This window comes from Rhodoferax sp. P1_F3, assembly GCF_056405715.1.
Genome location: NZ_JBFUBO010000009.1, coordinates 166,620 through 209,979, shown reverse-complemented (window position 1 = coordinate 209,979; position 43,360 = coordinate 166,620). Strand labels below are relative to the sequence as shown.

At 62.3% G+C, this 43,360-nt stretch carries 51 protein-coding genes and 2 pseudogenes (1 of these 53 running past the window's edge); 23 read left to right on the top strand and 30 right to left on the bottom strand.

Features of this window, described 5'->3' with window-relative positions:
- Together AC1DZ5_RS16220 and AC1DZ5_RS16215 are read right to left on the bottom strand one after the other, a co-directional pair.
- Positions 1 to 245: pseudogene (locus tag AC1DZ5_RS16220) on the bottom strand (two-component system response regulator); the annotation flags it as partial.
- Positions 246 to 670: 425 nt separating this feature from the next.
- A complete protein-coding gene (locus AC1DZ5_RS16215; protein WP_477890861.1) occupies positions 671 to 1,321 on the bottom strand; it encodes an OmpA family protein in 651 nt (216 codons plus the stop codon).
- A gap of 257 nt (positions 1,322 to 1,578) precedes the next feature.
- Here AC1DZ5_RS16215 and AC1DZ5_RS16210 point away from each other — a divergent pair, with 257 nt between their 5' ends.
- Positions 1,579 to 2,016, top strand: coding sequence for a hypothetical protein (locus AC1DZ5_RS16210; RefSeq protein ID WP_477890859.1), 438 nt, complete (start codon positions 1,579 to 1,581; stop codon positions 2,014 to 2,016).
- A 44-nt stretch (positions 2,017 to 2,060) separates the two neighbouring features.
- Here the strand turns inward: AC1DZ5_RS16210 and AC1DZ5_RS16205 are convergent, their stop codons facing one another.
- The 5 genes from AC1DZ5_RS16205 to AC1DZ5_RS16185 all read right to left on the bottom strand — a co-directional run bounded on the left by AC1DZ5_RS16205 (position 2,061) and on the right by AC1DZ5_RS16185 (position 5,457).
- Complete coding sequence (locus tag AC1DZ5_RS16205; protein ID WP_477890857.1) at positions 2,061 to 2,825, bottom strand: diguanylate cyclase domain-containing protein; 765 nt, start codon at positions 2,823 to 2,825, stop codon at positions 2,061 to 2,063.
- Complete coding sequence (locus tag AC1DZ5_RS16200; protein ID WP_477890855.1) at positions 2,822 to 3,616, bottom strand: Crp/Fnr family transcriptional regulator; 795 nt, start codon at positions 3,614 to 3,616, stop codon at positions 2,822 to 2,824. Before AC1DZ5_RS16200 ends, AC1DZ5_RS16205 begins: the two co-directional genes overlap by 4 nt.
- Before the next feature lie 123 nt (positions 3,617 to 3,739).
- Positions 3,740 to 4,438 (bottom strand): Crp/Fnr family transcriptional regulator, encoded by a 699-nt coding sequence (locus AC1DZ5_RS16195; protein WP_477890853.1) that lies wholly within the window; start codon positions 4,436 to 4,438, stop codon positions 3,740 to 3,742.
- A 151-nt stretch (positions 4,439 to 4,589) separates the two neighbouring features.
- Positions 4,590 to 5,288 carry a Crp/Fnr family transcriptional regulator gene (locus tag AC1DZ5_RS16190; RefSeq protein WP_477890851.1) on the bottom strand — a complete coding sequence of 233 codons (699 nt, stop codon included), beginning with the start codon at positions 5,286 to 5,288 and terminating at the stop codon, positions 4,590 to 4,592.
- A gap of 10 nt (positions 5,289 to 5,298) precedes the next feature.
- Positions 5,299 to 5,457, bottom strand: a complete 159-nt coding sequence (locus AC1DZ5_RS16185; RefSeq protein ID WP_477890849.1) for a DUF3309 family protein — start codon at positions 5,455 to 5,457, stop codon at positions 5,299 to 5,301.
- 264 nt (positions 5,458 to 5,721) lie between these two features.
- Between AC1DZ5_RS16185 and AC1DZ5_RS16180 the strand changes: the two genes are divergently transcribed.
- Positions 5,722 to 6,402 carry a PEP-CTERM sorting domain-containing protein gene (locus AC1DZ5_RS16180; protein WP_477890847.1) on the top strand — a complete coding sequence of 227 codons (681 nt, stop codon included), beginning with the start codon at positions 5,722 to 5,724 and terminating at the stop codon, positions 6,400 to 6,402.
- Positions 6,403 to 6,565: 163 nt separating this feature from the next.
- Entirely contained in the window at positions 6,566 to 6,859 is a 294-nt protein-coding gene (locus AC1DZ5_RS16175; RefSeq protein WP_477890845.1) for a sll1863 family stress response protein, read from the top strand.
- Between the two features lie 38 nt (positions 6,860 to 6,897).
- On the opposite strand, the gene AC1DZ5_RS16170 is transcribed toward AC1DZ5_RS16175, so the two are convergent.
- On the bottom strand, positions 6,898 to 7,161 hold the full coding sequence (locus AC1DZ5_RS16170; protein ID WP_477890843.1) for a hypothetical protein: 264 nt from the start codon (positions 7,159 to 7,161) through the stop codon (positions 6,898 to 6,900).
- A 32-nt stretch (positions 7,162 to 7,193) separates the two neighbouring features.
- The gene (locus AC1DZ5_RS16165) at positions 7,194 to 7,808 is read right to left on the bottom strand and encodes a hypothetical protein (RefSeq protein ID WP_477890841.1); all 615 of its coding nucleotides are present in this window, start codon (positions 7,806 to 7,808) and stop codon (positions 7,194 to 7,196) included.
- Positions 7,809 to 8,035: 227 nt separating this feature from the next.
- Here AC1DZ5_RS16165 and AC1DZ5_RS16160 point away from each other — a divergent pair, with 227 nt between their 5' ends.
- The gene (locus AC1DZ5_RS16160; protein ID WP_477890839.1) at positions 8,036 to 8,662 is read left to right on the top strand and encodes a helix-turn-helix transcriptional regulator; all 627 of its coding nucleotides are present in this window, start codon (positions 8,036 to 8,038) and stop codon (positions 8,660 to 8,662) included.
- A gap of 10 nt (positions 8,663 to 8,672) precedes the next feature.
- Here the strand turns inward: AC1DZ5_RS16160 and AC1DZ5_RS16155 are convergent, their stop codons facing one another.
- Positions 8,673 to 9,494, bottom strand: a complete 822-nt coding sequence (locus AC1DZ5_RS16155) for an alpha/beta fold hydrolase (RefSeq protein WP_477890837.1) — start codon at positions 9,492 to 9,494, stop codon at positions 8,673 to 8,675.
- Between the two features lie 135 nt (positions 9,495 to 9,629).
- On the opposite strand from AC1DZ5_RS16155, the gene AC1DZ5_RS16150 reads away from it, so the two are divergent.
- From AC1DZ5_RS16150 to AC1DZ5_RS16130, 5 genes are read left to right on the top strand one after another with little or no spacing between them, the layout of a single operon-like run.
- On the top strand, positions 9,630 to 10,448 hold the full coding sequence (locus AC1DZ5_RS16150; RefSeq protein ID WP_477890835.1) for an MlaE family ABC transporter permease: 819 nt from the start codon (positions 9,630 to 9,632) through the stop codon (positions 10,446 to 10,448).
- A gap of 1 nt (position 10,449) precedes the next feature.
- Positions 10,450 to 11,253 (top strand): ABC transporter ATP-binding protein, encoded by an 804-nt coding sequence (locus AC1DZ5_RS16145; RefSeq protein ID WP_477890833.1) that lies wholly within the window; start codon positions 10,450 to 10,452, stop codon positions 11,251 to 11,253.
- The gene (locus tag AC1DZ5_RS16140; protein ID WP_477890831.1) at positions 11,250 to 12,179 is read left to right on the top strand and encodes an MlaD family protein; all 930 of its coding nucleotides are present in this window, start codon (positions 11,250 to 11,252) and stop codon (positions 12,177 to 12,179) included. Before AC1DZ5_RS16145 ends, AC1DZ5_RS16140 begins: the two co-directional genes overlap by 4 nt.
- Complete coding sequence (locus AC1DZ5_RS16135) at positions 12,176 to 12,832, top strand: ABC-type transport auxiliary lipoprotein family protein (protein ID WP_477890829.1); 657 nt, start codon at positions 12,176 to 12,178, stop codon at positions 12,830 to 12,832. Before AC1DZ5_RS16140 ends, AC1DZ5_RS16135 begins: the two co-directional genes overlap by 4 nt.
- Positions 12,829 to 14,745, top strand: a complete 1,917-nt coding sequence (locus AC1DZ5_RS16130; protein ID WP_477890827.1) for an AsmA family protein — start codon at positions 12,829 to 12,831, stop codon at positions 14,743 to 14,745. The genes AC1DZ5_RS16135 and AC1DZ5_RS16130 overlap by 4 nt, the downstream gene beginning before the upstream one ends.
- Before the next feature lie 32 nt (positions 14,746 to 14,777).
- Here AC1DZ5_RS16130 and AC1DZ5_RS16125 read toward each other — a convergent pair whose 3' ends face one another.
- A complete protein-coding gene (locus AC1DZ5_RS16125; RefSeq protein ID WP_477890825.1) occupies positions 14,778 to 15,179 on the bottom strand; it encodes an OsmC family protein in 402 nt (133 codons plus the stop codon).
- A gap of 11 nt (positions 15,180 to 15,190) precedes the next feature.
- Positions 15,191 to 15,688, bottom strand: a complete 498-nt coding sequence (locus AC1DZ5_RS16120) for a hypothetical protein (protein WP_477890823.1) — start codon at positions 15,686 to 15,688, stop codon at positions 15,191 to 15,193.
- A gap of 73 nt (positions 15,689 to 15,761) precedes the next feature.
- Here AC1DZ5_RS16120 and AC1DZ5_RS16115 point away from each other — a divergent pair, with 73 nt between their 5' ends.
- Entirely contained in the window at positions 15,762 to 16,331 is a 570-nt protein-coding gene (locus AC1DZ5_RS16115; protein ID WP_477890821.1) for a hypothetical protein, read from the top strand.
- 4 nt (positions 16,332 to 16,335) lie between these two features.
- On the opposite strand, the gene AC1DZ5_RS16110 is transcribed toward AC1DZ5_RS16115, so the two are convergent.
- Both AC1DZ5_RS16110 and AC1DZ5_RS16105 read right to left on the bottom strand, forming a co-directional pair.
- A complete protein-coding gene (locus tag AC1DZ5_RS16110) occupies positions 16,336 to 19,509 on the bottom strand; it encodes an error-prone DNA polymerase (protein ID WP_477890819.1) in 3,174 nt (1,057 codons plus the stop codon).
- Between the two features lie 64 nt (positions 19,510 to 19,573).
- Positions 19,574 to 20,464, bottom strand: coding sequence for a hypothetical protein (locus tag AC1DZ5_RS16105; protein ID WP_477890817.1), 891 nt, complete (start codon positions 20,462 to 20,464; stop codon positions 19,574 to 19,576).
- Positions 20,465 to 20,564: 100 nt separating this feature from the next.
- Between AC1DZ5_RS16105 and AC1DZ5_RS16100 the strand changes: the two genes are divergently transcribed.
- The gene (locus tag AC1DZ5_RS16100) at positions 20,565 to 21,134 is read left to right on the top strand and encodes a YlcI/YnfO family protein (RefSeq protein WP_477890815.1); all 570 of its coding nucleotides are present in this window, start codon (positions 20,565 to 20,567) and stop codon (positions 21,132 to 21,134) included.
- Positions 21,135 to 21,148: 14 nt separating this feature from the next.
- On the opposite strand, the gene AC1DZ5_RS16095 is transcribed toward AC1DZ5_RS16100, so the two are convergent.
- Positions 21,149 to 22,087 carry an EamA family transporter gene (locus tag AC1DZ5_RS16095; protein WP_477890813.1) on the bottom strand — a complete coding sequence of 313 codons (939 nt, stop codon included), beginning with the start codon at positions 22,085 to 22,087 and terminating at the stop codon, positions 21,149 to 21,151.
- A gap of 65 nt (positions 22,088 to 22,152) precedes the next feature.
- On the opposite strand from AC1DZ5_RS16095, the gene AC1DZ5_RS16090 reads away from it, so the two are divergent.
- The gene (locus AC1DZ5_RS16090) at positions 22,153 to 22,623 is read left to right on the top strand and encodes an Lrp/AsnC family transcriptional regulator (RefSeq protein WP_477890812.1); all 471 of its coding nucleotides are present in this window, start codon (positions 22,153 to 22,155) and stop codon (positions 22,621 to 22,623) included.
- A 4-nt stretch (positions 22,624 to 22,627) separates the two neighbouring features.
- Here the strand turns inward: AC1DZ5_RS16090 and AC1DZ5_RS16085 are convergent, their stop codons facing one another.
- Both AC1DZ5_RS16085 and AC1DZ5_RS16080 read right to left on the bottom strand, forming a co-directional pair.
- Positions 22,628 to 23,662 carry a patatin-like phospholipase family protein gene (locus AC1DZ5_RS16085; RefSeq protein ID WP_477890871.1) on the bottom strand — a complete coding sequence of 345 codons (1,035 nt, stop codon included), beginning with the start codon at positions 23,660 to 23,662 and terminating at the stop codon, positions 22,628 to 22,630.
- A 124-nt stretch (positions 23,663 to 23,786) separates the two neighbouring features.
- The gene (locus AC1DZ5_RS16080; RefSeq protein WP_477890811.1) at positions 23,787 to 24,275 is read right to left on the bottom strand and encodes an acyl-CoA thioesterase; all 489 of its coding nucleotides are present in this window, start codon (positions 24,273 to 24,275) and stop codon (positions 23,787 to 23,789) included.
- Positions 24,276 to 24,924: 649 nt separating this feature from the next.
- Between AC1DZ5_RS16080 and AC1DZ5_RS16075 the strand changes: the two are divergent.
- A pseudogene (locus AC1DZ5_RS16075) lies at positions 24,925 to 25,014 on the top strand (FxDxF family PEP-CTERM protein); the annotation flags it as partial.
- Between the two features lie 93 nt (positions 25,015 to 25,107).
- Positions 25,108 to 25,578: a hypothetical protein gene (locus AC1DZ5_RS16070; RefSeq protein WP_477890810.1), complete on the top strand. Its 471-nt coding sequence runs from the start codon at positions 25,108 to 25,110 to the stop codon at positions 25,576 to 25,578.
- Between the two features lie 5 nt (positions 25,579 to 25,583).
- On the opposite strand, the gene AC1DZ5_RS16065 is transcribed toward AC1DZ5_RS16070, so the two are convergent.
- Complete coding sequence (locus AC1DZ5_RS16065; protein ID WP_477890808.1) at positions 25,584 to 26,951, bottom strand: Y-family DNA polymerase; 1,368 nt, start codon at positions 26,949 to 26,951, stop codon at positions 25,584 to 25,586.
- Positions 26,920 to 27,669, bottom strand: coding sequence for a translesion DNA synthesis-associated protein ImuA (gene imuA, locus AC1DZ5_RS16060; protein ID WP_477890806.1), 750 nt, complete (start codon positions 27,667 to 27,669; stop codon positions 26,920 to 26,922). The genes AC1DZ5_RS16065 and imuA overlap by 32 nt, the downstream gene beginning before the upstream one ends.
- A gap of 115 nt (positions 27,670 to 27,784) precedes the next feature.
- On the opposite strand from imuA, the gene AC1DZ5_RS16055 reads away from it, so the two are divergent.
- The 3 genes from AC1DZ5_RS16055 to AC1DZ5_RS16045 all read left to right on the top strand — a co-directional run bounded on the left by AC1DZ5_RS16055 (position 27,785) and on the right by AC1DZ5_RS16045 (position 30,134).
- On the top strand, positions 27,785 to 28,684 hold the full coding sequence (locus AC1DZ5_RS16055; RefSeq protein ID WP_477890805.1) for an RNA polymerase sigma-70 factor: 900 nt from the start codon (positions 27,785 to 27,787) through the stop codon (positions 28,682 to 28,684).
- A gap of 90 nt (positions 28,685 to 28,774) precedes the next feature.
- Positions 28,775 to 29,233 carry a carboxymuconolactone decarboxylase family protein gene (locus AC1DZ5_RS16050; protein WP_477890804.1) on the top strand — a complete coding sequence of 153 codons (459 nt, stop codon included), beginning with the start codon at positions 28,775 to 28,777 and terminating at the stop codon, positions 29,231 to 29,233.
- Between the two features lie 142 nt (positions 29,234 to 29,375).
- Positions 29,376 to 30,134, top strand: coding sequence for a substrate-binding periplasmic protein (locus AC1DZ5_RS16045; RefSeq protein ID WP_477890802.1), 759 nt, complete (start codon positions 29,376 to 29,378; stop codon positions 30,132 to 30,134).
- 34 nt (positions 30,135 to 30,168) lie between these two features.
- Here the strand turns inward: AC1DZ5_RS16045 and AC1DZ5_RS16040 are convergent, their stop codons facing one another.
- The 3 genes from AC1DZ5_RS16040 to AC1DZ5_RS16030 form a co-directional block, all read right to left on the bottom strand.
- On the bottom strand, positions 30,169 to 31,380 hold the full coding sequence (locus AC1DZ5_RS16040; RefSeq protein ID WP_477890800.1) for a hypothetical protein: 1,212 nt from the start codon (positions 31,378 to 31,380) through the stop codon (positions 30,169 to 30,171).
- A gap of 134 nt (positions 31,381 to 31,514) precedes the next feature.
- Complete coding sequence (locus tag AC1DZ5_RS16035; protein ID WP_477890798.1) at positions 31,515 to 31,910, bottom strand: hypothetical protein; 396 nt, start codon at positions 31,908 to 31,910, stop codon at positions 31,515 to 31,517.
- Positions 31,883 to 32,725: a nuclear transport factor 2 family protein gene (locus AC1DZ5_RS16030; RefSeq protein WP_477890796.1), complete on the bottom strand. Its 843-nt coding sequence runs from the start codon at positions 32,723 to 32,725 to the stop codon at positions 31,883 to 31,885. Before AC1DZ5_RS16030 ends, AC1DZ5_RS16035 begins: the two co-directional genes overlap by 28 nt.
- On the opposite strand from AC1DZ5_RS16030, the gene AC1DZ5_RS16025 reads away from it, so the two are divergent.
- The gene (locus tag AC1DZ5_RS16025) at positions 32,724 to 33,806 is read left to right on the top strand and encodes a helix-turn-helix domain-containing protein (RefSeq protein WP_477890794.1); all 1,083 of its coding nucleotides are present in this window, start codon (positions 32,724 to 32,726) and stop codon (positions 33,804 to 33,806) included. The genes AC1DZ5_RS16030 and AC1DZ5_RS16025 overlap by 2 nt on opposite strands.
- A gap of 80 nt (positions 33,807 to 33,886) precedes the next feature.
- On the opposite strand, the gene AC1DZ5_RS16020 is transcribed toward AC1DZ5_RS16025, so the two are convergent.
- Entirely contained in the window at positions 33,887 to 35,119 is a 1,233-nt protein-coding gene (locus AC1DZ5_RS16020; protein ID WP_477890792.1) for a multidrug effflux MFS transporter, read from the bottom strand.
- Between the two features lie 83 nt (positions 35,120 to 35,202).
- On the opposite strand from AC1DZ5_RS16020, the gene AC1DZ5_RS16015 reads away from it, so the two are divergent.
- A complete protein-coding gene (locus AC1DZ5_RS16015) occupies positions 35,203 to 35,958 on the top strand; it encodes a substrate-binding periplasmic protein (protein WP_477890790.1) in 756 nt (251 codons plus the stop codon).
- On the opposite strand, the gene AC1DZ5_RS16010 is transcribed toward AC1DZ5_RS16015, so the two are convergent.
- The 6 genes from AC1DZ5_RS16010 to AC1DZ5_RS15985 all read right to left on the bottom strand — a co-directional run bounded on the left by AC1DZ5_RS16010 (position 35,933) and on the right by AC1DZ5_RS15985 (position 40,713).
- Positions 35,933 to 36,898, bottom strand: coding sequence for a GlxA family transcriptional regulator (locus AC1DZ5_RS16010; RefSeq protein WP_477890788.1), 966 nt, complete (start codon positions 36,896 to 36,898; stop codon positions 35,933 to 35,935). The two genes, AC1DZ5_RS16015 and AC1DZ5_RS16010, sit on opposite strands and share 26 nt — an antisense overlap.
- Positions 36,886 to 37,797 (bottom strand): EamA family transporter, encoded by a 912-nt coding sequence (locus AC1DZ5_RS16005; protein ID WP_477890869.1) that lies wholly within the window; start codon positions 37,795 to 37,797, stop codon positions 36,886 to 36,888. The genes AC1DZ5_RS16010 and AC1DZ5_RS16005 overlap by 13 nt, the downstream gene beginning before the upstream one ends.
- Positions 37,798 to 37,811: 14 nt before the next feature.
- Positions 37,812 to 38,081, bottom strand: a complete 270-nt coding sequence (locus tag AC1DZ5_RS16000) for a DUF1272 domain-containing protein (protein WP_477890786.1) — start codon at positions 38,079 to 38,081, stop codon at positions 37,812 to 37,814.
- An 11-nt stretch (positions 38,082 to 38,092) separates the two neighbouring features.
- Positions 38,093 to 38,659, bottom strand: coding sequence for an isochorismatase family protein (locus AC1DZ5_RS15995; protein ID WP_477890784.1), 567 nt, complete (start codon positions 38,657 to 38,659; stop codon positions 38,093 to 38,095).
- A 112-nt stretch (positions 38,660 to 38,771) separates the two neighbouring features.
- The gene (locus AC1DZ5_RS15990; protein WP_477890782.1) at positions 38,772 to 39,800 is read right to left on the bottom strand and encodes an AI-2E family transporter; all 1,029 of its coding nucleotides are present in this window, start codon (positions 39,798 to 39,800) and stop codon (positions 38,772 to 38,774) included.
- A 49-nt stretch (positions 39,801 to 39,849) separates the two neighbouring features.
- Entirely contained in the window at positions 39,850 to 40,713 is an 864-nt protein-coding gene (locus AC1DZ5_RS15985) for a tetratricopeptide repeat protein (protein WP_477890780.1), read from the bottom strand.
- 125 nt (positions 40,714 to 40,838) lie between these two features.
- On the opposite strand from AC1DZ5_RS15985, the gene AC1DZ5_RS15980 reads away from it, so the two are divergent.
- The 4 genes from AC1DZ5_RS15980 (at position 40,839) to AC1DZ5_RS15965 (ending at position 43,257) form a co-directional block, all read left to right on the top strand.
- Positions 40,839 to 41,807, top strand: a complete 969-nt coding sequence (locus tag AC1DZ5_RS15980; protein WP_477890777.1) for a bile acid:sodium symporter family protein — start codon at positions 40,839 to 40,841, stop codon at positions 41,805 to 41,807.
- A 70-nt stretch (positions 41,808 to 41,877) separates the two neighbouring features.
- Entirely contained in the window at positions 41,878 to 42,159 is a 282-nt protein-coding gene (locus tag AC1DZ5_RS15975; protein WP_477890775.1) for an HU family DNA-binding protein, read from the top strand.
- Positions 42,160 to 42,258: 99 nt separating this feature from the next.
- Entirely contained in the window at positions 42,259 to 42,696 is a 438-nt protein-coding gene (locus AC1DZ5_RS15970) for a helix-turn-helix domain-containing protein (RefSeq protein WP_477890773.1), read from the top strand.
- A gap of 165 nt (positions 42,697 to 42,861) precedes the next feature.
- On the top strand, positions 42,862 to 43,257 hold the full coding sequence (locus AC1DZ5_RS15965; RefSeq protein ID WP_477890771.1) for a C40 family peptidase: 396 nt from the start codon (positions 42,862 to 42,864) through the stop codon (positions 43,255 to 43,257).
- A 6-nt stretch (positions 43,258 to 43,263) separates the two neighbouring features.
- On the opposite strand, the gene AC1DZ5_RS15960 is transcribed toward AC1DZ5_RS15965, so the two are convergent.
- On the bottom strand, positions 43,264 to 43,360 hold the final stretch of the coding sequence (locus AC1DZ5_RS15960; protein ID WP_477890769.1) for a hypothetical protein. It continues 233 nt past the right edge of the window; the window shows 97 of its 330 coding nt (coding positions 234-330); the start codon falls outside the window, past its right edge; the stop codon is at positions 43,264 to 43,266.

The following is a 43,360-nucleotide window of genomic DNA, read 5'->3' as shown; positions in this document are numbered from 1 at the left end:
GCATAGGGCTGGTTGTTCTGCAATGCCTCTTGCACCATCACCAACGCCTCTTGGCCCTGGTAGGCGCTATCCAACGTAAATCCGGCTGCGGATGCCTTGGCCGAGGTGCCGAACAGTGCGGATTCGAAGTCGTCCAGTTCAGCCGTTGCCGTCGCGGTGGCTGGCAGCAGAATCCTGCGGTAGTCCTCGTGGATGGCAGGCATATCGTCTGCCAAGAGAATGCGTCGATTGTGTTGCTCGCTCAAGGCGCCTCCTCTGTCATTTCGAACGGAAGTTCGAGCGTACCCGCCACATCCCGTTGCTCTTCATAGATACCCAATGTCGATTAGAGGTTAAGGAGTGAGCCCTCTAATCGACAAAAAATGCCGTAGTTTTTTATGCCCCCCATGATAGGAGACATCTCGTGAAGTTTGATTGAAGCGATTACAAGTTTCAGCGGAGGGAAAGATCTGATCAACTACCTCGCACCATTTCGATGCAACGAGGGAACAACAAAGGCCCCAAAGGGCCTTTGCTTAACTTAGCGGCATTGCCCAATCGGGGCCGTTTGCGTATCTGCTATTTATCCCGTCAACAGATTAACTGAACGGCTCGACCCTCTGGTGCTTTTCTATGCGAAATCAATCTCTAGCCCCCATGAAATATGCGCTAGAAGCTATGAATTTGATAGCTATTGCGCGGGCGTCACCGTCTTGGTGCCCGACATTTCCACCTCCACACGGCGGTCTGGCTGCAGGCAGGCAATCAGCTTGGCGCTCTTGCGGCCCTTGCAGGCTGCGGTCTCGGTGGTTGGCTGGGTTTCGCCCAGGCCCTGGGCTTCAATCACGTTGGCGCCCACGTTCTGACCAATCAGGTAGTCACGCACGGTCTGCGCGCGTTGCTCCGACAGCTTCTGGTTGTAGGCATTGCTGCCCAAGCGGTCGGTGTGGCCGGTGACAGTCACCTTTTCGTAGGTGGCGCCCTGCAGCTCGCGGACCAGATCGTTCAGCACGGTCTTGCCTTCGGGTTGCAGCGTGGCCTTGTCAAAGCCAAACAGGGCATCTCCGGAATAGCGCAGTTTTTGCGCGACCGGTGCCATGGGCGCGGGCACTGGCGCGGGCATGGGTGCAGGGGCCATCTCAGGCGCCGGCTGCGGTTCCGCTGCAGCCACAGCCTTGATCACGGGGTCACAGGGCTCCATGGCCAGCGCCGGTGTCCAGGCGCCTAGGCGCCAGCACTCACCCGATGCATTCTTGACAAACTCGCCACCGCCATCGACCAAGTAGCCATTCACAGGTTGTGCAGGCGGTGCCGCGAAGACATAGAGGGGGGAGAGGGCCATGGCAGTCGTTGCGACGGCCAGAAGGGTTGAGAGTTTTTGCATGGAGCATCCTTGGTTAACTTGAAAATGGAAAACAAACCACTCGCAATGCACACACTGTCGGGGGTAGGTGAAGACTATGACGCCGCCCACCGAACGTCTGTGCGATGGCATACCCAATGGACTACGTCTTGTATGCGCTAGCGCACGGACAGCAAAACCCACCCGGCGCAAGCTGTGTTCTCCTCCCCGTGAACGCACGTGAAGAAAAGGACACCATGCAAACCCAAACTGCTGAACGCGCTGCGCCCCCCATTGCCACGCTGGCACGCCCCAAGTCCCTGTTTGAGACCCGGCTGACCGATGCCTACCGCCAGCAATGGGACGCCGATGAGGCGGCCGTGCGGGACGTGGCAGCGCTGGCGGTGGGATTCTTGCGTCATGCCGAAGCGGCGCTGTCGCCCATCATTGGCCGCCAAAGCGTGGGCGCGCTGTACCAACGCAGCCTCTACCTCACGCGCTCCGAGCACCCGTGGTTGGCCGTCGCATATGGGGAATGGATGCCGGCGGACCCGTTTGTGGTGCTGCAGAAGGCGGTGTCACGCCAACCCCTGAGCAATGCCCAGGCTGCCGTGCTTGCCTTGCTGAGCAAGTTCCGCTCGCTTCTGGACAACCTGATTGGACCTTCGCTGACCGCACAATTGTTGCGCGCCTGAAGGCGCGTGGCGTTCGGCCATTTGCGCTTCCACGCGTATGTGAGCTATCGAAGCGCACCTGCGGCATGGAAGGCGCAGCGGCCCCCACCTTCCCGTTTGGCACAGTACATGGCCGCATCGGCCAGGCTGATCAGCGTGGCCGCGTCTTCGCTGTCGCTGGGGTACATCGCAATGCCCAGGCTCACCGACAACTGCAAGGTGTGGCCCTCGATCACTGCGGGAACGGCAATGTCCAGCAAAATTTTCTCGGCAATCACCGTGGTGTCCCCCGGTTTGGACACCTCCGGCAGCAGCACCAAAAATTCGTCTCCCCCGTGGCGACCCACCGCATCCGAATCGCGCACGGACGTCTCCAGGCGGCGTGCAACCAGCTGCAGCACAGCATCCCCCACCGCATGGCCCAGCGTGTCGTTGATGGTTTTGAAGTGGTCCACGTCAAGAAAAAACACCGCGGCCAGCGTGCTGCGGCGCTGCGCCATGCTGATGGCGCTTTGCAGGCGGTCCAGCATCAGGGTTCGGTTGGGGGTGTCGGTCAGCCCATCTCGCTGGCTGAGGCGGGTTAGCCGCTCCAGATCTGCGTTGGCCACATCCATCGCAGCCTGCGCCGCCAACGCGGCCTGCACCAGGTGAGCGTTCGCCTCCACGATCTGGGACACATGGTCGCCCCGCACGTCGTGCCGCACCTCGGTGAGGTTGCGCTGCAGGTCACTCAGTTCCGTCCGCAAAGCCTGTGCCTGCGCAGTGAGTGTATGCAGGGTCATGACCGCTGACGGCACAGACGTATCGGGTGGGTCAGCGGCAGGGTTCATGGGCGAATCGGCGCTGGCGGTCTCAGGGGATCGGCATCGTCGTTTTTCGAGAACCCCAGCACCTGGAAGGGGTCACCGTGGGGAATTTCTGCCAGCAGCCGGTCGAACTCGAGTTTGACGACCGCGTAACACTCGCAGACGCGTCGCTCCAGGCCCGGGCGGTCTAGCACGTCGATATGGCCGCGCGTGTAGCGGATCAGGCCGGCGCGCTGCAGCTTGCCTGCGGCTTCGGTCACGCCCTCGCGGCGCACACCCAGCATGTTGGCAATCAGGTCCTGCGTCATAGTCAGCGATTTGGTGGGCAGGCGGTCCAGGCTCAGCAACAGCCAACGGCACAGCTGCTGCTCGATCGAGTGGTGGCGGTTGCACACCGCGGTCTGCGTCATCTGCGTGATCAGCGCCTGGGTGTAACGCAGCAGCAGGCGCAACACCGGCCCGGCACGGTTGAACTCTGTCTTGATGATGTGTGACTTGAGCCTGTAGCCGAACCCTGCACTTTGCACGACAGCGCGGCTGGGGGTGGTTTCGCCCCCCATAAACAGCGAAATGCCCAAAATACCCTCATTGCCCACCACCGCAATCTCGGCAGACGCACCGTCTTCCAGCACATACAGCAACGACACAATGGCGTTGGTGGGGAAATACACGTGGTTGAGCAGGCACCCCGATTCGTACAGCACGTCACCCAGGGGCAACGACACCAACTCCAGGTGGGGCAACAACCGCTCGAACTCCGCTTTGGGCAGGGCCGCGAGAAGGTGGTTTTGAAAAGGTCTGGGTTGCGTAGGCATGGGCTGCGGTGAGGCCTTTTCTGCCTGCGGGATGCAGTCCAGGGGCAATTACACCTTGCAGCTTACGCGTTTCACACCAAGTCTCTGTACGTTTTCGTACATAACTTACCCCTTTTTTGCCTATCAGGACGAATGGCGGTGGTTACGGTCCATGCCATAGCACAAGCAGGAGGCGGCTTCCAGCCCCGGGCCGTCCACGATTTCGATATGGCCGCGGCTGTAATCAATCAGCCGTCGCTCCTTGAGCGCATGCGCAGCATCGGAGACGCCGGCACGGCGGACTCCCAGCAAGAACCCTAGAAACTCGTGGGTCAGCTGCAGATGGTCCGATGACAGGCGGTCCCGCGTCATCAGCAGCCAACGGGCCAGCCGCTCCTCAATGCGGTGAAAGCGGTTGCAGGCGGCCGTTTGGGCAATTTGCAGGGTGAGCGTGTTCACATAGCCCAGCACTGCCTGGCGCAACAGCGCGTTTTGCTGGAATTCCCAGGCAAACACGGCCGCAGGCATACGCAAGGCGCTGCCTGGAACCTGCACCAGAGCCCGCATGGAGGACGTGCTCACACCCAACGCCACAGCCACCCCCACCAGACCTTCATTACCCACCAGGCCTACTGCCAGCACACTGTGCTTGTCCGCCAGCGTGAGCAGGGACACCAGAGCGTCGCCAGCAAAGTACACGTGAAGGATAGGCTCCCCCGCCTGGTGTAGCACCTGCCCGTCCGCCAGGTCCACGGGTTCCAGCTCCAGCGCCAAGCGCTGGTAGTCCGAACGTGCTATGGCCGCAAGCAGTCGATTGGGGACAGGCAATTGGCTCGGCAGCATCAAACACTCTCTGGTAGTCATCTCGTGCCGCTGAAACAGCGCACGGCATCCGGAGAGGCCGACACAAGGTCGGAGCTACGTCACATCACAAGGCTATCGCAGAACAGCGCCGCGCGCGCCATATGTCCAACAACGTACATAGCTGGTGCCGTCACGCCCGGCCATGGCGCCCCTTGACCATTTCATAGCAGGAGCAGGCCACCGCCTCCAGCCCATGGCCGTTGATGATCTCCATGTGGCCCCGGCTGTAGTCGATCAGGTGCTGCTTGCGGAGTGCGTGGGCCGCATTGGTCACGCCCACACGCCGAACGCCAAGCATGTTGCTCAGAAAGTCCTGCGTGAGGAAAAAGTGGTCCGAACCCAAGCGGTCACGGGTCATCAGCAGCCAGCGCGCCAGGCGTTCCTCGATCACATGGAATCGGTTGCAAGCCGCGGTTTGCGCAATCTGGGACATCAGGAAATGCGTATAGGCAAGCACCTCACGCTGTAGCGACAAGCCTTGGCGGAACCCGCGTAGAAAAGGTGCGGCCTTCATGCGCATGGCCGAACCCTTGCCCTGCACCAGGGCCCGCACAGGCGACATTCCCTCCCCCAACGCCAGCGCGGTGCCCAGCATGCCCTCTGGCCCGACCATGCCGACCTCCAATGCCGAGTGGGCGTCCACCAGGGTCAGCAAAGACACCAGTGAATCGTTGGGGAAGTACACGTAAACAATGGGCGCATTCGCTTCGTATAGCACCTGGCCGAATTCCAGCAACACAGATTCAAGGTGAGTCTCCAGGCGTTGGTACTCTGCCCGGGTCAGCGCCGCCAACAGGCGGTTGGCAATGGGGGTGTGGTGGGTCGACAAAGCATTGGCTTTACAGCCGCCCAGTGAGCAGCAGCACGATGAGCACGATCACGATCAGGCCGAGACCGCCGCTGGGCCCATAGCCCCAACCCTGGCTATGGGGCCACGCCGGGATAGCCCCCACCAGCATCAAAATCAAAATTACCAGCAAGATGGTTCCAAGACCCATGGGGTGCTCCTTTGTGGGGTACCAGACCCTGCAGCAAAGAACTTCGTGCGGGCTGGTGATGGAAAGCTTGCCGCTTGCACGCCGACAGGTCTGTACGGCAGTGCACATAGCTTGAACGAGCCTATTCAGCCTGGTTTTAATCATTCGGATGCAATGTTGCCCATCGTACATATGGCCTTGATGCGCGCCTTTAGCCTGCGCTTGGATCACCGGGCTCCAGAAGCCGGTGGATCACATCCGGTTCAACCCCTCAAGGAGTCTTACATGACATTCACAGTGAAACACAGCGCGATCGTCCTGGCCGTCTTGGCCGCATTCGGCAGTGCACATGCCACCAACCTGGTCGCTAACGTCCCAACTGCTAACGTGGACTACTCGGCCACTTCGTTTGGTGGAACATTGCTAGATCAGGCCACGACCAACATCAGCAATACCAGCTACAACGGGGTTGCCCGTGTCGCGGTGTATGACACAGGCACTGGTCTGGATTTCTACTACCAGTTCACCAACAACGCCAGCTCCCAAAATGGCATTGAACGCTTCTCTGCCTATGACTTCAGCAGCCTGGGCGCTACTGCCGTGAGCGTCTACCAAACCGATGCTGCGTTCGGTACCTTCATTGTCGGAAGCGAAAAGTCCGACTACGCAGACCGCACCAATTCGGGTGTTATCGGGTTCAGCTTTGTTCCGAACGGCTTGTCAAAAATCAATCCGGGAACTACCAGCTTCACACAAATCATCCGCACCAATGCGCGCAACTACCAACCCGGAAACTTTGGTCTGCTGGACGGTATTGGCGACAACGCAGCTGGTTTTGCCCCTGCTGCCGCTGTACCCGAGCCCGAGACCTACGCCATGCTGCTGGCGGGCCTGGGCTTGATGGGCACCATTGCACGCCGCCGCAACAAGGGAAAGGCTGCTGCCGAAGCCTCAACCGCAGCCTGAACTGTCAAGTGGCCCCATGCCCTGGTCTCCTGAGGAGGCCAGGGCGTTTTTTTACCTGCATGCATGCAATCACCCACTATGTTGCCAACCGCACATACGTAGGTACATACAACCCGACACCATCACACAGAGGAATTCAATATCCGCAACCGGGAGTCCATACATGACGATGACCATGACACGTGAGAAGTACACCAAGAGGATGAAAGGGCAGCTCGATGACCTGAACCTCACCATCACCTCGCTGGAGAGGCGGGCCATGGAGGCAGCGGAAGATGTGCGAGAGGCTCATTACAGGGAACTGGCAGAGCTGCGTCGCCAGTCACGCCTTGCAGTCGCCAAGCTGAGTGAGGTCCGGGCCGCCAGTGAAGAGTCATGGGAGAAGATGGGGGCAGAAATGGACAAGGTGCGCGACAGCTTTGTCCAGGCCTTCAATTTCTTCAAGACCCAGCTTTGAGACTTCAGGCGGCAATGCACCCAAGGTGCATTGCGCGTTCAGCGGCGGCGCACCACCCATCCCAGCAGCAAGCCAGACACCAGCGCCACACCTACCGAGGTCAGAGGGTTCTTTTGGACGAGGTTGCGGCATTCCGCGGTGACGCGCGACTGGGCTTCCTGCAGCCGGTGCCCTGCGAGCTCCAGCTTTTCGCCGGTCTGGGCGGCAACGCCCGCCAGGCGGTCAATGGCGCCATGGGCGCTGGCTTGCAATGCTCCGGCATCGTGGGCGATGCCTTCACTCAGATGGTTCAATTCGGTCATGGTGTGGACTTTCATAACAATGGAAATGGGATTCAGTTCTGGCCAAACTTGGCTTTGGCATCCTTGATGCAATTGGCCTTGACGTCGGCAGCGAAGGCATCGCACTTTTCTTTGGCCAGCACATAGGCAGCGTCCTGCTTGTCCGCGACGGCATTTTTCTGCGCAACCGCGTTCTTTTCATCCGCCACGGCCTTTGCGCTGTCCATCTTTTTGTGGGCTTCTACATTGTTTTCCGACTTGGCTTCACTCAGCTTGGCTTCGGCCTTGGCGGCCACATGCTGGCTCTTGGCTTCCTTACGGCATACGTCCTTGGCATTGCCGGTGGCGTCATCGCATTTCTCTTTGGCCACGGCAAACGCAGCATCGGCCTTGGCAATGCGCACGTCGTAGCTGTGCTTTTCCGACGGGCTGTAGCTCACCTCAAGCTCAGCCTTGGCCACTTTTTCGCGGCCTTTGGCTTCTTCAATGCAAATGTCCCTGGCGTTGTCCATGCTGGCACTGCAGGCCGTCTTGTCCGCACTGTACTGGGCAGAGATAGCCTCCTTGGCGGTTTTGTATTCCACCTTGGACATGGGGGCCGCGAATACGCTGCTACTGATGGCCAGCAGCAACACAGAAGGTAGGGCTAGGGTAATGAATTTTTGCATGTGTGTTCTTTCAAAGAGTAGAGGGTTGCTGCGATGGCGCAGTGGATGGGGCTCTGGGCTCCACCTTAAAAGGCTGGGTGCGGGAGGTCTGTGCGTCAACTCACATACACCAGGGCCGACACCAAAAAGGCTCGAACGGCCAGCGTGCGTCAGCGTACAGACCCATGCCAGGACAGTACCTATGCTGGAATGCATCTGGAGACACCAGCAACCTTGCGGAGCACGATATGAAGCACCTGTTGAGTCAGGCCACGGCGCATCCCGCCGCGGATCACACCGTGCTGGACCGCATCCGCAAACCCATCTTCCTCATCGATATGAACCGGGCCATCCGGTCTTGCAACCAGTCGGGCCGAAACATGCTGGCTGGAGCATCGGCCCCACTGCACACCATAGGCGGGCGGCTGCATGGTGGCGGTGACGCGCTGGAGCAGGCCATTACCCTGCAAACCGCTGCACTGGACCGGTGGCTGAGCCTTCCTGTGCCAGACCAGTTCTTCCCGGTGGCACCGGGGATGCGGTCGCACTGGGTGGCTGTGAGCGTGTCCTGCCTGTGCACGCCTGCCGACCCGCATGAGGACCACCAAGAGCGGCACGTGCTGCTGGTGGTCCACCCGGTGGTCAGCATCCGCCCGGTGGAGCCTGCGCTGTTGCAGGCGGCGCTGACACTGACACGCCAGGAGGCACAGGTCGCGGCGCTCATTTACGCCGGACACAGCCTGCGTGAAACGGCGTCGAAGATCGGTATCGGCCAATCGACGGCCAAGACCCATCTGCAAAACGTTTTCAGCAAAAACAGGATCAGCAAGCAGACCGAACTGGTCCACCTGGTCGCCAGCCTGTCTTCGGTCTGACGCGGCGGCATTACTGCCGGATGAAAACCAGCAGGTCTTCGCTGAGTCGATGCTTGTCCGTGGCGAACAGGCCATGGGGCGCACCGTCGTACTCGGTCAACGTGGATTTGGGAATGCCCACATACGCAGCCTTGGCAGAAGCCGCGATGGGAACGGTCTTGTCCGCCGTGCCATGGAGGATGAGCGTGGGCACCTGGAACGCGGCCAGGTCCGTTCGGAAGTCGGTGGTGGAGAACGACTTCACGCATTCCAGCGTGGCGCGCAGGCTGGCCTGCATGGCCTGCGCCCGTGCCCAATCGATCAATTCATTGCTCACCGGATGAGTCAGCATGCCCACCCCAAAGAAGTCCTTGAAGAAGCCGGCAAAGAACTGCGCACGATCCTCGCGTATGCGTGCAGCCATGGCATCGAAAACGGACTGCTCGGTGCCATCGGGGTTATCGGCGGACTTCAACATGCAGGGCACGACAGAGGACACCAGCACGGCCTTGCTCACCGACTTGCCACCATGGCGGGACATGTAGCGAGCGACCTCGCCGCCGCCCATCGAGAAGCCCACCAGCGTGGCGTCTTCTGCGCCAGTTTGCTGGATCACCGTGGCCAGGTCATCCGAAAGCGTGTCGTAGTCATAGCCGCCCCAAGGCTGGGATGAGCGTCCAAAGCCACGCCGGTCGTACGCGATGACGCGATAGCCCGAGCCGGCCAGCACCAGAGCTTGGTCGTCCCAGCTGTCGGCACTCAGGGGCCAGCCCGCGAGCAGGATCACCGGTTTGCCGGTGCCCCAGTCCTTGAGGTAGAGCGTGGTTTTGTCGGGCATGGTGACGTGGTGCATGGTGTACCTCCGTGGGTGTAGTGACACCCCATCATGCGATTGGCCTGCAGGCAGTTCAGTGCGCCATCACACGGACCTCGGCGCACATCGTCTGCACACTGCACCCACATACAGCACACCACCTCAAGGAGAACCATGGGCGACACCGTGCTTTCCCGCGTGCCGCTGCTAGAGCGTGTCGGCCGCAACACCGAAGCCCTCTGGAAACAGGCTTTCGCCATGCTGGGCTTTCTGGGCGAAAGCACTATGGCGCTGGTCGGTTGGCTGCTGCACCCTTCACAGATTCGCTGGCGTCCCATTTTGTTCAACCTGCGCAGCGCGGGGGTTGACGCGCTGCCCATCGTGGGCTTGCTGTCGTTTCTGCTGGGCATCGTGGTGGTCTACCAGGGTGCCGGCCAGTTGCGGCAATACGGCGCAGGAATTTACGTCACGGATTTGGTGGGCTTGTCCATGCTGCGCGAGTTTGCGCCGCTCATGACGGCCATCATCATTGCCGGACGCTCTGGGTCCGCCTACGCCGCACAGATTGGCACCATGGCCGTGACCCAGGAGATCGATGCCATGCGCACCTTGGGCATTGCGCCGCTGGACATGCTGGTCCTCCCCAAAGTCATTGCTTTGGCCATTGCACTGCCCTTGCTCACCGTGTTTGCCGACGTGCTGGGTGTGACCGGCGGCATGCTGATGGCACGCGTGCAGCTGGGCATTCAGTTCAGTGAATTTTTGGACCGTTTTCCCCACGCCGTCAGCACCACCTCGTACCTGGTGGGCCTGGGCAAGGCGCCGGTGTTCGCCGTCATCATTGCCATGGTGGGGTGCTTTCAAGGCTTTCGCACCCGGGGCGGTGCGGACGGTGTGGGGCTGCAAACCACGCGCGCCGTGGTGCAAGCCATCTTCCTGGTCATCCTCGCTGACGCCCTGTTCTCGGTGGCCTTCAGCGTGCGGGGCCTCTGACATGACCTCCCACGCCCCCGCCGCAGACCTGGTGATCGATATGCAAGGCGTAGTAACGCGCTTTGGCAGCCATGTGGTGCATCAGGGTGTTGACCTCGAAGTGCGCAGGGGAGAAATCTTTGCGGTGATTGGTGGCAGCGGAACCGGCAAGTCCACGCTGTTGCGGGAAATGATCCTTTTGCACACTCCCAACGAAGGCAGCGTACGGGTGCTGGGTACCGACCTGACCCACATCACCGCGGCAGCCGCACTGGCACTGCGCCAGCGGTTTGGGGTGCTGTTCCAGCAGGGGGGCTTGTTTGGCTCGCTCACTGTGCTGGAGAACATCGGCCTGCCCTTGCGAGAGCACCGCCAGTTGAGCGACGCAGAGGTCGATGCCATTGCGATGTCCAAGTTATTGGCGGTAGGGCTTCAGGCTGAAGTCGGCCAGCAGCTGCCATCCGAAATCAGCGGCGGCATGCTCAAACGGGCTGCACTGGCCCGGGCGCTGGCACTGGAACCAGAGTTGCTGTTCCTGGATGAGCCCACCGCAGGGCTGGACCCACACAGTGCTGCGGGGCTGGACGCCTTGTTGCTGGACCTGCGCGCAGAGTTTGGCTTGTCCGTCGTGATGATCACGCACGACCTGGACCTGCTCTGGCAGGTGGCTGACCGCGTGGCCGTGCTGGCCGACGGCACCGTGCAGGGCGTGGACTCCATGGAAGCACTGGCGCAAGTCGACAAGCCTGCCGTGCGCGCTTTTTTTGAAGGTCCACGCGCGCATGCGGCGCAAACCCGGGAGAAACCACCATCGAAACCAAAGTGAACTATGCGCTGGTGGGCGCTTTTGTTCTCACCCTGGGCACCGTGCTGGTCGCCGGCCTGCTTTGGCTGGCGTCGGGCGGCGCGTGGCAAACCCAGTACGACGTGTACCTGGCGGTGGAGGACGAGTCCGTGTCCGGGCTGAACCTGGATGCCCCCGTCAAATACAACGGCGTGAATGTGGGCAAGGTGCAGTCCATCCAGCTGGACCCCGCCCACCCCCAACGCGTCAACCTGCTCTTCGCCATCGAACGGGGCACGCCGGTCAAAGAGGACACGCTGGCCGTGTTGAAGACCCAGGGCTTGACCGGCATTGCCTACGTAGAACTCAGCGGCGGCAGCGCCACGTCTCCCGCGTTGCGCGCGCAGACGGGCGCTCCGTATCCGCAAATCAAAACCGCTCCGTCTCTGGCGGCCCGGCTGGAAAACGTGCTCACCAGTGTGCTGGCCAAGCTGGACAGCACGTCCAACAACATCAATGCGATTCTCAGTCCGGACAACCAGGCCGCGCTGCGCAGCACCCTGGCCGATATGGCCGTGGTGGTGCACACCGTGGCCGCCCGCAAAGAAAGCATCGACAGCAGCCTGGCAGATGCGGCCACCACCTTGAAGAACACCGCCCGCGCCAGTACCAAGCTGGATGGGCTGGCACAGCGCATAGGGAACAGTGCGGACGCCGTGCAAAAAATGGGCACCGAGGTGGCCAAAACCAGCGTCAGCGCGGGCCAGACGGTGGACGTGGTTGGTGCTGACGTGAAACGCTTCAGCGCCGAAACACTACCTGAGTTGGAGCGCCTGCTGGGCGAACTGAGTACCTTGAGCAGCTCGCTGCGCCTGTTGTCCGAACAAACCCGTCGCGACCCCAGCGGTCTGATCTTCGGGCGCACCCCGGTGCCCAGCGGCCCAGGGGAATCTGAGGATAAGCCATGAAAACACCAGAACGCACACCCGGCCCACATTGCATCACGGTGACGCTCCTTGTGCTGTGCACCGTGGCCTTGGGGGCATGCAGTTCACTGCGCCCCGAGAGCGCCAAACCGCCCGCGTTTTATTCGCTCGATGCGCCGCCTGCGGCGGCACCGGCACGCCCACCCGCTGCCCCGTTGCGCCCATTGCCCACGCTGGTCGTCACGCCAATCCGTGCGGCCTCTGGTTTTGACAGCCAGCGGATTATTTTTGTTCGCGCGGACCATCAACTGGAGTACTTCGCCCGCAGCGAATGGGTGGACACCCCGGCCCGCATGCTGAGCCCTGTCTTGGCCTCCGCGCTGGAACGCACACAAGCCTTTACGGCCGTGGTGCTCACACCGGCCAGCGCCACGGGTGATCTGCGCCTGGACACAGAGATCGTTCGGCTGCAGCATAGTTTCCGCAGCCATCCCAGCCGTGCGCAATTCACACTGCGCGCCCAATTGGTGGATGAAAAAACCCGCCGGGTTGTGGCCTGGCGAGAGTTCCAGAGTGAGGCCGAAGCCTCAAGCGAAACACCGCAAGGCGGCGTAGCGGCTGCCAATGTGGCGGTGCAGGACGTGTTGGCACAACTGGCCGATTTCTTGGTGCAACAAAAAGCGGTAACGCCATGAACAACCCGGTATGGCTACGCGCTCTCGCCAAGGTTGCGGCCACGCTGTTGGCAGCGGTTTTACTGTGCGCGCTGACCATCGCGTTGCTGGGCTGGAACTGGCTGCGCCAGCCGCTGGAGCGCTTTGTGCAGCACAAGACCGGGCGGGAACTGGTGATGCAGGGAGACCTGACCGTGCAATGGGGCTGGCCGGCTGCTCGCTTGCATGCGTCAGGCGTCACGTTTGCCAACCCCGCGTGGGCCAAAGAACCGCAGATGCTGGCTGCAGAAGGGGTAGGCGTGTCGGTGGATGTGCTGCAACTCCTGCAGGGCCATGTGGTGTTTCCCGAGGTGGCGCTGGAGCAGGCGACGGTCTTCCTGGAACAGGCGGATGACGGACGCAAAAGTTGGCTGCTGGACCTGGACCAACGCGATGAAAGCGCGCACATGGTGGTCGGGCGTGTGGTAGTGGACCAAGGCACGCTGGGCTATGACGACAGCGCCCAGAAAACCCATCTGCGCGCCGGATTGTCGACATCGGAAAGCATCGTGACCCCGCTGAGTTTCAACGTACAAGGCCGGTACAAGGACTTGGCGGTCAAAGCAAAAGGCAGCGCAGGCCCCGTGCTAGCGTTGCGCGACACCAGCAGACCCTACCCTCTGATACTGGATGCCACGGCGGGCCGCACCCGCGTGCGGCTGGATGGCACGGTGACCGGCCTGCTGGCATTGGCCGCTGTGGACATGCACATGAAGTTGCAGGGCGATAGCCTGGAGCAGTTGTACCCGCTGCTGGGCATTGCGTTCCCCACCACGCGTGCCTATGCCACCGAGGGTCACCTGCTGCACAGCGGCTCCACCTGGCGCTACGAGCAGTTCTCCGGGCGCGTGGGCGCCAGCGACATTGCTGGCTTTGCCCAGGTGGTGACGGGTGGCAAGCGCCCGGTGCTGACCGCGGAGTTACGTTCCGAGCTGCTGGCGCTGGATGACCTGGGCCCGGTGATTGGCGCACGGGCTGGATCCGGCACTGCCACGACCGCGCCCCAAGCGACGACGCCAAGCCACGTCTTGCCAGACCTGCCCTTCCATGCCACACGTTGGGATTCGGTGGATGCCGAAGTGCAACTGCGGGCCAAGACCTTGCTACGGGCCAAAGCCCTGCCGCTGGAGAACCTGGACACCCACCTGCAACTGCGCGATGCCGTGCTGACGCTGGACCCGCTGAACTTCGGCCTGGCGGGAGGGCAGTTGCACGGCAAGGTCACGCTGGATGGCCGCAACACCCCCATCAAGGCGCACGCCCAGGTGCGTGCCCGCGGCGTCACTTTGTCCAAACTCTTTCCCACCATTGCGGCCAACCGCAACAGCGTGGGCCTGGTCTACGGCGACCTGGACCTGACAGGCACGGGCAACTCGGTCGGCAGCATGCTGGCCACCTCCAGCGGCACACTGGGCCTGGTAGTGGACGGCGGCCAGATCAGCCAGTTGATGATGGAGAAGATGGGCTTGCATCTGTGGGAAATCATGGCACTGAACCTGACGGGTGACCGGCTGGTGAAGCTGCGATGCGCCGTGGCCGACTTTGCAGTCACGCAGGGCAAGATGCAGACCAAGGCGCTGGTGCTGGACACCCAGGTCACCACTGTGCTGGGAACCGGCAGCATTGACCTGGCCCAGGAGCAACTGGACCTGACCCTGAGTCCCAAGACCAAGACCACCAGCCCCCTGGCCCTGCGCAGCCCGCTGTATGTGCGCGGCAGTTTTTCGCAGCCCAAAGTGACGGTGGACAAAGGCCGCGTAGCCTTGCGCGCAGCGGGCGCTCTGGCCCTGGGAGTGATCAACCCGCTGCTGGCATTGATTCCGCTGGTCGACGCGGGCCCTGGCAAGGACAGCGACTGCGCACAGCTGGTGCGCGAAGCCAACGCACAGCAATAGGCTACCGAACGCGGTGCCCGGTGACGCCGCTTTCAAGCCAGCTCAGACTGAATATGAATCTCGCCGCTCAACAGCTTGTGGATCGGGCAGTTGTTGGCAATCTCCAGCAGGCGCTGGCGGTCCGCTTCGGCAACGTCACCTTCAATGAAGATGCGCCGCTGCATCTGGTAGCGCACCACGCCCTGCGCATTCTTGTCTTCCACATGGTCGACGGTCACGCGCAAGTCGGTGACCGGCATTTGGCGGCGGCGAATGTAGAGCTCCAACGTCAAGGTGGTGCAGGCCGCCAGGGCCGAGTCCAGCAAATCGTGCGGGCCCGGCGCCCTGTCATCCGAACCCAAGGCTTTGTCCACATCGGCATTCCAGACATGGCGCCCGTTGCTCAGGGTGGTGAGTGCGCCGTTGGCACGGTGGAGTTTGGCTTCTATGGTCATAACTACCTGCCTTAGCCGAACGACGCCACCGGGATTGGCAGGGCACCATCCAAGTACAGCTCGTATTCGTCCCACTCGCCGGCGCCAAAGTTCTCATCGCATTGCAGCGCCGTGTCCTCAAAGGAGGTGAACTCGGTGCAAAACATCAAGGTGCTGAACACCCGGCTGAAGGGGCGGCCTGCGTCATCGCGCAAGTCGCCATCGGGTTTCATCACGATCTGACAGCAATGCACCCAGACATACTCGCCCGCCAAGGCAAGCTCCACCTGCCGCGCACTGATCGCGTCTTCGGCCTCTGAGGGATCGGCCGGGGGCCGGGTCAGGCGATAGGTGCGGCCATGGCGGGGATGGTGGGGGTCCAGCTCCAGGTCGATGGTCTGCCAGTCGGGCGAGATCTGGTCAGCCACCTCCATCAGCTCCTGCTGGGTGATGTCCCCCTCCCAGTGCACGTCGGTGATGTGGATGGAAGTGCCAACGTCTCCAAACCAGAGGCTGGCCTTGTGTTTCATGGTGTCAGGGTGCATATGCGTAGGCTCCAAAGTACGTGGGCAGACTGTACCGCCCTTCAAACCCTACGGGTATTTGCACAGCACGCTGGCGCTGCTTCTGGCCCAGCCCCTGAGCGCGCTGGCTACCGAACCGGACTGGAGCCTGGGCTTTTACGGCGGCCAGTACCATGATGCCGAGCCCGCGGGCGCCATTGCCGGCCGCGCCAACTACCTCAACCAGTACCTGCTGGCCGTCACCGGCAGCAAGACGCTGTGGCGCTCCAGCACCTTGCCGCTATCGATTGAGTTGGACGGCATGCTGGGCCAGCAGTGGGGCCAGGCCAGCCTGACCGAGGTGGCGGTGGCCCCGGCTGTGCGCTGGAGCGGCTTTCCGTGGCGCGACACGTTGCGCACCGACCTGCGGCTGGCACCGCTGGGTATTTCGTACACCAGCAGCGTGAGCCCACTAGAACTGGGCGCCAATGGCCAAGGCAGCCGCACGTTGAACTACTTGTTTGTAGAGGTGGCGTTCTCGCGGCCGCAGGCACCGTCCGACGAATTCTTTGTGCGCCTGCACCACCGCTGCGCCATCTACGACTTGCTCAACAGCTATGGCGCCAACGGTGAAGATTTTTTGACTGTCGGCTACCGCGTCCGGTTTTGACCGCTCAGTGAAAATCGCGGCTGGTGGTGATCAGCTCGCCCAGCATGGGCGTCAGGTCCACCAGGCGCTTGGCGACCACGTGGCGCACCTGGCCGCCGCTCTCGTCGTCGCGCTGCCAGATGCCGTACACCGCCATGAGCCGGGCGCGGTACAGCGTGTCGCGGAACTGCTCGCGCACGCTTTTCCACACGATCACATTCACGCTGCCGGTTTCATCCTCCAGCGTCACAAACACCACGCCCTTGGACGTTTGCGGCTGCTGGCGCGCGGTGACGATGCCGCAGGCGCGCACCAGCCGGCCAGTGGGGTAATCGCGCATCTGCGCGGCGGTCAGCAGCTTCATGTTTGATAGCGGCTCGCGCAGCAGTAGCAAGGGGTGAGAGCGCAAAGTAAGCCCCACGGCGGCGTAGTCAAAGGTCACCTCTTCGCCCTCGCCCGCTGCGGGCAGCGCCAAATCGTCTTCGTCTATCGGCACCCCCTGTAGCAGCGCAGGTGCAGGCAGCAGCGCCGACGCATCCCACACCTGCTGGCGGCGGTGGCCGCTGAGCGACTGCAGCGCATCGGCACTGGCCAGGGCCTTGAGGTCGCCTGCGTCGAGCTGGCAGCGCAGCGCCAGGTCTTGGGTGCTGGTGAAAGGCGCCAACTGACGTTGTGCGGTGATGCGCTCTGCCACCGCCTTCGTGAACCCACTGACCAAGCGCAGGCCCAAGCGAACGTCATCACCCTCTAGCGTGCAATCCCAGTCGCTGTGCGCCACATCCACAGCGCGCACCGTCACCCCGTGGCGCTGCGCGTCCTGCACCAGCTGCGCCGGGCCGTAGAAACCCAGCGGCTGGCTGTTGAGCAGGGCCGCCAGAAAACAGGCCGGCTCGTGCCACTTGAGGTAGCTGCTGATGTAGACCAGCAGCGCAAAGCTGGCCGCGTGGCTCTCTGGAAAGCCGTATTCACCAAAGCCCTCCATCTGCTTGAAGATGGCCTCGGCAAAGTCCGGCGGGTAGCCGCGCTCCACCATGCCGCCCACCAGCCGGTCGTGGTACTGGCTCACATTGCCGTTGCGCTTCCATGCGGCCATGGAGCGGCGCAGCGCATCGGCCTCGCCCGGGGTGAAGCCAGCAGCCAGCACGGCGATCTGCATCACCTGCTCCTGGAAGATCGGTATGCCGTGCGTGCGGTGCAAGGCTTTCTCCAAGGCGGGATAGGGTGACTTGGCAGCTTCGGGGTCTTTGCGCGCCTTCAGATACGGATGCACCATGCCGCCCTGGATCGGCCCGGGCCGCACGATGGCCACCTCCACCACCAGGTCGTAGTACTTGCGTGGCCGCAGGCGCGGCAGCATGCTCATTTGCGCGCGGCTCTCGATCTGGAACACGCCCACCGTGTCGGCCGCACAGATCATGTCGTAGGTGGCCACATCGTCGCGCGGAATGTCCTGCATGCGCAGCGGTGTGGCCAGGCCACGCCGCTGCGTCACCATCTCCAGGCAGCGGCGGATGGCGCTGAGCATGCCCAGGGCCAGCACGTCCACTTTCATCAGGCCCACCGCACTCAGGTCGTCCTTGTCCCACTGGATGATGGAGCGGTTTTTCATGGCCGCGTTTTCCACCGGCACCAGGCGCGTGAGCGGGCCTTGCGTCAACACAAAGCCGCCCACGTGCTGGCTCAGGTGGCGCGGAAATCTTTGCAGCTCGGTACTCAACTCCAGCCACAGCTGCAGTCGCCTTTCAGAAGGAAAATTGCCTCCAGCCCCCGTGTATTGTGCGCCACCAGCTACTTTTTTCATAGCATCTTGCAGACGCCCGGCCAGGATCTCGCGGCTGTACATGCCCGGGTGCTCCTTGCCCAGCGCGGTGATCAGGTCCTCGGGGATCTCCAGCGCGTGGCCCACATCGCGCAGTGCGCTGCGCGGGCGGTAGTGGATCACCGTGGCCGCAATGGCGGCGCGCTCGCGGCCGTATTTGGCGTAGATGTACTGGATCACCTCTTCGCGCCGCTGGTGCTCAAAGTCCACGTCAATGTCGGGCGGCTCATTGCGTTCGCGGCTGATAAAGCGCTCGAACAGCAGCGAGGTCTCCAGCGGATTCGCCTCAGTGATGTGCAGGCAGTAGCAGACCACCGAGTTGGCCGCTGAACCACGCCCCTGGCACAGGATGTGGACGCTGCGCGCAAAGCGCACGATGTCGTGCACGGTGAGGAAGTACATCTCAAAGCGCAGCTCGGCAATCAGCGCCAGCTCCTTCTCCACACGCTCTCGGATGTCCTCGGGCACACCCTCGGGATAGCGTTCCTGCGCGCCCTCCTCCACATACTGGCGCAGAGTCTGCGCCGCCGTTTGACCCGGCAGCACGGCCTCCAGCGGGTAGTGGTAGGCCAACTCGTTCAGACTGAAGTGGCAGCGCTGCGCCACGGTCAGCGTGTTGGCCAGCCACTCCGGTGGGAACAGCGCCCCCAGCCGCGCACGCGACCGCAGATGTGCCTCCGCATTGGCCAGCAGCGCAAAGCCGCAGGCCGACACCGGCTGGCCCAGGCGCACAGCGGTCAACACATCGTGCAGCGGCTTGCGCGAACGCACATGCATGCGCACCCCGCCCGTGGCCAGCACCGGCAGGCCGCTGAGCGCCGCAATCTGCTGCACGCGCAGGCGCTGCGTGGCATCGTCCGCCACCAGCCCCACGCTGGCCGCCAGCCAGCAATGCATGCCAAATAGGCACCCAGCCCGCATGGACATTGCGCAAGCAGCTTCTGTTTTGATAGCAGATGGAAAGGCCAGCAGCACCTCGCAGTCCGCCAGCAGGGCCCACGGCGACTCGGCCCAGGTGGTGCGGTACTCGCCCTTGGGTGCGGCCATGCGGGCCTGGGTGATGAACTCACACAGGTTGCCCCAGCCCAACAGCGAGTGCGGCAGGGCCACCAGCGTGAAGTGCCCACCGTCCGCCAGCGCCACCGAAAACTCGGCGCCCGGCAGCAACTGCAGGCCTAGCTCTTTGGCCTTGGTATGTGCACGCACCACGCCGGCCACCGAGCATTCGTCGGTGATGGCCAGCGCGCGGTAGCCCAGCGCGTGGGCGCGCTCCACCAGCTCTTCGGGCTGCGAGGCACCGCGCTGGAAGCTGAAGTTGCTGATGCAGTGCAGCTCGGCATACGCCAGCGCACTGCGGTCAGGAGGTGGGGCGGAGGCCATAAATACTGTTTAAATAAACAGTATACAGAGCCCTCCGCGTTTTCGCTGGCCGTTTTCGTTGGCTTTAGAGCGCCTTGGGGTGGAAGTAGGGGTCGCCCTGCACCGCAGTCAGCGGCAGCACCAGGGTTTTGAGCGGTTCCATGGGCGGCGGGCCATCGTGGGGTTCGTCCTCGTCATCCGGGTCGGCCGAGCGCGGGCGCGGTTTGCCGGGCAGCAACACGGGCGATACGCAGACGTTGCGGATCTCGTCCACCAGTGCTTTGGGCAACGCATCGCGGATGCCAAAACGCTGGCCGTCCACCCGCAGCTGCTCGTCCTGGATCTTGGCCACCAGGTTCAGCGGCGGGCGGGCCTGCTGGGTGTTGAAGCCAATGCGCACCATGCCGTTGTCAGTGGGCAGCTGGTACTGGGTGACGCGCAGCTGCAGCGGCTTGCCGCGTGCGTCCATCTCCACATGGCCGATGTAGAAGTAGCGCGCGGCCGCACGCTCCATGGGCGCAAGCTTGTAGCTCTCGGCCCAGCTGTGGTTGTCATCGCCAAACAGGGGGCGCAGCGTGCGCGGGGGCTCGGCCGTGGTGGACACGCCAAACACGGGTGCGTTGGCCTCGCCCAGCGTGTAGCCGTGGAAGTCAAACACCACGTCTTTGCCCTCGGTAGGTTTGGAGAACGCGGGGAAGTTCGTCTTCTGCGGCAGCCGCACCTCCTGGATCTGCACGCCCGCGTCCTTGCCCGGCAGGGCCTTCCAGCGGCCGGCCACCATCATGTCCAGCGAGCCGCCCATGAAGCGAAAGCAAAAGGTGTTGTCGTCCAGCAGCATGAGCTGGCTTTTTGCATCCACTGAACTCTGGGTGTAGCCGCCGAGGTAGGCGCGCTCGGCCGGGGTGAGCGCGTGGGCGCCCCCGTGCAGCACCAGCAGCAGCCCGAGCAGGCAGGCACTTGCGGGTCGTTTCATCATAGTTTTCTCCCTCTTATTGAGCACGCACTATAGGCCACGCCATACCCCTTTTGCCTACGCAGGAAAGGCTTGCGCGCCCTGCGCCGTGGAATAATGCGTGATGCATTTGTTCAAGCTTCCGGCCATTCCCGTGTCCCCCGCGCTGCACGCCGAAATCGAGGCATTGCTGGGCCCGCACGAGTCTCTGTCCGGGTTTGTGCAAAGCGCCATAGAAGAGAGCCTGGCGCGCCGCCGCCAGCAACAGGTCATCGACCACGCGCAAGCCGCGCTGGCCGTGGCCGCCCTGCCCCTGAGCGTGCTGGTGGTGGACGATGACGACTTCAGCCACACGCTGCTGCGCGAGGTGCTGGCCAGCCTGGGCGTGCACGCCGTGCTCAGCGCCATGGATGGCCGCCGCGGCGCCCAGGTGCTGGACCAGATGCAGCGCGCCCCCGACTTTGTGATTTGCGACATGCTGATGCCCGACACCGATGGCATCGACTTTTTGGGCCAACTGGCCAAGCGCCAGTACCAGGGCGGGGTCATTCTGCTCAGTGGGGAAGACAGCCTGATGCTATCCATCGCCGCCGAGGTGGCCGTGTCCGACGGCCTGAAGGTGCTGGGCTCGTTCTCCAAGCCCCTGCGCCGCCAGGACCTGGCCGACCTCATGGGCCTGGCCCACGAGGCCTGAGCGCCTGACTCAGCCTAGGCTGGCGAACCGCGCCAGCGTTTGACGGCCTGCACAATGGCCGGGCCGTACATGATCATGGCCAGTGCGCCCCCAATCAGCGGCAATGCCAGAAACACCCAACCCGTGAGCAGCTCTTTGCCGATCAGCACGCCCACCAGCAGCGCCACCGCGGGGTTCACAAACGAGTAACTGCCCGCCACCGCGGCCGTGGTGTTTTGCAGCAACCACAGGTAGGCGTTCAGCGCCACCAGCGTGCCAAACACCAGCAGGTACCACCAGGCCAGCCAGCCCTCATGCGTCACGTTGCTGAGCGCCCCCTGCGGTTCGATCAACGACGCAGCCACCACGCCCATGAGCCCGCCAGCCAGCCATTCGGTGGCGGAGGCCATGGCCGGACCCGGCAGGTCCAGCTTGCGGGATGCATACGAGCCCACGCTCCAGCACAGCGGCGCGCCAAAGGCCGCCAGCGCGCCCAGCCAGCTGGCCGAGAAATCGCCCTCCAGCGCGAGCAGCAGCGCACCGGCCACCCCCAACACCAGGCCCACCCAACTCGTCACGGGCACGCGCTCGCCACCCAGGCGGGTCCACAGCGCCAGCCACATAGGCATGGTGGTGATGACGGTGGCCATCAGGCCCGAGCCAATGCCCTGCTTTTGCGCAAACACCACCAGGTTCATGGCCATGAAGGCCATCAGCCCGCCTACCAACGCGGCATTGCGCCACTGGCGCCAGCTGGGCAGCTTCTCGCCGCGCCACAGGGCCCAAGCCAGCATGATCACGCCAGCCAATGTGAAGCGTGTGGCGTTCATCCACAGCGGGGGGAAGCTGTGCACCGCAATACCGATGGCAAAGTAGGTGGTGCCCCAGACGATGTAGACCAGCCACAGCGCCACCATGAGGCGCCAAAAAGGAGACAAACGCCAGCCTTGCTGAATATTGAGTGTCGAAATCATGAATAGTCCGTAAAATTTACGGCAACAAGCGCCGATAGGCGTGATATTACTAAAAAATCCGCCCAATGCAAGCAATTATTCAGACAGATGCCATCGACGCCAAAATTCTTACGGCCCTGGGGGAAGATGGCCGACGTTCTTACGCCGAGGTGGGGGCCGAGGTGGGCCTGTCCACCGCCGCCGTGCATGAACGTGTGAAAAAGATGCTGGAGCGTGGTGTGATCCGCCGCTTCTCCATCAGCGTGGACCCGCTCACCGTGGGGCTGAACTTCACCGCCTTTGTGGCGATTCGCAACGACGGCGGCGCGCACTGTCGTGACATTTCGGCGCGCCTGCGCGCGGTAGATGCCGTGCAGGAGCTGCACAGCGTGGCCGGGGAATACGATTTGCTGGCCAAGGTGCGCACGGCGCATGCGCGCGACCTGGAAGCCGTGCTGCTGCAAATCAAGGCCATTCCTGGCATAACGCGCACCACCAGCACCGTGGTGCTGAACACCGAGTTTGAAGACCAGCCCCTGCGCTTGGGCGAAGGCTAGGCAGTCAGGCCAGCCACTGGCGCATGTCCAGCGTGCCGCGCTGGCCCACGGCGCCAGCATGGTCCGCCAGCCACTGCTGGCCGCGCTGCAGGCCTTGGTCGTGCAGCAGGTTCAAAAAGGGCGCGTGCGCCAGCATCTTGGTCTCACTGCGCTGCAGGCTCTCCAGGTTGCTGGAGTCAATCATGTGAAACCGCACGCTTTGCAGGCGCTGCTCCAGCGGGCCCTGGTGCTGAGTGACGTGGACCGCGTCCTGGGTGCGGGCAAACATCTGCATCTCGCGCATGAAGTGGGCCTTGAAGCCCAGCTCTTCCATGCGCGCCTCGATCTCGTCCTTGGTGTGCGGTGTGCCCTGGTGCTTCAGCGGCGCCAACAGCACTAGCAGCACATCGCCCGCCGCGCAGTCGTAAAACAGCGGAAATACTGCAGGGTTGGCCGCAAAACCGCCGTCCCAGTAGGGCTCGCCGTCGATCTCCACCGTGTGATGGATCTTGGGCAGGCAGGCCGAGGCCAGCAGCATATCCACCGTCAGCTCATGCTCGCGGAACAGGCGCAGCTTGCCGGTGTTGACCTGGGTGGCGCCCACAAACAGCTTGAACGGGCTCTCGGCGCGCAGGCGCTCAAAGTCGACCTGGCGCTTGAGCAGGCTGCGCAACGGGTTGATGGCCAGCGGGTTCAGCTCGGTGGGCGAAAAAAAGCCCGCCCACTGCGCCAGCATCTTGCTAGCAGGTGACAGGCTGATGGCATCGCCCCCGCCCGTCGTCAGCATGCCCCAGGGCAGCTGTTGGCTTACCTCGGTCCAGAACTGAGCCAGAGCTTCGCGCGCACCCTCACGCCCACCGGTCATCCAGCCCTGCGCCATCACCACCGCATTCATGGCGCCGGCACTGCTGCCACTGATGCCCTCAAACTGCATGCGCGGGTCTTGCAGCAGCGCGTCCAGCACGCCCCAGGTGAAGGCGCCATGCGCACCACCGCCTTGCAGGGCCAGGTTCAGCCGGGCAGGGGTAGCGGACCTCGTGTTGAGCCGCGTGCGCCACAGCCGCTTGAAGAGGCCGCCGCCAGCCAAAGGCAAGAGGCGCCGGGCGGAGAGAGGGAGATCGATCACAGAAGGTCCTTTCGGTGCACAAGAGGACATGCAACTGCGATCCAGTATAGGGTTTTCCCTAGTTTGCCGGATTGGGCCGGGTCTGGCGGAATTTCTGCTCCAGCTCGTGGCGCAGCTGCTTGCGCAACTGGGCGGCCTCAAAGCGGCGCACCTCGTCGGGCGTCTCGGGCTGCAGCGCGGGCACAGGCGCGGCCTTGCCGTGGTCGTCCACCGCCACCATGGTGAAGAAGCAGCTGTTCACATGGCGCACTTCCTGAGAGCGGATGTTTTCGGCAATCACCTTGATACCGATCTCCATGGACGACTTGCCGGTGTAGTTGACGCTGGCCAGAAAGGTGACCAGCTCGCCCACATGGATGGCCTGCAGGAACAGCACCCGGTCCACACTGAGCGTGACCACATAGCGCGAGGCGTAGCGGCTGGCGCAGGCGTAGGCCACCTGGTCCAGCAGCTTGAGGATGGCGCCGCCGTGCACATTGCCGGAGAAGTTGGCCATGTCGGGAGACATCAGCACGGTCATGCTGAGTTGGTGGGTGGGGAGGTTCATGGTGCAGTGCGGCAAAAAATGGAAGAAACAGGTAATTGTTCACACAAACCTGGGGAGCCGATCCAATCGGACTAGTGCGAAGCAGCTGGCAACGCCCGACAATACATTTAGTTACAAACCGAATGCCTGCACAGACCCTGCCATGAAAAAAACTTCCGCTATTTTCGCCGCCTTTGCTCTGGGTCTGTTGTCCTTTGGTGTGCAAGCCGCCAATTCATTGACATTCCAGGGGGTCACTTTTGCGTCCCGCGCCATCGATGCCGACACGCTGGAGTTCTCCATCCTCAATGCCACCCACGCCACCGGCAACTGGGCGGGCGCTAGCTTTCTCAAGAGCTTTGAAATCAAGGAACTGGGTTCGAACGAAGTTACCGGTGCCACCATCGTCAGTGGTCCCGCTGGTTTTGTACCGGATGTGACGCATGGTGGCGTGACAGGCAGCAGCCTGGGTTGCAGTAGCAACGGCAATACCAAAGGCGCATGCTTTTCCAGCGGCGCGCCTTTGGCACTAACCGACAGCCTGGTGTGGCGGATTGACTTCACTGCCAATGGCGCGCTGAGCCTGACTGCCCCCCACATCAAAGTCCAGTTCCTGGACAACGTGGGCGACAAGAAAAAAATGGGCGACCTGCTGTCCATGACCCTGCCCGTCACGGCCGTGCCTGAACCAGAAACCTACGCCATGCTGCTGGCTGGCCTGGGTCTGATGGGCTTCATCGCCCGCCGCCGCGCCGCCTGAGCCCTTCCGCGCTCGCATACCCAAGGCCCCGCTGGGGCCTTTTTCATGGCCACGCCACACGGGTGTACCCTTGCGCCAGGGTGAGGGACTTACATGAAGATTCGGTGCTATCTGCTGCTGGTGAGCGCGGCCTGCGTGCCTTGGGCCGTGTGGGCCGATGCGCAGCCGCCAGAGGTGGGCGCACTCTGGGTCAACCTGGGCGGCTTCTCCAGCCACATGGACCGCAACAAGGGCTACAACGAGGACAACGTGGGCCTGGGCGTGGAGTACCGGCTGCAGCCCGACATGGCGCTGATGGCCGGCGCCTTCAACAACAGCATTCGCCAGACCACCAGCTACGCCGCCGTCAGCTGGCTGCCGCTGTCGCTGGGTGGCTGGAAACTGGGCGCTGTGGCCGGTGTGATGAATGGCTACCCGGGCATTTCCCATGGCGGTGCCTTTCTGGCCGCGCTGCCCATGGCCAGCTATGAGGGCAAGCGCTTTGGCGTGAACCTGGGGCTGATCCCCACCATCGACAAGGTGGACGGGGCCGTGGTCATCCAGCTCAAGTTGCGGGTACGTTAGCCCACTCAGGCAAACAGCCCGTGCAGGTACCAGGCCTGCGCCCCCATACGTTCGCGAAACACCCACACCAGCCCGGCCTGCGGGCTGCGCGCCACAAAGTAGTCGCGCAGCGCGGGTTCGCCCTCCAGCCAGCCGGTCTCCAGCCGCTGCGGTCCGGCCAGCAGGGTGAGCGGCCCTTGGTACTGCGGACACTGCTGGCGCACCGCCAGGCGCTGCGGCGTGGGCAGCAGCCAGGTGGGGTACAGCGCGGCGGCCTCGTTCAGCAGCTGAGTGTCATTTAGGCCTCTAGCCCCCGTATTCATTGCGCCAGCAGCTCCTGATTTAGGAGCATCCTTATTCACGTGCGGCGCCTGCCAGGGCACCCAGCGCTGCATATGTTCAGGCCGGTGGTCGGCCAGCGGTTGGGCGCAGAGCACCTGGTCAGCCCCCAGCCGCGCGCCCAGGCGCTCCAGTGTCTGGTGCAGGCTATCGCCCTTGCGCAGGTCGTCGGGCAGCAGGCTGTGGCTTTCACCGGCCAGCGGCTGCGTTTGCAGGCTGCGCAGGCCCAGGTAGAGCACGGGCGCGGGCAGGGTGACGCGGGCCAATTGCTCGCCCAGCAGGCGCTGCAGGTGGGCCATGTCTTGCGTGGCCTTTGCGGTGCGCAGCTCCAGCCGACCCTGCTGGCCACCCGTGTGGTGGGCATCTACATGGCGGGTGTTGGCGCGGCGCGCGTCCAGGTCCCACCGCAGCTCCAGCGCCAGCACGCCGCGCTGGCGCGCGCGCAGCCACACCAGCAGCTGGGCCAGCAGGCGGCGTGCACCAAACAGAAGTGCGGGGGCAGACTCCACGCTGGCAGCCAACTCCAGCGGGGCGTCAAACACCTCGGGCAGCGTGCGCCAGGGGTAGACCTCGGGCCGCTGGCCATAGGCGCGGTCCAGTGAGTCCACCAGCCCGGCGCCAAAGCGGCGCACCAGCCCGCCGCGCGGCAGCGCGCGCAGCTGGCCCCAGGTGCGCACACCCAGGCGCGCCAGCGTGGGCAGGTGTGGCCGCGTGGTGGCCAGGGTGTACACCGGCAGGGCATCTGGGACGGCCTGCGTTTTACTCCACAGCCGCGCCATTGCTACCAAAGATGTAGCGCCTTGCGCAGTTTCTACGGGGGCTAGAGGCTCATTTGGCATTAAAAATTGCTGCAACAGCGCCGGGCGGCCACCAAACAGCCGCTCGCTGCCCGAGACCTCCAGCACCAGCGTGTCTTCCACCTGCGCCACCAGCGGCGTGAAGCGCAGCGCCCACCAGGCCAGCGCGGTCAGCGGATCGACCAGCGCTGCCACATCGGGGTCGGCCGCGACCTCTGACACGGGTTCAGGCTGCAGCCGCAAGGCGATCCAGTGCATGGCCTACCTCCTCCATCACCGCTAGCCCTTGCGCAGGTCGCTGACTGGCCGCCAGCCACACGGCCAGGCGCGCTGGGCGGGCCTGCAAATGCAGGGGCTGCGCCAGCGGCGGGCCACGGCGTTTGAGGATGTGTACGGCCAGCAGGTCACCCTCTTGCGCCTGCGGAGCCAGCTGCAGGCGCAAGAGCGCGGGCGAGGCATCGGCCTGCGCCTGCGGCGCACGCATGACGAACAGCAGCTTGTGGTGCTCGGCCGCGGCCATTTGCAGGCGGCGCAGCTGGTCGCCGCGGGCCTGCGGCAGCCAAGCCAGCACCGCGTCTACCTCGGCACAGCGCAGCGCCTGCTCGGCCGCCCAGAGCCGGGCGGTGGCGGCCTGCGCCGTGACCCACACCAGCCGCGCCACCGCCAGCCCCTGCGCCGCCAGCGCGGGCACAAACGGCGGCTGCGGCGCCCCCACCAGCACCACCGGGCCCTGCCCGCTGCGCGCCAGCGCGGGCAGCAGCAGCCGCCATTCGCTGTGCACCCCGGCGGGCTGCAGCAGCTCGATCAACGCGCCCACGGGCCAGCCGCCGCCGGGCAGCTGCGCGTCCAGCCGCGCATCGCCCGTGGGCTGCACCGCCTGCGGCGCCGAGGCCAGGGCGTGCGCGTGCCAGACATCGGCGTGGATGCCTTGCAGATCCGGCGATTCGGAGGGGGAAATGCGCGCAGCGCTAGCCATGGCAAGGGGTGTAACAGGTAACTGTATTTATAACCAGTATATGGAAAACGCCCCTGCTATCAAAATCGAGAACAGCCCTGTCACAAACCATGCGGCTTCCCCGTCTAATGACTTTATGGAAGACACCCACCACACCTTCAAGCGCCTGCGCCCTCGCCTGAAAGGCATTGCCTACCGCATGCTCGGCTCCACGGCCGAGGCCGACGAGGTGGTGCAGGACGCCTGGCTGCGCTGGCACGAAGCGGCACCCGCCGCCATCGACAACGCCGAGGCCTGGCTGGTCACCGTGACCACGCGCATTGCCATTGACCGCCTGCGCGCCGCCAAGGTGGAGCGTGAGCACTATGTGGGCACCTGGTTGCCCGAACCCCTGCTGTCCGAAGCACCCGCCACGCCTGAACAGATGCTGGAGCGTGCCGACGATGTGTCCATGGCGTTTTTGAGCCTGCTGGAGCGCCTGGCGCCCGAGGCACGTGCGGCCTATCTGATGCGCGAAGTGTTTGACGCCGGCTACGACGAAGTCGCGCAGACCCTGGGCAAGACCGAAGCCGCCTGCCGCCAACTGGTGCACCGCGCCAAGGCCCAGCTGCGCGAAGAGCGGCCGCGCTATGTGGTGCCGCGCGAAACCCATTTGCGCCTGCTGCGCAACTTTGCCGAGGCGTCGTCACGCGGCGACTTTGTGGCGTTGAAATCGCTGCTGGCCGAACAGGCCGAGCTGATTGGCGACGGCGGTGGCAAGGTGCCCAGTTTTGGTCGCACGCTGCTGGGCGGCACGCGCATTGCGCAGCTCTACCTGGCCACCAGCCTGCGCAACGGCAGCGCACTGCGCGTGGAGCTGGCCAGTATCAATGGGACGTGGGGCCTACTGCGTTTCATCGATGGTGTGCTGGAGTCGGCGCAATCGTTCGAGACCGATGGCGAGCGGATTGTGCGCATTCATGTGCAACGCAACCCCGACAAGCTGGCGCAACTGGCGGCCACCTGGCAGCAGAGAACATCGCAACCGGCACACTGATGGCGATGGGTCTGTCACAAACCGCCTGTGGCAGCCGTCTTCAGGGTATGTGCACCTCAATGTCGAGTCACTGAACCCTGAAAGACCACCATGAACCAAGCCCGACTCCCCTGGACCCAACTGGCTCCCAAACCCTACCAGGCCATGGCCGGCGTGAGCGCCGCTACCGCGGCCTCCACGCTGGGCCAGCCCCTGATTGAACTGGTGCAGACCCGTGTGTCCCAAATCAACGGCTGCGCCTTTTGCCTGGACATGCATGTGCGTGATTTGCGCAAGTATGGCGAGACCTGGCAACGCATCAACAGCCTGCCCACCTGGCGCGAAACCAGCTTCTACACCCCGCGTGAACGGGCGGCGCTGCAATGGGCCGAAACCATGACCCGGCTGGCCGATACGCATGGTGACCACGACACTGCCTTTGCAGGTTTGAACGGCCACTTCACCGAACAGGAAATGGTGGAGCTGACATGGACAGTCGCGCAAATCAACGCATGGAACCGCATGGCCGTGGGCATGCGCCAACCGGCCGCCGAACAGGCTCTGGAATAAGTGCATGTGCCCCCCCCGCCCCMCGGGCGGCCGCCCACACCCGCTTTTGCAAAAGCGCCTATCCACGCATAATCTAGGTTGTTTTCTATAAAAACAAAGACATTGGATACCCAATCAAAAGTGCGTTGGAAGGACCCCGTTCATGGACGACATTCGCATGGGTGGCAACCGCAGATTCGCTCGTTGGCGCCGCACCATTCTGTTGGGCAGCTTGATTTCCCTTGCAGGCCTTTGTGACGCTCAATCTGTCCTGAGAATTTCCCGCATTGAAAATGTCCCGGACCAGCAGGTCGGTGCCGAGATTCTTACCGTTATCTACAGCAAGCTGGGCATCCAGCTTCAGTTCGTGGACGGGCCTGCCAAGCGCTCACTGGTGGAGTCAAGTGAAGGCCGCCTTGATGGTGAGATTCAGCGTGTGCTTGATGTACAGAACGAATACCCCACTCTGCTTCCCGTTCCGGTGTCCATCAACTACATCGAACCCACGGCTTTCACCAAACGCGTCAGCTTTGCTGTGACCGGATGGGACTCGCTTCGCCCCTACAAGATCGGCATCGTGCGAGGCGTGGGTTCGTCAGAACGGGGCACCGCTGGAATGCCACAGGTGGAGCCGACGACCAACATGGAACAGATGATGCTTATGCTCAATGCGGACCGCACCGACGTGGCCGTCAATGATCTGTTCAGCGGCATGCTGATCTTGCGCAGGCTGGGGCTTCAAGAAATCCATCCCCTATCCCCCGCGCTGCAACACGTTGATCTAAATCACTTCCTCAACGAACGCCATCGTGCCATCGTGCCGCGGGTCGAGGCAGTCATTCGACAAATGAAGTCGAGCGGTGAATTGGCCAGTGTGCGTAAAAGAATAGTCGACCGTTTGCTGAGTGATACCCCCAAATAGCCCGCAATTTTCTCCAATTTGTTGGTGATGCACCTTAGTCGCCACCACGGTTGGCATAGTGCTGTTTCATCTTGCCAACCAGCAGCCCCCCATCGGTATCCAAATTGGTTTGCGCAGTTTCCCCACTCCCGAACAGCAAGCCCAGAATATTGGCGTCACGCACTTCGGCTATGTGGGTGAAAAGCAATTCCACGCGTTGGTCTTTGTAGTGCTGGTACGTGTTGTTCTGGTAAGAGTTGCCCAAGGGCAGTTGCCAGAGGAAAAAGGGCTTGCCTACTGCCAGCGAAACGTCCTTCACCCACTGTAGAAAGGTGGTCATCTTGGCCACATCCCAGTCGTGACCAGACTGGCCCTGCACCAAGCGGTACCAGTCCGCGTCACGGTCACTGGGGTCTGCCACCAGAAAGTCGCCCTGCCCCGCCCCTATGGCATTCATGAAGTTCGCCCAGGAAATAGCGTCGCCCGCACTGGTGTAGTTCCAGGGAGATACATGCAAGCCCACTGTGGCATTGGGCGCATAGACGCGCACCATGTGGATCATGCATTTGACATAACCGGCGGCGTCATTGGTGTATCCGGCACCGCAGTCCGTGGGATTGCTGAGCGCCACCTTGGCAGGCACCGCACTGGGCAGGCTTGTTGTTTGCGCGGCTTTGGCCTTCAGGTAACCAAACAGGTCGGGTTCAATGTGCAACATGGCTTGATCGTTCCCGATCTTCTGCAACAAGAATCGCCAGTCATCAAAGTAGTTGGTCAAAAACGTCTGGTCGTCCAGCGCGGCCGTTTCTGCGATGCCCTCGGTAAGTCCCGACGCCGGCAGCACCATGTAGTAGGTGAAGAACGGAATCTGCGGGCGGGTTACGCCGTTCCAGATGCGCGCCTTGGCACTACCAACAAAGCGCCCGGCATACAAACCTCGCGTTGTGCTGGTCTCCTGCCAGGCAACCCATCCTTTGCAATCACTGAAAGGGGACGTGCCGTTCAAACAATTGGCATGGTTATAAGCAGCACCCCAGACACCTGAATTGAAGTACTGGTATTGCATGTCGAAGGGGGCTGCGTTTCCAGCACTTCCGGAGAATCCAATCATCACCTTGGTGTGCCCCAAGAAAGGGGTACTCAGCGCAGAGTTGGTTGGTGTGGTGCTCACGCTGAAGTCCATGGTGGTGGTGCCACCTCCCGACGAACCACCACCGCCTCCGCAACCCGCCAGGATCAAGCCCAATAGAAATATGCCAACGCGCATGCCGCCCCCAAAATGCCGTGAAAAAACGAGATGTCAATACAAGGCCCGTATTCACGCATAAACGGCAAATTTAATATATTCCTATTACATATAGATACGGTGCAAGTAACGGATCCGATGGCCCGCGACATCACCTACGCCGCGCTGTTGGCTTTGTCATACCGCCTCATTAACATGGTCGAGGTGTCGATGCTGGACATGAACTGTGCCGCCGCTGGTGCTTTCTCAAAGCTCGCCATGGAGGCATCGGCATCCGCGGCAGATAGCCAGTGCACGATCACCAGCCATTCGCCACTCTCGCCCGCTGCGCTCTCACGTGAGACGAATCCAGGCTGTCTAGATACATGCTGTGCCTCGACCTCATGGTCAACTAGCCTGAACTCTGCTGCCGTGACGCCGCCCCTGAGCTTGAAGGTCACGACTTCAATGACCTGGCCTGAAGGTGCTGCGACATCGGCATCACCAGGCTTCGAGATATTCATGAAATCGTCCTTCTGCGAGTTCAGAACTTGCCGTTCGCGTTCTTCCATTCCGAACGCGCTGGAATGGTTTCGATCGTGTCCCAATGCTCCGCAATCTTGCCATCCTGCACGCGGAACAGGTCGTAGAAGCTGCTCGGTTTTCCGGCAAAGCTCCCCTCACTGGCCACCAGCACAAAGTTGCCCTCGCCGAGCACGCGGTGGATGCGGTCGTACTTCATGGTGACGCCCGCCTTGGCCATTGCCTGCAGCGCTTGGCCGAGACCGGACAGGCCGTCCCCGATTTGTGGGTTGTGCTGTACGTAGTGGTCGCCATCGTAATAGCCAGCAAGCTTGTCCATGCGGCCGTTGACGAGAATGTCTTCAACGAAGGACTTCACGAGTGCCTTGTTCGCACTGGTCTTCTCCAGATCGGTGGACTGTACCGGTCCGTCAACCATGGTGTGGCCACTTGGGTTGGCCTTGGCAGGTGTTTCCTGCAAATTGTCCCAATGCTCAACGATCTTGCCGTCCTCGAAACGGAAGATGTCGAAGCCGATCTTGGGGCCGAAGAAGTTGTATTCGGTATGGGCGAAAACCAAGTCACCATCCTGAAACACGCGCACGGTATTTGCTTTGGCAGAACCCTTGGGCAAGGCTTGCAGCAGCGCCCCGAAGCCGGCAAGGCCGTCCGCGGCGGACAGGTTGTGCTGGATGTACTTGTTGGGGTTGATCACTGCCACGGGCGCGGCATCGCCGGTTTCGATGGCCTTAAGCAGGGCGACAACTTGCTGTTTTTGTACGGACATAGGTTCTTTCTCTTTGGATGTGTGAAGGGATGGGTTGCCTGTGCAGGCTGCGAGACCGGTGATGGCCAATGCGGCCATGGACAAACGCAATGATCGAACGATAGTCATGGTGAAATTTCAGCAAATAATTGTTGAGGGCGCTGACTGCGGTTTGATGTCTTGGCGCTTTACAGAGAGAATTTTGTTCTTGGCCTTCATAATCGGAAAGATTGAATTGCCTCAAACAGTGGTCAAAACTGGGATTTTTACGATTTCCGCCATAAACGCCTGCAGCATGAAAGCGACCGCATCCAGCATCCCCGAGATTCATTTCAACAACCCCCGACTGGCCCATGTGGGTGTAGAGGCGATGACGCTGCAAGAACTCAGACAACGCGCAAGCGCCAGCATGCTTGCGGCCCCTCAGCGTGTCGATTTCCATCACCTTCTCTTTGTTCAGGAGGGCCGTTCGCGGCACATGGTCGACTTCGTTGAACACCCATTGCAGCCTGGCTCGATGCTTCTGGTGCGGGCAGGCCAAGTGCAGCAATGGCATTTGGTCGATGAACTGCAAGGACAACTCACCCTGATCTCAGCGGAGGCCCTGGTTTCTGCGACGAGCACGCCGGTCATCGACAAGGAATTGCTCGCTCTGGACCAATGGCCCAGTGCCTCAACTCCGGATCAAGGGCACTTCATTGAAGCTACAGCAGACAGCCGCAGGCTGAGGGCTGACATAGACCGCTTCGAGGGAAGCCCGATCGATGCGGCCATCATTCGGCACGAAGTTTTGATCCTGCTTTTGCGGCTTGCCCGCGTGTTGCGCGGCGATGCAGGAACGCCCGAAGTGGCCCAGGAAGGAAAGATTTATCACCTGTTTTGCCAGGAATTGGAGGCGCGCTTCAAGACGCGCCCCAGCGTGCTGGATTTGGCCAAACGGATCGGATTTTCAGAAAGCACCTTGTCGCGTGCTTGTGTGGCGACCACCGGGCGCACTGCCAAAGAGGCTATCGATCAACGTATTGCATTGGAGGCGAAGCGGCTACTGGTTCACAGCAAGGCAAGCGTCGCAGAGATCGGGCATGCGTTGGGATTCTCCGAATCCACCAATTTCGTCAAGTTCTTCAGACGCAACGCATTGACCACGCCAGTGGCGTTTCGCGCCGGCCATCGCCCTTGATAGCCCTGCATGTCCGCTACTGGTCAAGCGCGATAGGTTAGAAACCTCAGCTTGGAGCCTCAAGCAGCCTAACGCACCTCTCACACAGTCACAACATGCTGGCCGATCTCCGGCCACTTCCGTCGGATAAACACCCAAGCCCCCAGACCCAGGCACATCATCAACACCGATGACGCAGCCAGCGCCACGGTGGAGTGCATCACCAAGGGCGATATGACGCCGGCCACGATGCCGTTGGCGGTGGACCCCACAAACATCTGCAGGCTGGACGCCATGCCGCGCCGCTCGGGGTGCAGGTCCAGCACCAGCAGGGTGACCACGGGCACCATCATGGCCCAGCCAAACGCGAAGATGCCGATGGGGAACAAGGCCCAGCTCACATGCGCCTTGAACAGCAGGTTGGCCACCAGGTTGATGACGCCGATCAACAACATGATGAGGAAGCCATTGCGGATCTGCCGCTTCGGGCTGACCTTGCCGGCCACGCGGCCGCTGACAAAAGCGCCGCCCATGATGCCGCTGATGGTGAGGATGAAGAACCAGAAGAATTGCTGCGGCTGCAGGCCCAAGTGATCACCCAGAAACACGGGCGCGCTGAGCACGTACAAAAACATGCCGTTGAACGGAATGCCGCTGGCCAGCGCTAGCAGCACAAAGCGCGGGTCCGACCCCAGCTTCCAGTACCCCGCCATCAGGTTCTTGATGTGGAAGTGCTGGCGCTGCGTGGCGTGCAGGGTCTCGGGCAGCAGGAAGAAGTTGGCCACCCACAGGAACACGCCTACACCGGTCAAGAACCAGAAGATGCCGTGCCAGCTGGCATGCACCAGCAGCCAGCCGCCCACCATGGGCGCGATAGCAGGCGCCACGCCAAAAAAGATGGTGACCTGGCTCATGACCTTCTGCGCCTGCGAGGGCGGGTACACATCGCGGATGACCGCGCGCGACACCACAATGCCCGCGCCGGTGGACAGGCCCTGCATGGCACGGAAGAAGATGAGCTGCCCAATGCTTTGCGCCATCGCGCAACCGATGGACGCGATGGTGAACGCGGCCAGCCCCCACAGCACCACGGGCCGACGTCCAAAGCTGTCAGAAAACGACCCGTGGAACAGCGCCATGAAGGCGAAGCCAAACAGGTAGGCCGACAGCGTTTGCTGCATCTGCACCGGCGTGGCGCCCAGCGACTGGCTGATGCCGGAAAACGCCGGGATGTAGGTGTCGATAGAGAAAGGACCCAGCATGCCCAAGAGGGCCAGCAGGATGGAGAACGCCCATTGCGGGGCGCGCCAGAGTTTGAGGGCTTCGGGGTTCATGAAGGGTCGCAAATTGGGCCAAAAAAGCAGCATACTCCGCAAAGTTGGAAATCCGCCGAACCCACCACCACGAAATGAATGGAATGAAACGATTCATATCCGCCTTGCTGGGACTGACATGCGCCGTTGCGGCCTGGTCTGCAGACATCACCGTCTTTGGCGGGGATAACTCTGCCCCCAAAATGTTTTTGCAGGACGGACGGCCCCGCGGCATCCTGATCGACATTCTGAAATATGCCGACCAGGAACTGCGCGACAACAGCTTCAAGATTGAGCTTTACCCCTGGGCCCGCTCGTACCGCTATGCCGCCGGCGGCCTTGGCGGTATCGTGGGTCTATCGTGGACGCAGGAGCGCGCTGCGCTGTTTGACTACTCTGACCCTGTGTATGTGGACGACGTGGTGATCGTGGTGCACAAGGGCCGGGAATTCAGTTTCAAGGAGATGGCCGACCTGCAGGGCAAGCGCGTGGGCCTAGGGCGTGGCGGCAGCTATGGCGAGGCATTTGAGAAAGCCCGTGAAGCTGGCGTGTTTGTGGTGGACGGCGACGGCGGGGCGGGAGAACGTCTGAACAAACTGGTACTGGACCGTATCGACTGCGCGCTGTTCAACGCGGGCAAGGCAGGGTTTGAAGAAATACTGCGCAGCAACAAAGGACTGGAAGCCCTGCGCGACGCGCTGGTGGTGCTGCCCGTGCCCCTGCGCAGCGACCCCAACTTCTTGGCTTTCCCCAAAAGCATGCAGATGAAAACCTGGCTGAATGACTTCAACCAGATCATCAAAAAAGGCTACGGGCGCGGCGAGATCCAGAAGCTCATCGCGCAAAACCTGGGCTCGTAGCCCCAGCCCCTGATACGCAGCGCTGCCACACCCGCCGAAAATCCCGCGCCGAGCCAAACCCACAAGCCTGGGCCAAGCGCTCTTGCGACAGCGTGGGGTTGTGCGCCAGCATCTCTTGTGCCCGGGCAATGCGCAGCTGCTGCTGATAGGCCACAACGCTGATACCGGTGTGCAGCGCAAACAGGCGACTCAGGTGCCGGGCGCTCACACAGGCCACCTCAGCCAGTTCTTCCAAGGTCCATCCACGTTCGGGCTCGCGGGCCACGGCGTCTTGCGCGCGGTGCACGGCCGGGTGCATGTGGTTGCGGTGCGCCAGCCAGGGCGACATCTGCGGGTCGTGCGCACCACGGCGTTGGTACATCACCAGGCGGCGCGCCACGCGGGCCGCCAGCTCGGGGCCAGCCGCCTGCTCCACGATGTAGAGCGCCAAGTCAATGCCGGTGGTGATGCCGGCGCTGGTGAGCACTTGGCCATCGTCCACAAAGATGCGGTCGGTCACCACCTGGGCGCTGGGCGCACAGGCCTGCAGATCGGCAATCAGGGTGTGGTGGGTGGTGCAGTGCCGCCCATCTAGGCAGCCCGCCTGCGCCAACAGCAGCGCGCCGGAGCAAATGCTGGCCAAGCGCGTGTCGGCCAGCGGTGCAGTCTTGAGCCACTGCACCACAGTGTGTGCGGCCTCGGTGGCGTAGTCCACTACTTCATTGCTGTTGCCCACGATGAGCACCAGACTGCGCGGCGGCAGCTGCGTGGGCAAGGGCTCCAGACCCGACAGGCAGGTGCTGAGTGAGGTGGTGATGTGTGCCTTCGGCCCACAGGTGTGCAGCGCAATAGGTGCGCCCATGTCAACTGCCATGCGCAGCGCCTCGGCCGGACCTGCGTAGTCCAGCATCAGCACATTGGGCGTAAGCACCAGGTAGATGGAAAGCTTCAGGTCTTCCATGCTATTTCCTTGATGCGGGCGAACAGCGGCGCACCAAACACATTGACCAGCAGCCCCGCCATCAGCAAGGCACCGCCGGCAAAATGGATGGGGCGCAGCGCCTCGCCAAACACCACCCAACCCGTGGTCAACCCCACGATGGGCACCAGCAGCGTGAACGGGGCTACGCGGTTGGTGGGGTAGCGGGACATCAGATGCGTCCACAGCCCATAGCCCAAGAGCGTGGCGGCCCAGGCCAGGTAGGCGATGGCCCCCACGGCGGCTAGGTCGATGTGCTGCAGGGCCTGCAACATCGCGTCAGGTCCTTCCAGCCAGGCAGAGAGCGCCAGAAACGGCAACGGCGGCACCAGGCTGGCCCACACCACAAAGGCCAGTTGGTTCATCGGGCCGTAGCGCCCTACCGCGCGGGTAACGATATTGCCGCAGGCCCACATGACTGCCGCGGCAATAGTGAGCAAGAAGCCCAGTAGGGGCATGGACACGCCATTCGCCGCACCACTCGCACTGCCAATCAGCAACAACCCCAGTGCGGCCAGCAACAGCCCGGCCATCTGGTTGGCCTGCCAACGCTCCTTCAACCACCAGGCCGCCAGCAACAGCGTGAAGAAGGACTGCGACTGCAGCACCAGCGAGGCCAGACCCGAGGGCATGCCCACGTGAATGGCGCTGAACAGAAACGCAAACTGCCCCACTGAAATAGTGAGGCCGTAGGCCAGGTATAGGCGCAGCGGCACCTTGGGCGGCTTGAGGAACAGCAGCGCGGGAAACGCCGCCAGCAGAAAGCGCAGCGCCCCCAGCAGCAGCGGTGGAATGCCCACCACGCCGACCTTGATCACCGCGAAGTTCACGCCCCAGACCAGGATGACCAGCAAGGCCAACCCCAAGTCTTTGGGCCGCATGGGCAAGCTGGCGTTCATGCGATCACCGGGGTGGGCTGGGGTGGTGTGACGCATCCCTGGGGCTTGAATACACGCGTAGTGGACGGAGGGTTGTTCGCCAGCTTCCCCGCAGGGCGAATCGGGCGGGGCACAAAACCACCCCCGCAATTGGGGCACACGCCCAGCAGGCGGGTGTCTACACAGTCTGCACAAAAGGTGCATTCAAACGAGCAGATGCGGGCATTGGTGGCTGCGGGTGGCAGGTCCACATTGCAGCATTCACAGTTGGGACGCAGTTGCAGCATAGAAATTCCTTTTATGCGGTCAGATCGGCCAGGCAAGTATCCACGTCCACGATGCGCGCAAAGCGGTCCGCCAGGACCAGCTCGGTGCGGGTGGTGATTTCTTCGGCGCTGAAGGTGCGACCACTGCCTGCATGCGTCATGGGGAAAGTCAGCGTGGCTTCGGACACAAAGTCCACGTCGTAGCCCAGGTCCGAGCCCACGCGGGTGGTGGTCTCGCAGCACTGCTCGGTGCGGATGCCGCTGATGATGAGCTTGGTCACGCCCTGACGGCGCAGCCACAGGTCCAGACCGGTGTCGGTGAACGCGTTGTGCGTGTGCTTGTCAAAGCGCACAGAGGGGTTGCCTGGCAGCCAAGGCAAGGGTTTGACAAAACCCGATTCAGGCAGGAAAGGACCGGCGCGCCCCACGTGGTAGATGTGCACCACGGGTACATCGGCAGCGCGGGCACCCGCGTCCAGCTTCAGCAGGGCCTGCTGAAACGGGGCATGAATGCCCTGTGACCAGAAGGGCATCTGGGCGAAGGACTCTTGCACATCGATGATGATGAGGGCAGATTTTGGCTTGGTGGATGAGGACATTTGAAGACACCAGTGAGTTGCAACGCCCTCACTGTAGCCCTCTTAACGCTGGCGCAAAAGGTCTCTCGTCGCCAACTTTCGGACAAAAACCGCCAAACACTCTTTACCCAAGTTAAATCAGGGCGTCCGCCTGCAATTCGCGCTTGGCATAGGCGTAATACAGCGGCGCAGAGACCAATCCGGCCACGCCAAAAATGGCCTCGCCCACAAACATCACCGTGAGCAGTTCCCAGGCCGAGGTGCCGGTGCGCTTGCCCACTACCTTGGCGTTGATGAAATATTCAAACTTGTGGATGGCCACCAAAAACAACAGGCAGGCCAGCCCCACGGTGGGCGAGATGGATACGCCGGCCAGCGTCAGCACGCTGTTGCACAGCAGGTTGCCCACGATGGGGATCAGTCCGGCAAAAAAGGTGAGCGCAACCAGCGAGCTGGCATAAGGCATGTTCACGCCAAACTGGGGCAGCGCCACCATCAGGAACACGCCAGTGCACACGGCGTTGAAGGCAGCAATCCAGAACTGCGCGATCACGATTTGGCGGAACGATTCCATGAAATGTGTGGCCCGTTCGCGCATCTGCAAACGCAGGGGCGCATAGCTCACCGCAGACGGCGTGCCCACAATGAGCGCACCAATCACCAGCCCCACGTACACCAGCAGGCCACCATGCAAGCCGGCTGAGCCAATGCCGGTGAGTGCGTGAGCCTGGGACTGCAGGTAGCTGGCCAGCCAGGTTTGCGCGGCCACCAGTTCATCGGGTAGGTGGCTGGCCAGGTCGGGCGGAAGCTTTTGCCGAATTTCGAGCACGGTGCCAGCCAGGTGGCGCAGCAGTGCCTGGTACTGGGTGACAGCACCGAACACCATGCCTTTGGCGTTGGCCATGAAAAAACCGATGGCCACGATGGGCATGAGGATGACCAGCGCGGCCGCCCAGATGGGCGAGAGGCGTAAGCGCCCTACGCCGCGCCACCGGGCCAGCCCCGCCGTGGCCAGAAAGCCCACGCATACCGCCAGCAGGCCCGGCAACAGCCCATACACCAGCACCGCCACACACAGCAGTGCGGTCAGTACTTGGCTGGAGACCTTGACAATGGGAACGGAGAGGCTGGGGCGGTAGGCGTTGGCAGTGGGTTTGGGCATGCGTGGCTCAAAGAAGGCAGAAGCTGCAAATCTAACCGACCGCGGGTGCTTAGTTGTCCCAGTCGTTCGAGCCGCTGTCCATAGAGCCAGCATCGTCCCAGGCGTTGCCATCGGTTACGCCAAAGTCTTGGCCCCCCATATCGGCATTGCCAGCCATGGGCTGGTAGCTGTCGCCAGACAGGTTATCTGGCGATAGCGTGGAATGGCGTTCGCCCATCAGGTTGCGGCCTATGGCCTCAGCCGCCATGACGCCCGCGCCCACGGCCAGACCAGTGGCCATGCCACCCAGAATTTTTCCGCCCAAGCCGCTGCCACCGGGCTGTCCGTAGGGCGTAGGGCCGTAGGTGGGCGACATAGCTGCGCCACCGCCAAACTGCTGGGGACCATCCAAGCCCGAGCTATAGCCTGCAGGCTGGGGGGCCGCCACCGGGGAGCGACGGCGAAAAACGAAGTACCCCGCCACCAGCACCAGGCTAGCCAGCAGCGCCGGTAGCACCCAGCTGGCAAACGCCGTTGGCTGGGCCGCAGGGATAACGGCATATTTCTGCCCCGGATTTACCGCCAACGCAGAGGACGAAGCAAGTTGTGCGCGCAGGGACTGCACGGCCTCGGGCTTGGCAAAGGGCAGGCCCGGGGCCAGCTGATCCGCCTTGGCAAGCGACTGCTGGGCACGGGCACGGTTGCCCTGGCGCGCAAACAGCTCGCTCTGCACAAAGTAGGCTTTGGCGCTGCCAGGGTGCGACACCAGCACCTGCTGCACCATCACCTGGGCTTGGTCGATCTTGCCGGCCTGGGCCGTGGCATAGATCTCGTTGAGTGTGGGCTCGGCCTGAGCCATGGCCAGGCCGGCGCCCAGGCACAACGCGATGACCATTCCTCGCAGTGCGCGTTGAACCAGGGGTATGTATTGCATAAGCGATCCTTACAAAGTTGGCGGGCTCTACCCGGCCAATTGGCGGTCCGCCCCCGAAAATTCAAGCCGCGTGGTGGTGAAGCTTGTGTAAAGCCCGCGCACGGGTACCATGCAGGGCCCCCACCATGACACGCTCCCGCTTTCTTCCCGACAACTTCACACTGGCCCTGCTAGCCGTAGTCACCCTTGCCAGCGTGTTGCCAGCGCAAGGCGCGGTGGCTCACGGCTTTGAGATTTTGACCACTGCAGCCATTGCATTACTGTTCTTTCTGCACGGTGCCAAACTCTCGCGGGCTGCCGTGGTGGCGGGGCTGAGCCACTGGCGGTTGCACTTGCTGGTTCTGCTGTGCACATTTGCGATGTTCCCCATCCTGGGGCTTCTGTTGCAGCCGGTATTCAACCTGGCACTCACGCCCGACCTGGCAACAGGCATGCTGTTTCTGTGCGCTCTTCCAGCTACGGTGCAGTCCGCCATCGCGTTCACGGCGATGGCGCGGGGCAATGTGTCGGCCGCGGTGTGCAGCGCATCCGCGTCCAGCCTGATTGGTGTGTTTTTCACACCATTGCTGGTGGGCTGGCTGGTGGTACCCGGTGGCGTGTCGGGTGCCAGTGAGCTGGATGCGGTCCTCAAAATCATGCTGCAACTGATGCTACCTTTTGTGGCAGGGCAACTGCTACAACCCTGGGTAGGTGGTTTTGTGAAGCGACACGCCGCAGGGCTGAAGTTTGTGGACCAAGGCTCCATCCTGCTGGTGGTCTACACGGCGTTCAGCGCCGCTGTCATTGAGGGGCTGTGGAAGCAGATACCGCTGCCGGTGTTGGCAGGTCTGGTGGTGGCGTGCTGCATCTTGCTGGCCCTGTCGCTGGCAGTCACCACCTGGGCCAGCCGCGCACTGGGCTTTAACAAGGAGGATGAAATCACCATCGTCTTCTGCGGCTCCAAGAAAAGCTTGGCCAGCGGCGTGCCCATGGCCAAGGTGCTGTTTGCCGCACCCGTCGTGGGCGTGATGTTGCTGCCGCTCATGCTGTTCCACCAGATCCAACTCATGGTGTGTGCCGTACTGGCGCAACGCTATGCCAAACGGGAAAGCTGAGTAGCAAAACTGCCTACCCTGCACTTTGTGTCAGAATTTATCCCACCCCTTTATTTTCTGGAGTATTAGATTGAACAAAGCTGGATTGATTGAAGCCCTGGTCAAAGAGACCGACATGTCCAAGGCCGCCGCAGGCCGCGCCATTGATGCGCTGGTGCAAATCATCACCAAGACCGTGGCCAAGAAAGAAGACGTGCAGCTGATTGGCTTTGGCACCTTCAAGGCCACCAAGCGCGCCGCACGCAAGGGCAAAAACCCACGCACCGGCGAAGCACTGAAGATTGCCGCCGCCACTGTGCCAAAATTCAGCGCCGGTGCAGCCTTCAAGGCCGCGGTGAATAAAAAGAAATAAACCGGTCAGTTTCAAACAGAGGGGCGGCAGTGGTACATCACCACTGCCGCCTTTTCTTTTGATGGCGTTTAATAATGTTTCAGGACTACCATCTTCTGTATGAGCTCATTGATCAATTCCCTCAAGTCTGAAATCGCCCGTGTGGCCCGCAAAGAGCTCAAGGATGAGCTGCTGGCCTTGCGCAAAGCGACGACAACCCATCGTTCGGAAATCGCCGCATTGAAACGCCAGGTCAAGTCCTTGGCCTCGGCACTCAAGGCCACGGTCAAAGCATCCCGATCCAACGACAGTACGACCTCGGCAGCGGACGCGTCAGCTGCAGCGCCTGGCATCCGCTTCAGTGCCAGCCGCTTGGCTGCCCTGCGCGCCAAGTGGGGAATCACCCAAGCCCAGATGGCGGCTGTGCTGGACGTATCCTACCTGTCGGTACACAAATGGGAAGCTGGTGCAGCCAAGCCGCGCGCCGCACAGTTGCAGAAGATTGCCGCAGTCATGAAGATGGGCAAGCGCGAAGTGCAGAAGAGGCTGCAGGCCTAACAGCGCCGGCTGCACTATCTGCCCCTCATGTTTTTCAAAGCCCTACAAACGCCACCTGCACCATCACGCCCGTGGGCACCGGGAGTGCTCTCGGTCTCCCTGGCTTTGTGTGCGCTGACAGGATGCTCCACGGCACCTCAGCAAACGGTTGAGACGAAGCCTCCCGTGACCATTGCTTCGCGACTCACGGGAGAGCAGGCCAATGAGGTCACGCTCATGGCCATTGGACTGGTGGGCACGCCGTACCGCTACGGGGGCAACACGCCCGCGGGAGGATTCGACTGCAGCGGCCTCATTGCGTACGTCTACAAACACAGGGGTGGTGTACTCGCCCCACGCTCCGTCGCTGCCCTTGTGAGCTGGGGGCAGGCGGTGCAGGCGGACTCCATCCGCACCGGCGATCTGGCCATCTTTATGGAGGGTGGCCGTGCCACCCATGCAGGCATCTACGTGGGCGAAGGTCGCTTCGTGCACGCCCCGTCCACAGGGGGAGAGGTGCGGCTGGACCAGTTGCAGTCCAAATACTGGTCCAGGCAGCAGGTGAGTTTTCGCCGGCCTTGACCCTGTTCAGCTCAAGGCTATTGCTGTCACAAAGCCGGCTTTGACAACCAGCCAGGTCAGCAAGACCAACAGCCAAGTCTTCCACTTCACACGCGGGGTGTTG

Coding starts and splice junctions, on each gene's coding strand:
- AC1DZ5_RS16215 (WP_477890861.1), bottom strand. CDS start 1,321: ATGGCCCTCTCCCCCCTCTATGTCTTCGCGGCACCGCCTGCACAACCT.
- AC1DZ5_RS16210 (WP_477890859.1), top strand. CDS start 1,579: ATGCAAACCCAAACTGCTGAACGCGCTGCGCCCCCCATTGCCACGCTG.
- AC1DZ5_RS16205 (WP_477890857.1), bottom strand. CDS start 2,825: ATGAACCCTGCCGCTGACCCACCCGATACGTCTGTGCCGTCAGCGGTC.
- AC1DZ5_RS16200 (WP_477890855.1), bottom strand. CDS start 3,616: ATGCCTACGCAACCCAGACCTTTTCAAAACCACCTTCTCGCGGCCCTG.
- AC1DZ5_RS16195 (WP_477890853.1), bottom strand. CDS start 4,438: ATGCTGCCGAGCCAATTGCCTGTCCCCAATCGACTGCTTGCGGCCATA.
- AC1DZ5_RS16185 (WP_477890849.1), bottom strand. CDS start 5,457: ATGGGTCTTGGAACCATCTTGCTGGTAATTTTGATTTTGATGCTGGTG.
- AC1DZ5_RS16180 (WP_477890847.1), top strand. CDS start 5,722: ATGACATTCACAGTGAAACACAGCGCGATCGTCCTGGCCGTCTTGGCC.
- AC1DZ5_RS16175 (WP_477890845.1), top strand. CDS start 6,566: ATGACGATGACCATGACACGTGAGAAGTACACCAAGAGGATGAAAGGG.
- AC1DZ5_RS16170 (WP_477890843.1), bottom strand. CDS start 7,161: ATGACCGAATTGAACCATCTGAGTGAAGGCATCGCCCACGATGCCGGA.
- AC1DZ5_RS16165 (WP_477890841.1), bottom strand. CDS start 7,808: ATGCAAAAATTCATTACCCTAGCCCTACCTTCTGTGTTGCTGCTGGCC.
- AC1DZ5_RS16160 (WP_477890839.1), top strand. CDS start 8,036: ATGAAGCACCTGTTGAGTCAGGCCACGGCGCATCCCGCCGCGGATCAC.
- AC1DZ5_RS16155 (WP_477890837.1), bottom strand. CDS start 9,494: ATGCACCACGTCACCATGCCCGACAAAACCACGCTCTACCTCAAGGAC.
- AC1DZ5_RS16150 (WP_477890835.1), top strand. CDS start 9,630: ATGGGCGACACCGTGCTTTCCCGCGTGCCGCTGCTAGAGCGTGTCGGC.
- AC1DZ5_RS16145 (WP_477890833.1), top strand. CDS start 10,450: ATGACCTCCCACGCCCCCGCCGCAGACCTGGTGATCGATATGCAAGGC.
- AC1DZ5_RS16135 (WP_477890829.1), top strand. CDS start 12,176: ATGAAAACACCAGAACGCACACCCGGCCCACATTGCATCACGGTGACG.
- AC1DZ5_RS16130 (WP_477890827.1), top strand. CDS start 12,829: ATGAACAACCCGGTATGGCTACGCGCTCTCGCCAAGGTTGCGGCCACG.
- AC1DZ5_RS16125 (WP_477890825.1), bottom strand. CDS start 15,179: ATGACCATAGAAGCCAAACTCCACCGTGCCAACGGCGCACTCACCACC.
- AC1DZ5_RS16120 (WP_477890823.1), bottom strand. CDS start 15,688: ATGAAACACAAGGCCAGCCTCTGGTTTGGAGACGTTGGCACTTCCATC.
- AC1DZ5_RS16110 (WP_477890819.1), bottom strand. CDS start 19,509: ATGGCCTCCGCCCCACCTCCTGACCGCAGTGCGCTGGCGTATGCCGAG.
- AC1DZ5_RS16105 (WP_477890817.1), bottom strand. CDS start 20,464: ATGATGAAACGACCCGCAAGTGCCTGCCTGCTCGGGCTGCTGCTGGTG.
- AC1DZ5_RS16100 (WP_477890815.1), top strand. CDS start 20,565: ATGCATTTGTTCAAGCTTCCGGCCATTCCCGTGTCCCCCGCGCTGCAC.
- AC1DZ5_RS16095 (WP_477890813.1), bottom strand. CDS start 22,087: ATGATTTCGACACTCAATATTCAGCAAGGCTGGCGTTTGTCTCCTTTT.
- AC1DZ5_RS16090 (WP_477890812.1), top strand. CDS start 22,153: ATGCAAGCAATTATTCAGACAGATGCCATCGACGCCAAAATTCTTACG.
- AC1DZ5_RS16080 (WP_477890811.1), bottom strand. CDS start 24,275: ATGAACCTCCCCACCCACCAACTCAGCATGACCGTGCTGATGTCTCCC.
- AC1DZ5_RS16070 (WP_477890810.1), top strand. CDS start 25,108: ATGAAGATTCGGTGCTATCTGCTGCTGGTGAGCGCGGCCTGCGTGCCT.
- AC1DZ5_RS16065 (WP_477890808.1), bottom strand. CDS start 26,951: ATGCACTGGATCGCCTTGCGGCTGCAGCCTGAACCCGTGTCAGAGGTC.
- imuA (WP_477890806.1), bottom strand. CDS start 27,669: ATGGCTAGCGCTGCGCGCATTTCCCCCTCCGAATCGCCGGATCTGCAA.
- AC1DZ5_RS16055 (WP_477890805.1), top strand. CDS start 27,785: ATGGAAGACACCCACCACACCTTCAAGCGCCTGCGCCCTCGCCTGAAA.
- AC1DZ5_RS16050 (WP_477890804.1), top strand. CDS start 28,775: ATGAACCAAGCCCGACTCCCCTGGACCCAACTGGCTCCCAAACCCTAC.
- AC1DZ5_RS16045 (WP_477890802.1), top strand. CDS start 29,376: ATGGACGACATTCGCATGGGTGGCAACCGCAGATTCGCTCGTTGGCGC.
- AC1DZ5_RS16040 (WP_477890800.1), bottom strand. CDS start 31,380: ATGCGCGTTGGCATATTTCTATTGGGCTTGATCCTGGCGGGTTGCGGA.
- AC1DZ5_RS16035 (WP_477890798.1), bottom strand. CDS start 31,910: ATGGAAGAACGCGAACGGCAAGTTCTGAACTCGCAGAAGGACGATTTC.
- AC1DZ5_RS16025 (WP_477890794.1), top strand. CDS start 32,724: ATGGACAAACGCAATGATCGAACGATAGTCATGGTGAAATTTCAGCAA.
- AC1DZ5_RS16030 (WP_477890796.1), bottom strand. CDS start 32,725: ATGGCCGCATTGGCCATCACCGGTCTCGCAGCCTGCACAGGCAACCCA.
- AC1DZ5_RS16020 (WP_477890792.1), bottom strand. CDS start 35,119: ATGAACCCCGAAGCCCTCAAACTCTGGCGCGCCCCGCAATGGGCGTTC.
- AC1DZ5_RS16015 (WP_477890790.1), top strand. CDS start 35,203: ATGAAACGATTCATATCCGCCTTGCTGGGACTGACATGCGCCGTTGCG.
- AC1DZ5_RS16010 (WP_477890788.1), bottom strand. CDS start 36,898: ATGGAAGACCTGAAGCTTTCCATCTACCTGGTGCTTACGCCCAATGTG.
- AC1DZ5_RS16005 (WP_477890869.1), bottom strand. CDS start 37,797: ATGCGGCCCAAAGACTTGGGGTTGGCCTTGCTGGTCATCCTGGTCTGG.
- AC1DZ5_RS16000 (WP_477890786.1), bottom strand. CDS start 38,081: ATGCTGCAACTGCGTCCCAACTGTGAATGCTGCAATGTGGACCTGCCA.
- AC1DZ5_RS15995 (WP_477890784.1), bottom strand. CDS start 38,659: ATGTCCTCATCCACCAAGCCAAAATCTGCCCTCATCATCATCGATGTG.
- AC1DZ5_RS15990 (WP_477890782.1), bottom strand. CDS start 39,800: ATGCCCAAACCCACTGCCAACGCCTACCGCCCCAGCCTCTCCGTTCCC.
- AC1DZ5_RS15985 (WP_477890780.1), bottom strand. CDS start 40,713: ATGCAATACATACCCCTGGTTCAACGCGCACTGCGAGGAATGGTCATC.
- AC1DZ5_RS15980 (WP_477890777.1), top strand. CDS start 40,839: ATGACACGCTCCCGCTTTCTTCCCGACAACTTCACACTGGCCCTGCTA.
- AC1DZ5_RS15970 (WP_477890773.1), top strand. CDS start 42,259: ATGAGCTCATTGATCAATTCCCTCAAGTCTGAAATCGCCCGTGTGGCC.